Source organism: Saccharothrix xinjiangensis, from assembly GCF_039527585.1.
Lineage (GTDB): Bacteria > Actinomycetota > Actinomycetes > Mycobacteriales > Pseudonocardiaceae > Actinosynnema > Actinosynnema xinjiangensis.
This window is the reverse complement of sequence record NZ_BAAAKE010000016.1, coordinates 1-57,037: the sequence shown is the minus strand read 5'-3', so window position 1 is coordinate 57,037 and position 57,037 is coordinate 1. Positions and strand designations below refer to the sequence as shown.

General features: G+C 74.4%; 50 protein-coding genes and 3 pseudogenes (1 of these 53 cut by a window edge). 32 read left to right on the top strand and 21 right to left on the bottom strand.

The window, feature by feature from the left end:
• Window positions 1–799, bottom strand: partial view of a thiamine pyrophosphate-requiring protein gene (locus ABD223_RS27350; protein ID WP_344039416.1) — the start only. The gene continues 971 nt to the left of window position 1, outside the view; the window shows 799 of its 1,770 coding nt (coding positions 1–799); the start codon lies at window positions 797–799; its stop codon lies off the left edge, out of view.
• Window positions 800–1,015: 216 nt separating this feature from the next.
• Here ABD223_RS27350 and ABD223_RS27345 point away from each other — a divergent pair, with 216 nt between their 5' ends.
• Complete coding sequence (locus ABD223_RS27345) at window positions 1,016–1,243, top strand: hypothetical protein (protein ID WP_344039415.1); 228 nt, start codon at window positions 1,016–1,018, stop codon at window positions 1,241–1,243.
• Between the two features lie 73 nt (window positions 1,244–1,316).
• On the opposite strand, the gene ABD223_RS27340 is transcribed toward ABD223_RS27345, so the two are convergent.
• The 5 genes from ABD223_RS27340 to ABD223_RS27320 all read right to left on the bottom strand — a co-directional run bounded on the left by ABD223_RS27340 (window position 1,317) and on the right by ABD223_RS27320 (window position 6,966).
• Window positions 1,317–1,856 carry a GNAT family N-acetyltransferase gene (locus ABD223_RS27340; RefSeq protein WP_344039414.1) on the bottom strand — a complete coding sequence of 180 codons (540 nt, stop codon included), beginning with the start codon at window positions 1,854–1,856 and terminating at the stop codon, window positions 1,317–1,319.
• Between the two features lie 542 nt (window positions 1,857–2,398).
• The gene (locus ABD223_RS27335) at window positions 2,399–2,941 is read right to left on the bottom strand and encodes a hypothetical protein (RefSeq protein ID WP_344039413.1); all 543 of its coding nucleotides are present in this window, start codon (window positions 2,939–2,941) and stop codon (window positions 2,399–2,401) included.
• A gap of 412 nt (window positions 2,942–3,353) precedes the next feature.
• Window positions 3,354–4,124 (bottom strand): SGNH/GDSL hydrolase family protein, encoded by a 771-nt coding sequence (locus ABD223_RS27330; protein ID WP_344039412.1) that lies wholly within the window; start codon window positions 4,122–4,124, stop codon window positions 3,354–3,356.
• On the bottom strand, window positions 4,121–6,595 hold the full coding sequence (locus ABD223_RS27325; RefSeq protein WP_344039411.1) for a SpoIIE family protein phosphatase: 2,475 nt from the start codon (window positions 6,593–6,595) through the stop codon (window positions 4,121–4,123). The genes ABD223_RS27330 and ABD223_RS27325 overlap by 4 nt, the downstream gene beginning before the upstream one ends.
• Window positions 6,592–6,966 (bottom strand): STAS domain-containing protein, encoded by a 375-nt coding sequence (locus ABD223_RS27320; protein ID WP_344039410.1) that lies wholly within the window; start codon window positions 6,964–6,966, stop codon window positions 6,592–6,594. Before ABD223_RS27320 ends, ABD223_RS27325 begins: the two co-directional genes overlap by 4 nt.
• A 224-nt stretch (window positions 6,967–7,190) precedes the next feature.
• Here ABD223_RS27320 and ABD223_RS27315 point away from each other — a divergent pair, with 224 nt between their 5' ends.
• From ABD223_RS27315 to ABD223_RS27305, 3 genes are all read left to right on the top strand, one after another.
• The gene (locus ABD223_RS27315; protein ID WP_344039409.1) at window positions 7,191–7,826 is read left to right on the top strand and encodes an STAS domain-containing protein; all 636 of its coding nucleotides are present in this window, start codon (window positions 7,191–7,193) and stop codon (window positions 7,824–7,826) included.
• A gap of 230 nt (window positions 7,827–8,056) precedes the next feature.
• Window positions 8,057–8,443 (top strand): nuclear transport factor 2 family protein, encoded by a 387-nt coding sequence (locus ABD223_RS27310; RefSeq protein ID WP_344039408.1) that lies wholly within the window; start codon window positions 8,057–8,059, stop codon window positions 8,441–8,443.
• 176 nt (window positions 8,444–8,619) lie between these two features.
• The gene (locus ABD223_RS27305; RefSeq protein WP_344039407.1) at window positions 8,620–11,712 is read left to right on the top strand and encodes an AfsR/SARP family transcriptional regulator; all 3,093 of its coding nucleotides are present in this window, start codon (window positions 8,620–8,622) and stop codon (window positions 11,710–11,712) included.
• A gap of 16 nt (window positions 11,713–11,728) precedes the next feature.
• On the opposite strand, the gene ABD223_RS27300 is transcribed toward ABD223_RS27305, so the two are convergent.
• Entirely contained in the window at window positions 11,729–11,935 is a 207-nt protein-coding gene (locus ABD223_RS27300; RefSeq protein ID WP_344039406.1) for a hypothetical protein, read from the bottom strand.
• A gap of 248 nt (window positions 11,936–12,183) precedes the next feature.
• Between ABD223_RS27300 and ABD223_RS27295 the strand changes: the two genes are divergently transcribed.
• From ABD223_RS27295 to ABD223_RS27260, 8 genes are all read left to right on the top strand, one after another.
• On the top strand, window positions 12,184–13,497 hold the full coding sequence (locus ABD223_RS27295; protein ID WP_344039405.1) for a helix-turn-helix domain-containing protein: 1,314 nt from the start codon (window positions 12,184–12,186) through the stop codon (window positions 13,495–13,497).
• A gap of 41 nt (window positions 13,498–13,538) precedes the next feature.
• Window positions 13,539–13,991, top strand: a complete 453-nt coding sequence (locus ABD223_RS27290) for a cobalamin B12-binding domain-containing protein (RefSeq protein WP_344039404.1) — start codon at window positions 13,539–13,541, stop codon at window positions 13,989–13,991.
• Entirely contained in the window at window positions 13,988–15,250 is a 1,263-nt protein-coding gene (locus ABD223_RS27285; RefSeq protein WP_344039403.1) for a methylaspartate mutase, read from the top strand. The genes ABD223_RS27290 and ABD223_RS27285 overlap by 4 nt, the downstream gene beginning before the upstream one ends.
• A 30-nt stretch (window positions 15,251–15,280) precedes the next feature.
• Window positions 15,281–16,288 (top strand): asparagine synthetase A, encoded by a 1,008-nt coding sequence (locus ABD223_RS27280; RefSeq protein ID WP_344039402.1) that lies wholly within the window; start codon window positions 15,281–15,283, stop codon window positions 16,286–16,288.
• Complete coding sequence (locus ABD223_RS27275) at window positions 16,285–17,556, top strand: glutamate synthase-related protein (RefSeq protein WP_344039401.1); 1,272 nt, start codon at window positions 16,285–16,287, stop codon at window positions 17,554–17,556. The genes ABD223_RS27280 and ABD223_RS27275 overlap by 4 nt, the downstream gene beginning before the upstream one ends.
• Window positions 17,553–18,791 carry an MFS transporter gene (locus ABD223_RS27270; RefSeq protein WP_344039399.1) on the top strand — a complete coding sequence of 413 codons (1,239 nt, stop codon included), beginning with the start codon at window positions 17,553–17,555 and terminating at the stop codon, window positions 18,789–18,791. The genes ABD223_RS27275 and ABD223_RS27270 overlap by 4 nt, the downstream gene beginning before the upstream one ends.
• Window positions 18,784–20,196 (top strand): amidase family protein, encoded by a 1,413-nt coding sequence (locus tag ABD223_RS27265; RefSeq protein WP_344039398.1) that lies wholly within the window; start codon window positions 18,784–18,786, stop codon window positions 20,194–20,196. The genes ABD223_RS27270 and ABD223_RS27265 overlap by 8 nt, the downstream gene beginning before the upstream one ends.
• Window positions 20,197–20,313: 117 nt before the next feature.
• On the top strand, window positions 20,314–21,279 hold the full coding sequence (locus tag ABD223_RS27260; protein ID WP_344039397.1) for a nitrilase-related carbon-nitrogen hydrolase: 966 nt from the start codon (window positions 20,314–20,316) through the stop codon (window positions 21,277–21,279).
• A gap of 42 nt (window positions 21,280–21,321) precedes the next feature.
• On the opposite strand, the gene ABD223_RS27255 is transcribed toward ABD223_RS27260, so the two are convergent.
• From ABD223_RS27255 to ABD223_RS27245, 3 genes are read right to left on the bottom strand one after another with little or no spacing between them, the layout of a single operon-like run.
• Entirely contained in the window at window positions 21,322–21,783 is a 462-nt protein-coding gene (locus tag ABD223_RS27255; RefSeq protein ID WP_344039396.1) for an arsenate reductase ArsC, read from the bottom strand.
• Entirely contained in the window at window positions 21,780–22,544 is a 765-nt protein-coding gene (locus ABD223_RS27250; protein ID WP_344039395.1) for an aquaporin, read from the bottom strand. Before ABD223_RS27250 ends, ABD223_RS27255 begins: the two co-directional genes overlap by 4 nt.
• Window positions 22,545–22,566: 22 nt before the next feature.
• Complete coding sequence (locus tag ABD223_RS27245; RefSeq protein WP_344039394.1) at window positions 22,567–23,241, bottom strand: arsenate reductase/protein-tyrosine-phosphatase family protein; 675 nt, start codon at window positions 23,239–23,241, stop codon at window positions 22,567–22,569.
• Between the two features lie 237 nt (window positions 23,242–23,478).
• Between ABD223_RS27245 and ABD223_RS27240 the strand changes: the two genes are divergently transcribed.
• Window positions 23,479–23,760, top strand: coding sequence for a hypothetical protein (locus tag ABD223_RS27240; RefSeq protein WP_344039393.1), 282 nt, complete (start codon window positions 23,479–23,481; stop codon window positions 23,758–23,760).
• Window positions 23,761–23,942: 182 nt separating this feature from the next.
• Here ABD223_RS27240 and ABD223_RS27235 read toward each other — a convergent pair whose 3' ends face one another.
• On the bottom strand, window positions 23,943–25,265 hold the full coding sequence (locus tag ABD223_RS27235; protein WP_344039392.1) for a GGDEF domain-containing protein: 1,323 nt from the start codon (window positions 25,263–25,265) through the stop codon (window positions 23,943–23,945).
• 143 nt (window positions 25,266–25,408) lie between these two features.
• On the opposite strand from ABD223_RS27235, the gene ABD223_RS27230 reads away from it, so the two are divergent.
• A complete protein-coding gene (locus tag ABD223_RS27230) occupies window positions 25,409–25,546 on the top strand; it encodes a hypothetical protein (protein ID WP_344039391.1) in 138 nt (45 codons plus the stop codon).
• Between the two features lie 10 nt (window positions 25,547–25,556).
• Here ABD223_RS27230 and ABD223_RS27225 read toward each other — a convergent pair whose 3' ends face one another.
• The 7 genes and pseudogenes from ABD223_RS27225 to ABD223_RS27195 all read right to left on the bottom strand — a co-directional run bounded on the left by ABD223_RS27225 (window position 25,557) and on the right by ABD223_RS27195 (window position 32,075).
• Window positions 25,557–26,783: an MFS transporter gene (locus ABD223_RS27225; protein WP_344039390.1), complete on the bottom strand. Its 1,227-nt coding sequence runs from the start codon at window positions 26,781–26,783 to the stop codon at window positions 25,557–25,559.
• 275 nt (window positions 26,784–27,058) lie between these two features.
• Window positions 27,059–27,682, bottom strand: a complete 624-nt coding sequence (locus ABD223_RS27220) for a TetR/AcrR family transcriptional regulator C-terminal domain-containing protein (protein WP_344039389.1) — start codon at window positions 27,680–27,682, stop codon at window positions 27,059–27,061.
• Complete coding sequence (locus ABD223_RS27215) at window positions 27,679–27,951, bottom strand: aromatic-ring hydroxylase C-terminal domain-containing protein (protein WP_344039388.1); 273 nt, start codon at window positions 27,949–27,951, stop codon at window positions 27,679–27,681. The genes ABD223_RS27220 and ABD223_RS27215 overlap by 4 nt, the downstream gene beginning before the upstream one ends.
• Entirely contained in the window at window positions 27,879–28,838 is a 960-nt protein-coding gene (locus ABD223_RS27210; RefSeq protein ID WP_344039386.1) for an FAD-dependent monooxygenase, read from the bottom strand. The genes ABD223_RS27215 and ABD223_RS27210 overlap by 73 nt, the downstream gene beginning before the upstream one ends.
• Before the next feature lie 38 nt (window positions 28,839–28,876).
• Window positions 28,877–29,771, bottom strand: a pseudogene (locus tag ABD223_RS27205) (IS5 family transposase).
• A 74-nt stretch (window positions 29,772–29,845) separates the two neighbouring features.
• Window positions 29,846–30,307 carry a hypothetical protein gene (locus ABD223_RS27200; RefSeq protein ID WP_344039385.1) on the bottom strand — a complete coding sequence of 154 codons (462 nt, stop codon included), beginning with the start codon at window positions 30,305–30,307 and terminating at the stop codon, window positions 29,846–29,848.
• 313 nt (window positions 30,308–30,620) lie between these two features.
• Window positions 30,621–32,075 carry a DUF1996 domain-containing protein gene (locus ABD223_RS27195; RefSeq protein WP_344039384.1) on the bottom strand — a complete coding sequence of 485 codons (1,455 nt, stop codon included), beginning with the start codon at window positions 32,073–32,075 and terminating at the stop codon, window positions 30,621–30,623.
• Between the two features lie 330 nt (window positions 32,076–32,405).
• Here ABD223_RS27195 and ABD223_RS43650 point away from each other — a divergent pair.
• From ABD223_RS43650 to ABD223_RS27125, 14 genes and pseudogenes are all read left to right on the top strand, one after another.
• Window positions 32,406–32,552 (top strand): annotated as a pseudogene (locus tag ABD223_RS43650) (LacI family DNA-binding transcriptional regulator); the annotation flags it as partial.
• Between the two features lie 496 nt (window positions 32,553–33,048).
• Window positions 33,049–33,462: pseudogene (locus ABD223_RS27185) on the top strand (substrate-binding domain-containing protein); the annotation flags it as partial.
• A gap of 403 nt (window positions 33,463–33,865) precedes the next feature.
• Entirely contained in the window at window positions 33,866–34,267 is a 402-nt protein-coding gene (locus tag ABD223_RS27180; RefSeq protein ID WP_344039382.1) for an effector-associated constant component EACC1, read from the top strand.
• Window positions 34,257–36,239, top strand: coding sequence for a CHAT domain-containing protein (locus ABD223_RS27175; RefSeq protein WP_344039380.1), 1,983 nt, complete (start codon window positions 34,257–34,259; stop codon window positions 36,237–36,239). The genes ABD223_RS27180 and ABD223_RS27175 overlap by 11 nt, the downstream gene beginning before the upstream one ends.
• 284 nt (window positions 36,240–36,523) lie before the next feature.
• Window positions 36,524–39,262 carry a tetratricopeptide repeat protein gene (locus tag ABD223_RS27170; protein ID WP_344039379.1) on the top strand — a complete coding sequence of 913 codons (2,739 nt, stop codon included), beginning with the start codon at window positions 36,524–36,526 and terminating at the stop codon, window positions 39,260–39,262.
• Window positions 39,259–41,187: an AAA family ATPase gene (locus tag ABD223_RS27165; protein WP_344039378.1), complete on the top strand. Its 1,929-nt coding sequence runs from the start codon at window positions 39,259–39,261 to the stop codon at window positions 41,185–41,187. Before ABD223_RS27170 ends, ABD223_RS27165 begins: the two co-directional genes overlap by 4 nt.
• Window positions 41,188–41,191: 4 nt before the next feature.
• A complete protein-coding gene (locus tag ABD223_RS27160; protein ID WP_344039377.1) occupies window positions 41,192–42,511 on the top strand; it encodes a serine/threonine-protein kinase in 1,320 nt (439 codons plus the stop codon).
• A complete protein-coding gene (locus ABD223_RS27155) occupies window positions 42,508–44,550 on the top strand; it encodes a hypothetical protein (RefSeq protein WP_344039375.1) in 2,043 nt (680 codons plus the stop codon). Before ABD223_RS27160 ends, ABD223_RS27155 begins: the two co-directional genes overlap by 4 nt.
• Before the next feature lie 22 nt (window positions 44,551–44,572).
• Window positions 44,573–45,049: a hypothetical protein gene (locus tag ABD223_RS27150; RefSeq protein ID WP_344039374.1), complete on the top strand. Its 477-nt coding sequence runs from the start codon at window positions 44,573–44,575 to the stop codon at window positions 45,047–45,049.
• Window positions 45,050–45,064: 15 nt separating this feature from the next.
• Window positions 45,065–47,638, top strand: coding sequence for an Hsp70 family protein (locus ABD223_RS27145; protein ID WP_344039372.1), 2,574 nt, complete (start codon window positions 45,065–45,067; stop codon window positions 47,636–47,638).
• A gap of 239 nt (window positions 47,639–47,877) precedes the next feature.
• The gene (locus ABD223_RS27140) at window positions 47,878–48,921 is read left to right on the top strand and encodes an iron-siderophore ABC transporter substrate-binding protein (RefSeq protein WP_344039371.1); all 1,044 of its coding nucleotides are present in this window, start codon (window positions 47,878–47,880) and stop codon (window positions 48,919–48,921) included.
• Entirely contained in the window at window positions 48,918–49,961 is a 1,044-nt protein-coding gene (locus ABD223_RS27135; protein WP_344039370.1) for a FecCD family ABC transporter permease, read from the top strand. Before ABD223_RS27140 ends, ABD223_RS27135 begins: the two co-directional genes overlap by 4 nt.
• Window positions 49,958–51,040 carry a FecCD family ABC transporter permease gene (locus tag ABD223_RS27130; RefSeq protein WP_344039369.1) on the top strand — a complete coding sequence of 361 codons (1,083 nt, stop codon included), beginning with the start codon at window positions 49,958–49,960 and terminating at the stop codon, window positions 51,038–51,040. The genes ABD223_RS27135 and ABD223_RS27130 overlap by 4 nt, the downstream gene beginning before the upstream one ends.
• On the top strand, window positions 51,037–51,843 hold the full coding sequence (locus ABD223_RS27125) for an ABC transporter ATP-binding protein (protein ID WP_344039368.1): 807 nt from the start codon (window positions 51,037–51,039) through the stop codon (window positions 51,841–51,843). Before ABD223_RS27130 ends, ABD223_RS27125 begins: the two co-directional genes overlap by 4 nt.
• A 72-nt stretch (window positions 51,844–51,915) precedes the next feature.
• Here ABD223_RS27125 and ABD223_RS27120 read toward each other — a convergent pair whose 3' ends face one another.
• Window positions 51,916–52,635, bottom strand: a complete 720-nt coding sequence (locus ABD223_RS27120; RefSeq protein WP_344039367.1) for an ABC transporter permease — start codon at window positions 52,633–52,635, stop codon at window positions 51,916–51,918.
• Window positions 52,636–52,697: 62 nt separating this feature from the next.
• Window positions 52,698–53,579 carry an ABC transporter ATP-binding protein gene (locus ABD223_RS27115; protein ID WP_344039366.1) on the bottom strand — a complete coding sequence of 294 codons (882 nt, stop codon included), beginning with the start codon at window positions 53,577–53,579 and terminating at the stop codon, window positions 52,698–52,700.
• 165 nt (window positions 53,580–53,744) lie between these two features.
• On the opposite strand from ABD223_RS27115, the gene ABD223_RS27110 reads away from it, so the two are divergent.
• Window positions 53,745–54,881, top strand: coding sequence for a sensor histidine kinase (locus ABD223_RS27110; RefSeq protein ID WP_344039365.1), 1,137 nt, complete (start codon window positions 53,745–53,747; stop codon window positions 54,879–54,881).
• Window positions 54,878–55,480: a response regulator transcription factor gene (locus ABD223_RS27105; RefSeq protein WP_344039364.1), complete on the top strand. Its 603-nt coding sequence runs from the start codon at window positions 54,878–54,880 to the stop codon at window positions 55,478–55,480. The genes ABD223_RS27110 and ABD223_RS27105 overlap by 4 nt, the downstream gene beginning before the upstream one ends.
• Before the next feature lie 114 nt (window positions 55,481–55,594).
• Here ABD223_RS27105 and ABD223_RS27100 read toward each other — a convergent pair whose 3' ends face one another.
• Complete coding sequence (locus ABD223_RS27100) at window positions 55,595–55,867, bottom strand: GlsB/YeaQ/YmgE family stress response membrane protein (RefSeq protein WP_344039363.1); 273 nt, start codon at window positions 55,865–55,867, stop codon at window positions 55,595–55,597.
• A gap of 375 nt (window positions 55,868–56,242) precedes the next feature.
• On the opposite strand from ABD223_RS27100, the gene ABD223_RS27095 reads away from it, so the two are divergent.
• Both ABD223_RS27095 and ABD223_RS27090 read left to right on the top strand, forming a co-directional pair.
• Window positions 56,243–56,761 (top strand): SigE family RNA polymerase sigma factor, encoded by a 519-nt coding sequence (locus ABD223_RS27095; protein ID WP_344039362.1) that lies wholly within the window; start codon window positions 56,243–56,245, stop codon window positions 56,759–56,761.
• Window positions 56,758–57,037, top strand: a 280-nt coding sequence (locus ABD223_RS27090; RefSeq protein WP_425564018.1) for a hypothetical protein, incomplete at its 3' end; no start/stop codon positions are given. The genes ABD223_RS27095 and ABD223_RS27090, both read left to right, overlap by 4 nt.

Below are 57,037 nucleotides of genomic sequence, written 5' to 3'. Positions count from 1 at the left end.
CCGAGGCGGTGGTGCCCAGGTGGCCCATGACGCCGGTGTGCCAGGGCGCGTCCTCGGTGATCACGGTCTTGCCGACCAGGGACGCGGTCGCGCCCGCGCCCAGCACGTCCACGACCTCCGCGAGCTCGCGCTCCGCGCCGGCCGCGCCGCGCCCGATCAGCAGCGCGACCTTCCGGCCCGCGTTGAGCAGGTCGGCGGCCCGGCGCAGGTCGTCCTCGCGGGGCAGCACGCGGGGCCGGGCGACGACCGCCGAGGACGGCACCACGCCGTGGGTGTGCGGCAGCTCCTCCACCGCGTCGGCGCGCTGCACGTCGTGCGGCAGGATCAGGCAGGTCGGCACGCGCTCGGAGATGGCGGTGCGCATCGCGTTGTCCAGCAGCACGGGCAGCTGCTCGGGCGCGGACACCGTCTGGAGGTACTGGCCGCAGACGTCCTTGAACAGCGCGTGCAGGTCCACCTCCTGGAGGTAGCCGGTGCCCAGCGCGGTGGACACGACCTGGCCGACGAGCGCGACCACCGGGCGGTGGTCCAGCTTGGCGTCGTAGAGCCCGTTGAGCAGGTGGATCGCGCCGGGGCCCTGGGTGGCCAGGCACACGCCGACCTCGCCGGTGTACTTGGCGTGGCCGGTGGCCATGAACGCGGCCATCTCCTCGTGGCGGACGGGCACGAACTCGGGGTCGCCGTCGGCGCGGCGCAGGGCGGCGAGGATCGGGTCGATCCCGTCGCCCGCGTAGCCGAAGACCCTGGGCACGCCCCACGTGCGCAGGCGCTGGACCAGGGCGTCGGCGACCGTGCTCATGCGTCCTCCTCGGGAAGGGTCGTGTGGTCGCCGAGTTCCCGGGCAGCGGCGGCCGAAACGCTTGCCGGACGTTGACCGCGGCCGGCATGGTGGCAGGACCAACCAGTCGTCTGTCTCCTCTGACTCGGCTGCGGGGACGCCTGCTCGGCAGGGCTTCTCCCGCACTAGTGCCAGGGAAACAGGCGCTGTACCCCCTCATGCGAGGAAGCAGCGCTGATGAACGCTCCCCTCGACCTGGTCGGCGCGGCGCCGTTCGCAGGTCTTGTCCTCTTCGCCGTCCTCAGGTGGGGCGCGGCGGTGGTCCTGACGCTGATCGCCGGTGTGATCGCCGTCCTGACGCGCGACCAGGAACGCGGCGCGCGAGCCCTGGAGGTGCTCCGCCTGGTGCACCGGCCCTCGGCTGCGCCTCGGCGGCGGCCGCCGCCGAGGCGCAGCCGGTCATGACCCGCGCCCGCTGCCCGACCGCGGTGACCGACCACCGCGGAGGTCGGTGGTGCGGAAGAGCCGCCGGGCCGGTTCAGCCCAGCCGGTACTCCATCGACGCGCCGGCCAGCACCGTGCCGTCCGGCAGCGGCACGCGGGCGGGTTCCACCTCGCGGAAGCCGAACGATCGGTAGAGCGGCACGCCGGGCAGCGTGGCCACCAGCACCAGGGACCGGAAACCGGACTCCCCGGCCGCCCGCTCGCACGCGCCCAGCAGGGCCCGGCCCAGGCCGCGGCGCGCCCAGTCGCCCCGCACGAACATCGCCCGCACGCGCGCGGGTTCGGTGGTGGGGTCCAGGAGCCGGTCCTCGCCCGGTCGCGCGCCCGAGCCGGTGTAGAGCTTGTCGCGCTTGCTCCAGCCGCCGCAGGCGACGACCTCGCCGGCGTGCTCGTGCACGAAGTACGTGCCGTCGTCGATCAGCACCACGTCGGGCACGGCGAGGTGCTCGGCGGCCGACGCCGTTTCGCGCTCGTCGTGGAAGTGCGGGAACAGCTCCAGCACCGAGCGCCGCATCAGCTCGCCGATCGCCGGCACGTCCGACCGGACCGCCGCGCGCAGCACGGGCACCGCCACCGTGGCACCTCCTCCTCGCCGTCGTACCGGTCATCCTCGCGGGAGGACCGCCGCCTCCGCCCGGGACCGGCGGCCGTCTCAGCCGGCGGCCACACCCCGGGCCGATCCCGGCCGCCAACGCGGTGACCACGACACCGCGCGGCCGCCGAGCCGCGCCACACCCGACCGCAACCGCGACGGCGTCGTGGCCGACCGGGCAAAAGGCGCCACGGGACTGATGTCGATGGTGTGATCGGTTCAGGCGCCATGGCGTCGCCGACTCGGCGGAGGATCCGCGGTGAGCGCGGGGTGAAGGCGCGCGGCCTGTGGTGCGACGGAGACGCGCCGACTGCTCCGGCGCCCTGTCCCGCGAGCCTCCCACGGAGGCGAAGAACCCTCTGTTGCGAACACTTCCGTCCGCGTGGCGGCGCTCATCACGGATCGGACTTTTTCATACCGGAAGGATTGACCCGTTGAGGGCGAGTGCATTGCCCGGCGGCAGCCCGGACGACAGCGCGGCGGCGTGCGGGTGGCCGGGGCCGGGATGTCGGCCTGCCCGGATGTCAGGCCAGGCGGGTGAAGGCCAACTCGGTGGGGCCGGCCAGTTCCGTGATGCCGGTGGTGAGGCAGGCGGTGATGTCGGAGGTCAGGAGCTGGATGGCCCGGGTGACCGCCGCGCCCTCGTAGCGTCCGGAGGTCACGGTGCCGCTGAAGATGAGGACGGATTCACCGGCCGGGCGCACGGACAGGGCGGTGAAGCTGATCTGGCTGGAGGTGCCGTCGCTCCAGTTGAGGGTCTGCTGCCCGGTGGCGATGCCCGCGAGGCAGGAGAAGGTGCCGGTGCCGGACAGGGTGGTGGTGCCCGATGCCGGCCCCGCGCCCAGGCCGAGGCACGGGCCGTAGGTGCCGCTGCCCGCGAAGGTGTTGACGCGGGGCAGGAGGACGACGCCGGGGTTGTAGAGCGTGGCTTCGGTGCCCAGGCAGATGACGGCGAGGGGGCCGCCGGTCGGGGTGGCGAGGGCCGGCGCGGCCGACCCGGTGGCAGCGGCGGTCAGCAGCGCCGCGACGCTCGTCGTTGCCAGGAATCTGCGCAGCATGATTCTCATGATTGATCCTCGATCCGGGGCGGGGTTTTTTCGAGAGGGCGGCGCGGCGTCGCCGCGCGGGAATTTCCCGGTGACGTTCCGGCTCGTATCGCCTTCTTGACTGTTGTCGAGCATGCGCTCCGGACGGGCGAAGGGGCAATAGTCCGTCCAGGTGCACGCGGACAAACCCGCAAAATGCGTGAACACCGGATTTCCCGGGTGGACACGTCCGGCCCTTTCGGACGAGCAGGGCCCGCTGCGGGTGGCTGCGCGCCCCCTCCTCGGTGAGCCTGCCCTCGGCGATCAGCGACTCCACCGCGGTGTGGTCGTGCGTGATCCGGAACAGCCCGCCGCCGCGCGGCAGGTACGCGCGCGAGTCGCCGACCGGTTCCACGGTGCGGCTTGCCCCTCGGTGAAGGCCAACCCAGGCCGGTCAGACGGGCCGCATGGCCTCCACCGGCGTCCAGTCGCGGTGCTTGCCGGGCTCGTGGTCGCCGGAGGAGATGCCGCGCAGCCGGCGGTTCACCCACGGCAGCACGTGCTCGCGGTAGTACCGGGCCTCGGCCATCAGGCCCCGCGTCGCCTCGGGGCCGGGTTCGACGGCGTGCGCGGGCACGGGGTGGCCCAGGGCGGCGAGCACCACCGAGGCGACCCGGCGGTGCCCGGCGGCGTTGAGGTGCAGCCGGTCCGGCGACCAGTAGGCGGGCCGCCGGATCTCGGTGTCGTTGAACATGTCCACGAAGAGCAGGTCGTGGCGCTCCGCCAGCTCGGCGATCGCCGTGGTCAGCTCCGCGCCCCGCCGGCGGACCACCCGCCCGAACGGCAGCCTGGCCGACGGGTCGGCCCCGCTGAGCAGGACCAGCCGCACCCCGGCGTCGAGGCAGCGCCGGACCGCGCGCTCGGTCAGCGCCACCAGGTGGGCCGTGTCGATGCCGGGGCGCATCATGTCGTTGCCGCCGCCGTTGAACGTGATCAGCGTGGGCTGCGGCGCGAGCGCCAGCGCGGCGTCGAGCTGCGTGGTCGCGATGGGTTCGAGCAGCCTGCCCCGCACGGCGAGGTTGGCGTAGTGCACGGTCTCGCCGCGGGCGGCGGCCAGGCCCGCCGCGACCAGGTCGGCCCAGCCGCGCGGCGAGCCGTCGGGCAGTTCGTCGCCGACGCCCTCGGTGAAGCTGTCGCCCAGGGCGGCGTAGCGCAGGTCGCTCACCGGTGGTCACCCCGGTTCCCGGTCCGCGCGGGGATCTCGGCCCAGACGACCTTGCCGTCCAGGGTGGTGCGGGTGCCCCAGCGCGTCGCGAACGCGTTGACGAGGAACAGCCCGCGACGCCCGTCGTCCTCGGGGCCCGCCTCGAACAGCCGGGGCAGGGTGGCGCCGCGGTCCGCGACGTCCACGGTCAGCCGCGCGCCGTCGTGGTGCAGCCGCAGCGTGCCCGGGTCCTCGGTGTGCTTGACGGCGTTCGTGACCAGCTCGCTGGTCACCGTCAGGGCGACGTCCAGCACGTCGGTCAACCCCCATTCTCCCAGTCGGTCGGCGACGAAGGCCCGCGCCCGCGCCGCGACGGCGGGGTCGGCGCCCAGCGGCAGGGCCGCGACCCGGCGGCGCCCGGCGGTGTGCCGGACGTGCAGCAGGGCGACGTCGTCGTCGTGGCGGCCCTCGGTGAGCCGGTCGATCAGCTTGTCGCAGGCCACCTGCGGGTCGAGGTCGTCCGGCAGGTGGCGCAGGCCGTCGACCAGCGCCTCGATGCCCTCGGTCAGGTCGCGGTGGCGGCTCTCGACGAGGCCGTCGGTGTAGAGCGCCAGGCACGCGCCCGGCGGGAACGCGGTCTGCTCCTGGGCGAAGTCCTCCCCCACGCCCAGCGGCATCCCCAGGCCCTCGCCGATCAGCCGCGGTTCGCCGCCGGGTGGCAGCAGGACCGCGGGCAGGTGCCCCGCACTGGCGTAGGTCAGCGTCTGCTCCACCGGGTCGTGCACCGCGTACAGGCAGGTGATGAAGGTCGCCCCGGGCGTGCTGTCGGCCAGGTTCGACACGCGGCCGAGCACGTCGGCGGGCGGGAGGTCCAGCAGCGCGTAGGACCGCACGGCGGTGCGGATCTGCCCCATGACCGCCGCCGCGGTCACGCCGCGGCCCACCACGTCGCCGATGACGAACGCGGTGCGCCCGGCGGGCAGCTCGATCACGTCGAACCAGTCGCCGCCGACCTCCGAGCCGGTGGCGGCGGGCAGGTAGCGGGAGGTGATCTCCAGGCCGGGCACGTGCGGCACGGTCGGCAGCATGCTGCGGGCCAGCTCGGTGGCCATGGCGCGCTGGCGGTCGAACAGGCGGGCGTTGTCCAGCGCGATCGCCGCGTACCCGGCGATGCCCTCGGCCAGCTGCTGGTGGCGCGCGGTGAACCGGCCGGGTTCGGCGTGGCCGAAGAAGAAGCCGCCCAGCACCTCCTGCGACGACGGCGAGATCACCGACACGGCCAGGTAGCTGCGCACCGGCAGGTGGCCCGGCGGCATCCCGCGGTAGGGCTCGCTGTGGCCGTAGCGGGGGTCCCGGGTGATGTCGTCGGAGCGGACCGTGCCCAGGCCGTCGAACGTCGCGGCGAACACCGCGGTGTTGCGCGGCATCGGGAAGCCCTCGAACGCCGCGCGCGGCACGCCGGAGAGGGTGTAGAGCGAGTAGGACTCGCCGTACTGGTCGACCAGGTTGTAGAAGAACGCGCCGAACTCCGCGCCGGTGGCCTTGGTGGCCGCGTCCGTGGCGTCCTGGGTCAGCACGTCGAGGTCGAGCTGCGCGGTCAGCCGCCGCCCGACGCCCTGGAGCACGTCGACCAGCTCGGCTTCGGCGCGGATGTCCCGCAGCGCGGTCTCCAGCGCGGCCGCCTGGCTGCGGGCGACGTCCTCCAGCACCGCCAGGTGCTCGCGCAGCGCGTCGCGCTGGGCGGTCGGGCCCGCGCCGCCCCAGGGGTGGGCGAGCAGGCCCGCGTGGACGCCGACCGCGACGGCCCGGAACAGCTCGGCGGCGCCGGTCGGGATGGGCTCGCGGGAGAACAGCACCGCGCAGAACACGTCGCCGCCGGGCAGCACCCCGCCGAACCCGAGGACCGAGGCGATGTCGTGGGCGGCGACGAGGTCCTGGTCGGGCACCCGGTCACTGCCCGCGGCCACGGGCACGTGGAAGACGCCGAACCGACCCCGGCCGTCGTCGAAGGACCCGGCGGCCACGTCCTCGGGCGGCACGCCCAGTTCGGCGATCAGGGTGGAGAGCACCGGCGCGCCGGCCACGGCCGCGGCGTCGGGCAGGGGGGTGACGCGGTCGCGCCGGGAGCGGGCGGGGTCGTCCCGGCCCGGCTCGACGCCCGCGGTGGCCTCCAGGGTCAGGCAGCGCAGGTCCGGGTCTGGCGGATCGGCGCGCGGGTCCCGCTCGGCCATCGCGGCGCGCACGACCTCCTGCGCGTCCTCGGCGAGGTCGGCGAAGCGGCGCGTGGAGAACAGCCGGACCAGCTGGAGGACCGGTTCGCCGCGCTCGTCGACGAAATCCGCGCGCAGCCCGCGGACCACGGCCTCGGCCGCCGCGGCGAAGTCGGGCGCGCGCTCGGCCGCGCCGCGCAGGGCCGCGGCGACCTCCACCATGTCGGACAGGCCGAAGGCGGCGAAGCGGTGGCCGCGCCGGGCGTCTCCAGCTCGGGTCATGGGCGGCGGCGCTCGTCCCCAGCCGGCGGCACCTCGTCGACGATGGTGAGCAACTGGTCCAGCGACGTCATCGTGATGGCCGCCTTGACCTGCGGTCGCAGCGCGGCGAGGCACAGCGCGCCGCCCGCGGCCCTGGTCACCTTGTGCAGGCGGACCAGCGCGCTGAGGGCGCTGGAGTCGCAGAACGTCAGTCCGGTCAGGTCGAGCACGAGCGCGCCGCCCGTGGCGGCCAGCGGTTCCGCGACCTCCAGCAGTCGCGGGGTCGTGCCGAAGTCGAGTTCGCCGGTCACCGCCACCACGGTGTCGTCGGCGCGTTCCAGGACGTCCACCGACAGCGCTTCGCCCACCCTCTTCTCCTCCACGCCGTTCATCCACCGGAGCCTAACCCGAGGCGCCGGGCCCCGAGCACACTGCCACATCCGTGACCGGGTGTTACGCGTGCCCAGGTCGCCAGGTGGACGAGTGTCACACCTCCGCGTGGCCACTGCGCGGAGGATGCCGAACCGGGTCGTGGACCGGCCCGCCCGGCGGGGTCGTCACCGGGGATCGCGCCGGTCGAGCGGCAGGCGGCCGACCAGCGTGGTTGAGTGGTGCCGTGACTACGCCGGAGCCGACTACACCGGAGACGACCGCCCCCGAGGCGACCACACCGGAGCCGACCGCCCCGGGACCGACCACGCCCGAACCGACCGCGCCGGAGGAGACCACGCCGGAGGAGACCGACTCGAAGGCGACCACGCCGGAGGCATCCACCTCGGAACCGGCCGCGTCCACCCCAGAGCCGTCCACCCCAGAGCCGTCCACCTCAGAGCCGGCCACCACCGGGCCGTCCACCCCGGCGGCGACCGCCCCGGCGAAGGCCCCCTGGACGCGGGTCGAGCCCCTCGCCGAGGCCCAGGCGGTGGCGGTGCGGGTCGGTGGTGACGTCGACCACAACACCGCCGAGGTGTTGGACGAGGGCCTGGACGAGGCCATGGCCAAGGCCATCGAGGCCGAGGCGCTGCTGCTGGTGGTGGACCTCCAGGAGGTGGGCTTCGTCGCCTCGACGGGCCTGTCGTCGCTGATCCGGGTGCACAACGCCGCCAAGGACAAGGGCCTGGACCTGGTCGTGGTGCTCCCCGGGGAGCACCGGCTGTCCCGCCTGCTCTGGCTGACCGCGCTGAGCCGCATCCTCACCGTGACCAACTCGGTCGAGGAAGCGCTCAAGCAGGCGCCCCGCAACCCCGCCTGACCCGCCCCTCGCGGCTCACGACACGGCGCCGAGCACCACCGGCCGGGCCGTGGACCGCGGGCATCCCGGTGTTCCCCCTCCCTCCCCCCAAGGCCGGCGGCCGGGTCGTCGACCGCCGGCTTCCGCGAGAACCGTGCGTCGCTGGGCGTGATAGCGCAGCGATAACGGGCGGTTAGCGCAGCGGAGGACGTTGAACGGCGCAGGGACGCCGACGGAGGGGGAACAGGGGCATGGCAGCGGACCGGTGGCAGGGCCGTCACCAGCCCGGCGTCGCGGTCACCGCGGTGGGGGTGGAGCACGTCCGGTTGAGCTACGAGTACCTCGACCAGCGCGACATCGACGGTTACGCGTCGTTGTTCGACGCCGACGCCGTGCTCCAGCGACCCGGCGAGCGGGAGGTGCGGGGGCGGGACGAGATCGAGGCCTACCAAGCGCGCCGGCAACACCGGTCGGCCACCCACGTCGTGGACGAGGTGATCGCCGCGGAGGGGCGCGTGGCCGTCGTCGGCAGGCTGGTCGGAGCGGGTGTCGAGACCGGCTTCGCCGACATCTTCGCCATAGGCGAGCACGGGCTGCTGTGCTCGAAGCGCACGTTCTTCTTCATCGCGCCCGCCTGATCGGGTCAAGCGCGCTGCTCCTGACGCCTCACCGGCCGGGACGAACGGACCATTTGGCATTGGTGGGTTTGCACCCTAGTGCCACATCCCAGGACTGCCGGTTACGGTCGGAGCGGGGGCTGAGCGCTGGGAGTCGAGCGTTGGAAGTCGGGGCACGGTTGTCGCAGGCCACTCCGGTGTACCGAGTACTGGGGCCGTTGCACGTCTCGAACGGGCCCGACCGCGTGGGCAAGATCCCACCCGGGCGGCAGCAGGTGGTGCTGGGCGCGTTGCTGCTGGAGGCCAACAGGGTCGTCAGCATCGATCACCTGATCGACGCCGTCTGGGACGACTCGCCACCGGCGACCGCGCGCACGCAGGTGCAGATCTGCGTGTCGGCGCTGCGCAGCAACCTGGCCACCGTCGACCGCGGCGACGCCATCACCACCCGCCCGCCCGGCTACCTGCTGCGCGTGGCGGACGGCGAGCTGGACGCCCAGGTGTTCGCGCGGCTGACCGGCGAGGCCGAGTCGCTGGTGCGCGCGGGCGACCCGCGGGCCGCCGCGGAGCTGCTGCGCCAGGCGCTGGGCCTGTGGCGCGGACCGGCGCTGGGCGGCGCCACGGGCGGGGTGCTGCGCGCCAGGGCCGCCAGGCTGGACGAGGACCGGGTGGCGGTGCTGGAGACCTCGCTGGAGCTGGAACTGGGCTCGGGCAGGCACCGGCAGCTGGTCGGCGAGATCGGCTCGCTGGTCGCCCAGCACCCGCTGCGGGAGCGGCTGCGCGGGCAGCTGATGCTGGCGCTGTACCGGTCGGGCAGGCAGGCCGAGGCGCTGGAGGTCTACCGCGCGGGCCGCGACGTGCTGATCGAGGAGCTGGGCCTGGAGCCCGGCGACGAGCTGCGCCGGCTGGAGTCGGCGATCCTCGCGGGCGACCCGGCGCTGGCCGTGCGGTCGGAGGCGCAGCAGCTCGGGGATGCGGCGCTGGGGAGTTCGGCGCTGGGCGGTTCGGCACTGGGCGGTTCGGCACTGGGCGGTTCGGCACTGGGGAGTTCCCCGCTGGTGGGTTCGCCGCTGATGGGTTCGCCGTTGGGAGGCTCGCCGCTCGGCGGGCCGCCGGTCGAGGCGCCCCGGCCCGTCGCGGTCGCGCCGGAACCGGTGGTGCCGCTCCAGCTGCCCGCCGACATCGGCGACTTCACCGGCCGCGCCGAGCTGGTCGCGCGGGCCCTGGAGCTGCTCGCGCCGGGCGGGCGCGCGACCCGCGTCGTGGCGCTGGTCGGCAAGCCCGGCATCGGCAAGAGCGCCCTGGCCGTCCACCTCGCGCACCTGCTGGTGGAGGGCCACTTCCCGGACGGCCAGCTCTACTGCGACCTCGGCGGCACCAGGGCGCACCCGGCGACGGCCGCCGACGTGCTCGGCCGGTTCCTGCGCGCCATGGGCATCCCCGGCACGTCCATCCCGGACGCCGAGGACGAACGCGCCGAGATGTACCGGCAGCTGGTGGCGCGCAAGCGGATGCTCGTGGTCCTCGACGACGCGGCGGCCGAGCGGCAGGTGCAGGCGCTGCTGCCGGGCAGCAGCACGTGCTCGGTGATCGTGACCAGTCGCGCCCGCCTGACCGGGTTGCCCGGCGCGCGGGTGCTGGAGGTCGAGGTGCTCGACCACGACGAGGCCACCGCCATGCTCGCCACGGTCATCGGCCACGAGCGGGTCGACGCCGAACCGGCCGCCGCCACCGCGCTGATCCGGCTGGTGGGCTGCCTGCCGCTGGCGCTGCGCATCGTGGCCGCCCGCCTGGCGGCCCGGCCGAGCTGGTCGCTGGCGTGGATGCTGGAGCGGCTGTCGGACGAGCGGCGGCGGCTCGACGAGCTGGCGCACGGCGAGATGATGGTGCGCGCCAGCCTCGCCCTGACCTACGACGGGCTGGACGTCGAGTCGCGCCGGCTGCTGCGGCTGCTGGGCGCGCTCGACGGGCTGGGCTTCCCCACCTGGGTGGCGGCGGCGCTGCTGGACGTGGAGCTGATGCGCGCCACCGACCTGCTGGAGCGGCTGGTCGACGCGCAGATGCTGGAGATGGTCGCGATCGACGTCACCGGCGCGCCGCGCTACAAGTTCCACGACCTGATCCGGCTGTTCGCCCGGGAGCAGCTGGAGCAGCACGAGGAGGAGGCCGAGCGCCGGACCGCGCTGCACCGGGTCGCGGGCGGCTGGCTCGCGCTGGCCGGCGAGGCGCACGCGCGGGTCTACGGCGGCGACTTCACCTCGCTGCACGGCGAGGCGCCGCGCTGGCAGGCGCCGCGGTCCCACGTGGACCGGTTGCTGGCCGACCCGCTGGTGTGGCTGGAGTCCGAGCGGCCCAACCTGTGCGCGGTGGTCGAGCTGACCGCCGCGGAGGGCATGGCCGAGGCGTGCTGGGACCTCGCGGTCACGCTGGTGACGCTGTTCGAGGCGCGGTGCTACTTCGACGACTGGGAGCGCACGCACCAGCAGGCGCTGGCCGCGGTGCGCCTGGCGGGCAACGCGCGGGGCGAGGCGGCGCTGCTGTGCTCGCTGGCGTCGCTCCAGCTGAGCTGGTCGCGGGCGCGGGTGGCGCACCAGCTGGTGAGCCCGGCGCTGCGCACGTTCGAGGAGCTGAACGACGTGCGGGGCCTGGCGCTGGCCCGGCGCAACCTCGCGCTGGCCCACCACCGCCTCGGGGAGAACGAGCAGGCCGCGCCCGCCTACCTGGCCTCGCTGGAGGGCTTCCGGCTGGCCGGCGACCCCGTGGGGCAGGCGTACGTGCTGACGCAGGTCGCGCAGATCGACCTGGAGGGCGGCGACCACGAGCTGGCCGCCGGGCGGCTGTACGAGGCGCTGGACATCTGCCGCGAGTTCGGCAACCAGCGGGTGGAGGTGCAGGTCCGGTACCGGTTGAGCGACCTGATGGCGCGCCAGGGGCGGCACGCGGAGGCCGAGGGTTCGCTGACCGAGCTGCTGGGCGTGGTGCGCGCCGGTGGCGACGTGGTCGGCGAGGCGCGGGTGCTGCACAAGTTGGCTGTGGTGAAGCTCGCCCGGGGCGACCAGGAGACCGCGGAGGCGCTGCTGCGGGCGGCGCTGGAGGTCCGGGAGCGGGCGATGGACCACGGCGGCGCGGCGGAGACGCGGGCGGAGCTGGCGGTGGTGCTCGCCGGGAGGGGCGACCGGGCTCAGGCGGTCGGCCTGCTGGGGCGGGCGATCACGACGTTCGCGGAGCGGAACATGAGCGCGGCGCGGCTGCGGGCGCAGCAGGCGCTGGACCTGATCAGGACGGGCTGAGGCGCACGGTTCCCCGTCACGCCCCCGTGGGGCCCCACGGGGTGTCGTCGCCGGTCGGGCCCCAGGGCGTGTCGTCGCCGGTCGGGCCCCACGGGGTGTCCTCGGCGACCACGACGGCGGCCGGTGCGGGCGTCGCGGCGTGGGCGGCGGTCGCGCCGAGCACCGGGGCGAGCACGACGGCGGCGAAGGTGGCGGTGGCGGCGATGATCTGGTTGACGCGCATTTCGTGACCTCTTCCGGCTGTGCGTCCCGGCCGTCCCGGGCTTGCTGCAACCAAATTTAGGAATGCTCAGCATCGCGGGATTATCGCCGGCGAATGGATCCGTTATCGGGGTCGTTATCGCCGTGCGGCGGGTACCGCGATAACGCCGCGATAAGCGCGTGGCGATGCTGGTGGACGGGTCGGTGCACCAGGGCGTTCGAGCAGGTCGCCGACGGTTCACCGGCCCGCATGTCGGGGAGCAGGTCTTCATGGCCACTGGAGGTGGCGTGGACGGGAATCCAGCGCGGCGGCAATTCGGCGAACTCCTCCGGGAGCACCGGGTGAAGCGCGGCGCCACGCAACGTCAACTGGCGGACTTGTCCACCATCAGCGTGCGGGCCATCCGCGACCTGGAAGCGGGTCGGGCGAGCAGGCCGCGGCGTGACACGGTGCGGCTGATCGCGGCCGGGCTGCGGTTGCGCGGTCGCGAGCTGACCTCGTTCGAGGCGGCGGCGCTGCGGGCGCGCGGCGGGGTCGAGATCGACCTGGTGCCCGACCTCGACGCGGTGCCGCCGCCGTCGGGGCTGGACGCCCTGGTGGGGCGGGACGCCGAGGTCTCCGCGCTGCTGGACCTGCTGGGCGCGGGCGGTTCGCGGCTGGTCGCGGTGACCGGTCTGCCCGGCGTCGGCAAGACGCGCCTGGTCGTCGAGGTCGCCGGGCGGCTGCACGAGTCCGGTTCGGCGCGCGTGCTGTGGGACGCCGCGACCGCGCGGCCCGACGGCGCGGCCGGGCGGCTGCGGCTGCTGGTGCACTCCGCGCTGGCCCGCGACGGCGACGGCGAGGGCCTGGAGCCGCTGGCCGAGCTGGTCGGCGACCGCGAGCTGCTGCTGGTGCTCGACGGGCACGAGCCGGGCTGGCCGGACCCCGACCGGGCGCTGACCCTGCTGCACCGCTGCCGCCGGCTGCGCCTGCTGCGCACCACCCGCGAACCGCTGGACATCCCGGGTGAGCGGGTGGTCGCGCTGCCGCCCCTCGACCGGCCGGACGCGGTGCGGCTGCTGACCCGGCTGGCCGGTCAGGTCTCACCCATGCGGACCTCCCCCGGGCAGGCGGCCCGCTCGGCGCCCGCGCTCGCGGAGCTGGCCGACCGGCTCGACGGCCTGCCGGGCGCGCTGGAGGCGGCGGCGTCCTGGCTGCTGGTCCACCGCCCCGAGGAGGTGCTCGACCTGGTGCGCGCCGACCCGCTGGCGGTCACCGCCGACCGGCTGCCCGACCTGCGCGGCGCGCTGGCCCGCGCGCTGTCCGCGGTGGACGGTCCGGCGGTGGGAGGTCGGGCGGTGGACGGCGACCGGGCGGCGCTGGACGCGCTCGCCGCGGCGGACGGCGACTGGACCGCGCGCGACGCCGCGCGGCTGGCCGACGTGCCACCGGTGGCGTGCGCGCACCTGGTGCGGCGGCTGCGGCTGCTGGGCCTGGTGCGGCCCGTCGGCGGCGACCGCTTCCGCGTGCTGGACCTGGCGCGCGCCGCAACTGCCGCTCTGCTGCCGGTCGGGCTGCCGCTCGCCGGGGTCCGCGACTCCTAGTTTTCGAACGTCACGACCATCCTGCGACGCGAGGGGTTGCCATGGACTTGGCGGAACCGACCAGCGCCCAGCCGGGGCTCGACATCGTGGTGACGAGCCTCGCCTCGGACGCGCACACCTGGAACCTGGTGTACCTCCAACTGGTCCTGGAGGAACTGGGCCACCGCGTGGTCAACCTGGGCGCGTGCGCGCCCGACGACCTGATCGTCACCGAGTGCGCCCGGCTCGGGCCCGACCTGGTGGTGGTCAGCAGCGTCAACGGGCACGGCTTCCACGAGGCCAAGCGGGTGATCGCGCGGCTGCGCGCCCGGCCGGAGCTGGCCGCCACCCCGGTGGTGGTCGGCGGCAAGCTGGGCATCGACGGCCCCGGCGGGCGACGGCGCGCCACCGCGCTCACCGAGGCCGGGTTCGACGGCGTGTTCGAGGACGCGGCGGGCAGCATCGCCGAGTTCCGGTCCTTCCTGGACCGGCTGCCGGTGGGCGTGCGGTCATGAGCGACGGGTCGTTCGGCGGTTTCGTGGCCGCCGCCGCGGCCCGCGGGGAACTGGTGGTGCAGCCCCGCATGGGCATCGGCGACCCGGCGGCGATGCGCGCCGGGCTGCTGGCCGTGCGGCGCGCCGGGGTGCCCGCGGTCGGCACCCTCACCCTGGACAGCTACACCAGGGTCGGCGACCACGCCGCGGTGCGCGCCGCCCTCGCCGCGGGCGACGACCTCAACGGCTACCCGATCGTGGCCTACCCGCCGTCGACCACGCGGGCGGTGCTGGCGGGCCTGCACGGCCCGGACTTCCCGGTGCAGGTGCGGCACGGTTCGGCCAAGCCCCAGGACATCGTGGTGGCGCTGCTGGCCGCCGGCCTGCACGCCACCGAGGGCGGCCCGCTGTCCTACTGCCTGCCCTACAGCCGGGTGCCGGTGGCCGAGGCGGTGCGCGCGTGGGCCGAGTCGTGCCTGCTGCTGGCCGGCCTGCGCGAGCGCGGCGGCCGGCCGCACCTGGAGTCGTTCGGCGGCTGCATGATGGGCCAGCTGTGCCCGCCGGGGCTGCTGGTGGCGATCAGCGTGCTGGAGGGGTTGTTCTTCCGCCAGCACGGCCTGGGCAGCGTGTCGCTGAGCTACGCCCAGCAGACCCACCCGGAGCAGGACGCCGAGGCGGTGCACGCGCTGCGCGCGCTGGCCGCCGAGCACCTGTCCGACGTGGACTGGCACGTGGTGCTCTACACCTACATGGGCGTGTTCCCCCGCACCCGGCACGGCGCGACCGCCCTGCTGGAGCGCGCGGCGGAGCTGGCCGTGCGCACCGGCGCGGCGCGGCTGATCGTCAAGACCGTGGCGGAGGCGCACCGCATCCCCACGGTCGACGAGAACGTCGCGGCGCTGCGGATCGCGAGCCGCGCGGCCGCCCGCGCCGAACCCGGCGGGCCCGTCGCCGACACCGGCGTGCTGGCCGAGGCGCGGGCCATCGTCGAGGCCGTGCTGGACCTGTCGCCCGACGTGGGCGTCGCCCTGGTCCGCGCGGTCGAGCGCGGCTACCTCGACGTGCCGTACTGCCTGCACCCGGACAACGCCGGGCGCACCAGGGCGGTGGTGGACCCCACCGGCAGGCTCCGGTGGTCCCGGATCGGGGCGCTGCCGCTGGCGGGCCTGGTGGAGACCACCGGGCACGCCGACACCAGCGCGGCCGAGCTGCTGCGCTCGCTGTCCCACGTGGAGCGCACCTTCGACGACGCCGCCCTGGACCCGACCGGGATCGGCTGAACTCCCCCAACCCCAAGGAGCGAGAGCGACATGGACACCACCACCGCCGCCGCGGCGACCCCGCTGCCGGCGAACCCCCGCGAGCACCTGTCGTCGCCGACCACCCGCGCGGTGCTGCGCGTGCAGCACACGATGCTGGACGCGGCGCGGGAGCACCTGGGCGGCAAGGGCTTCACCGAGATGCTGCCGCCGATCATCGGGCCGGTCACCGACCCGGGCGCGCGTGGCGCCAAGCAGGTCGACGTCGACTACTACGGCCACCGCTACAAGCTGATGACCAGCGCGATCCTCTACAAGCAGGCGTCGCTGACCGCGTTCGACCGGATCTTCTGCATCGCGCCCAACGTGCGCCTGGAGCCGCTGGAGACCAGCTCGACCAGCAGGCACCTGGCCGAGTTCCACCAGATCGACGTCGAGGTCGCGGGCGCGTCGCGCGAGGACGCCATGACCGTGGCCGAGGAGCTGGTGGCGCACGTGGTGCGGCGCGTGGTGGAGCGGTCGGCCGGGGAGCTGGAGGTCCTCGGCCGCGACCCCGACGCGTTCGCCGACCTGCTGTCCGGCCGCCCGTTCGAGCGCCGCACGCACGCCGCCGCGGTCGCCGACCTGCACGGCCTCGGCCACGACCAGAACCCCGACGCGGAGATCGACTGGGCGGGCGAGGCGATGCTGTCCGCCAAGGCCAGCAGGCCGTTCTTCCTCACCGACTACCCCAAGGGCTCGCGCGGGTTCTACGACAAGGAGAGCCGCGAGCGGCCCGGACACCTGCGCAACTTCGACCTGCTCGCCCCCGAGGGCTACGGCGAGCTGTGCAGCGGCAGCGAGCGGGAGCACGAGTACGGCGCGATCATCGCGCGGATGCGCGAGACCGGCGAGAACCCGGCCAAGTACGGCTGGTACCTCAAGATGGTCCGCGACGGCATCCCGGGCAGCGCGGGCTTCGGCATCGGCCTGGAGCGGCTGACCCGGTACGTGACGGGCCTGGAGCACGTGTGGCAGGCCAGCGCCTACCCGAAGGTGCCCGGGGTGGTGTCGCCGTGAGCGGGCTGCGCGCGGCGGCGTTCCCCGAGGCCGCGGTGCGGGAACGGGCGCGCACGGGCACCGCGGCGGCGTTCCCCGACCTGGCCGGCTACGGGCACGCGCTGTTCGGCGCCGCGCCGGGCGAGCCGGGCGCCGACGAGCTGGACACCGCGCGGCTGGTGCCGCCGGTGTTCGTGCCGGAGCGGCTGGAGAAGCTGATCGACCTGGCCCGCGAGCCGCTGCACCGCGACGTGGACCTGACCACGACCGTCGGCGGGTTCGCCTCGGCGCTGCCGCTGTACCTGTCGGCGTTCGGCTCGACCCAGGTCGCCAGCGCCGACCTCGGCCAGGCCGCGAGCGGGCAGGCGGGCGCGCTGGGCGTGCCGATGGTGGTGGGCGAGAACGTGGTGCCGGTCAACGGCTACGGCAGGCTCACCGGCGGTGAGGGGCGGTCGCTGCTGGGGCGCGTCCGCGCCTACGCCGACGCCGCGCCCGACGGGCTCGGCGGCGTGGTGGTGCAGCAGAGCACCGAGGACGCCGACGCCGAGGTGTGGAACCTCGTCTACAGCGACCCGTCGGCCCGGCCGCTGCTGGACAGCGGGCGGCTCGGGTTCGAGCTGAAGGTGGGCCAGGGCGCGAAACCCGGCCTCGGCGGCATGACCGTGGTGGACGCGGCGGACTCGGGGCGGCTGTCCGAGCAGTTCGCGCTGGAGCCGGTGTTCGACCCGGAGACCGGCCGGGTGCTGCGCTGCGCGAGCCCCGGCACGTTCACCGAGGAGATCCTGCGCCAGCAGATCCGCCTGATGCGCAACAACTTCCCGCGCGCCCGCGTGTGGGTGAAGCTGCCGCCGGGCCGCGACGTGGCCGCCGCGGCGTCGGTCGCGTGGGCGGCGGGCGCGGACGCGGTGACCGTGGACGGCGCGGAGGGCGGCAGCGGTTGGGCCCCGACGTCGTTCCTGGCGGGCGTCGGCCTGCCGCTGGCCGAGTGCCTGCGCCGGATCGGGCCCCCCGAGGGCTGCCTGCTGGCGTCCGGCCGGGTGTGGGAGGGCCTGCGGGCGGTGAAGTGCCTCGCCGCGGGCGCCCGCGCCACCGGGCTGGGCCGCGCCGCGCTGATCGCGGTGGACGAGGACCCGCGCGCCGGGCTGGTGCGGCTGGTGGAGTGCCTGGCGCTGGAGCTGCGGATGCTCGTCAGCGCGCTGGGCAAGTACCACGTGTCCGCGCTGTCCGCCGACGACCTCTGGTCGCCGACCGGGTGGGCGGTGCCCGCGCCGCTCGGAGCCCTGAGGTGACCGCCCCCGCCGGGGTCCGGCGCGGCCCGCTGGCGCCCGCCTACCTGTCGTTCGTCGCCGCCACCGGCCTGTCGTCGCTGGGCGACGCGGCGTGGGTGCTGGCCCTGACCGCGTCGCTGGTCGGCACGACCAGCGCCACCGCGGCCGGCGCGGTGCTCGCGCTGGCGGGCGTGCCGCGCGTCGTCGCGCTGCTGGGCGGCGGCGTCGTCGCCGACCGGTACGGGCCGGTGCGCGTGATGGTGGTGGCCGACCTGCTGCGCGGCGCGGTGATGGTGGTGGCCGCGGTCGTGGTGCTGGCGGTCGGGCCGTCGGTGCCGGTGCTGGCGGTCGCCGCGGCGGCCCTGACGGTGCTGGGCGCGTTCTTCGTGCCCGCGTCGGGCGCGCTGCGGCCGCTGCTGCTGCCCGAGGAGCAACTGGTCCGCGGCAACGCGCTCTACCTGGTGGGGCTGCGGGCGGGGCAGGCGGCGGGCGGACCGGCGGGCGCGGGGCTGCTGGCCCTCGGCGGGGTGGTGGCGGTGGCCGTGGCCAACGCCGCGAGCTTCCTGGTGTCGGCCGTCGCGGTGGCGCGGGCCCGGCCGGTCGGCGCGGTGGCGCCGGTCGGACGCGACGGCGCCGCACGCGACAGCACCGGTCTGCGCCGGCGCGTCGCGGAGGGGCTGCGGCACGTGGCCCGCGACCCGGGCCTGCGGCTGCTGGTGCTGGTGGTGGGCCTGGTCGAGCTGGCCGCGGCGGGTCCGGTGAACATCGGGCTGGTGCTGCTGGCCGACGCGATCGGCGCGGGCGTGCCGGGCGCGGGCCTGATGCTGACCGCGTTCACCGCGGGCGCGACCCTGGCGTTCGTCGCCTCCCTGGTGTGGCCGGTCGGCCGCCGGGCGGGCGCGGTGCTCGTGGCCGGCGTCGGCGCGCAGGCCGGTGTGCTGGCCTGCCTCGGCCTGGTGGGCTCGCTGACCGGTGCGCTGGTCGGCTACGGCCTGCTCGGGTTGGTCACCGCGCAGACGGGCGTGGTGCTGACCTCGTTGATCCAGCGCCGCACACCCGCCGGGGTGCGCGGCCGGGTCATGTCGATCATGTCGCTGGTGGTGTTCGGCGCGCCGCTGCTCGGCAACGTCGGCATCGGCGTGGCCGTCGACCTGTTCGGCCTGACCACCACGATGGTGCTGCACGGCCTGGTGGCCGTCGCGGCGGTGTGCGCGTACGCGTCCTCACCTATCCTGAGGGGAGCCCGCCTTGATTGAGACCACCGCGGCCGGATGGCCGTCGCTGACCGACCTGAGGGCGCGCCTGGACCGGGGCGAGGTGACCGCCGGCGACCTGGTGGCCTCCTGCGCCGACCGGATCGCCGCGGTGGACCCGCTGGTGCGGGCCGTCCTCGCGCTCGACCCGACCGCCGCGGCGCAGGCGCGGGAGAGCGACCGCCGGATCGCCGCCGGCGCGGCCCGCGCCCTGGAGGGCGTGCCGGTGCTGGTGAAGGACAACATCGACACCGCGGGCCTGGCGACCACCGCGGGCTCCCGCGTGCTGGCCGGCGAACCGCCGCGCCGGGACGCCGACGTGGTGGTCCGCCTGCGCCGGGCGGGCGCGGTGGTGCTGGGCAAGACCAACCTGTCCGAGTGGGGCAACTTCCGCTCCACCGGCGCGGTCGAGGGCTGGTCCGCGGTGGGCGGGCAGACCCGCAACCCGCACGCGCTCGACCACAGCCCGGGTGGCTCGTCCTCCGGTTCGGCCGCCGCGGTCGCGGCCGGCATGGCGCCGCTGGCCCTGGGCACCGAGACCGACGGCTCGATCGTGGTCCCGGCGGCGCTGACCGGGGTGGTCGGCGTGAAACCGGCGCTGGGCCTGCTGCCCGGCCGCGGCGTGGTGCCGGTGTCGCGGGCGCAGGACGCCGTGGGCGTGCTCGCGGGCTCCGTCGCCGACGCCGCGGCCTGCCTGGGCGCGCTGACCGGGTTGCCGGCGGCGCCCGGCGCGCCGGTGACCGGCCTGCGGCTGGGCCTGTGGCGCGGCAGGCGGATGGACCCCGGGGTGCACGCCGAGCTGGACCGCGTCACCGAGGAGCTGCGGCACGCGGGCGCGGTCGTGGTGCCGGTCGAGCTGCCCTGGGACGTGCCGCGCCTGGTCGACGGCCTGGACGCGCTGTTCGCCGAGTTCCGCGTCGGCCTGGAGGGCTACCTGACCGCGCGGCGCGCACCCGTGACCACCCTGGCGGGGCTGGTCGAGGCCAACCTCCGCGACCCGGTGGAGCTGAGCCTGTTCGGGCAGGACGTGCTGGAGCGGGCCGCCGCCCTGACCGACGAGCAGCTGGGCGAGGCGGCCGCGAAGCGGGCGCGGGCGCGCTGGTGGGCCCAGGACGCGGTGGCGGGCGTGCTCGCGGAACACGACCTGACCGCGATCGTCGCGCCGACCACCGAACCGGCGTGGCCCCTCGACCACGGCGGCGACCCGGTGGTGCGCAACACCACCACGATCCCCGCCCTGGCGGGCCTGCCGAACGCGACCGTGCCGGCCGGGTTCATCGGCGCGCTGCCGTTCGGCGTGTCGGTGTTCGGCCCGCGCGACACCTTCGCCGCGCTGTCGGTCGCCGCGACCGTCGAAGCCGTGTGCGGCGACCTGCGACTGCCGGCGATCTCACCCGTGACGGGCTGATCCCGCGCCACGACCGGGGGCGCGCCGCGGACACCGCGGCGCGCCCTCGTGCCGGGTTGACGGGCAGGACCGACGACGGGCTGATCCCGCGCCCCGCGCTTTTGTAGCGTGCACACCATGAGCGACGACGAGCACCTGGTGAGAGCCGCGGTCGTGCAGGCCGGCGCACGCCTGTTCGACACCCCGGCCAACCTGGAGAAGGCCGTGGGCCTCATCAGGGAGGCCGCCGGGTCGGGCGCGGAGGTGGTCGTGCTGCCGGAGGCGTTCCTCGGCGGCTACCCCAAGGGCCTGGACTTCGGGGTGACCGTCGGCAGCCGGACCCCGGAGGGGCGCGAGGTGTTCCGCCGCTACCACGACTCCGCGATCACCGTCCCGGGGCCGGAGACGCGGGTGCTGGCCGGGATCACCCGTGAACTCGGCTGCCACGTCGTGACCGGCGCGGTCGAGCGGCGCGGGTCCACGCTGTACTGCGCCGCGCTGTTCTTCGGCCCGGACGGATACCTGGGCCTGCACCGCAAGGTGGTGCCGACCGCCGCCGAGCGCCTCGTCTGGGGCCAGGGCGACGGCTCGACCATGCCGGTCTTCACCGCCGGCTCGGCGCGGCTCGGCGCGGCGATCTGCTGGGAGAACTACATGCCGCTGTTCCGCACCGCGATGTACGCCAAGGGCGTCGACCTGTGGTGCGCGCCGACGGTGGACGACCGCGAGAACTGGCAGGCCACCATGCGGCACGTCGCGCTGGAGGGGCGTTGCTTCGTGCTCAGCGCGTGCCAGCACCTGCTGCGCGCCGACCTGCCGCCCGACGTGCGCCCCGTGCAGGGCGACGACCCGGGCACCGTCCTGGTCGGGGGCGGCAGCGTGATCATCTCGCCGCTCGGCGAGGTCCTGGCCGGTCCGCTGCGCGGGACCGAGGGCGTCCTGACCGCGGAGCTGGACCTGCGCGACCTGGCGAGGTCGCGCTTCGACTTCGACGTCGTCGGCCACTACGCCCGACCGGACCTGTTCTCCCTCCACGTGGACGAGACAGCCAGGATCCCAGGGGGACGCGCGTCGATGACGGACGAGGTCCTCATCGACCCCTGAGCGCGCGATCCCGGCGGGAACTCGGACCTGGTCGGCGGCCCGTCACCCGCTCGTCCCGGCGGACGTGCCCGGCGCGGGGGCCAGTTCGGCGATCAGGCCCTCGACCAGGGCCTTGATCTCGTCGCGGATGGGGCGCACCGCCTCGACGCCCCGCCCGGCCGGGTCGGTGAGCCGCCAGTCCAGGTAGCGCTTGCCGGGGAAGACCGGGCAGGCGTCGCCGCAGCCCATGGTCACGCACACGTCCGACTCCCGCACCGCCTCGACCGTGAGGACCTTCGGCGTCTCGGCGGCGATGTCGACGCCGACCTCGCGCATGGCCTCGACCACGGCCGGGTTGACCCGGTCGGCGGGTGCGGAGCCGGCGGAGCGGACCTCGACCCGGTCGCCGGCCAGGTGGGACAGCCAGGCGGCGGCCATCTGCGAGCGGCCGGCGTTGTGCACGCACACGAACAGCACCGACGGCTTGTGCCGCGTGCCGCGCCGGGGGGTCGTGGACTCGGTCATCGTGCTCCTCCGCTGGTCGGCAGCACCGCGTGCGCCGACGGGTTCGGGTACAGCAGGTGCAGCAGCGGCACCGCGAAGGCCACCGCGACCAGCTGCGCCGCCACGTAGGCGGGCACGGAGGTCGGGGCGATCCCGGCGAAGCTGTCGCTGAAGGCCCGGCCGACCGTGATGGCCGGGTTGGCGAAGCTGGTGGAGCTGGTGAACCAGTACGCCGCGCCGATGTAGGCGCCCACCGCCGCCGGGGCGCGCTCGGCCCGGCCGGACCTGGCCAGGGAGAAGATCACCAGCAGCAGGCCCAGGGTGGCGACCACCTCGGAGGCGCCGTGCGGCCAGGTGGCGCGGTCGGTGGTGGAGATGCTGATCGGGGCGGCGCCGAACAGGGTGTTGGCCAGGACCGCGCCCGCCACGCAGCCGGCGACCTGCGCCGGGGCGTAGAGCGCGAACCGGCGCCAGGGCAGGCCGCCGAGGATCGCGTCGACCAGGGACACGACCGGGTTGAAGTGCGCGCCGCTGACCGGGCCGAAGACCAGGATGAGCGCGTAGAGCCCGACCGCGGTCGCGGCGGCGTTCTCCAGCAGTTGCAGGCCAACGTCGTCGGGCGAGAGCCGTTGGGCGGCGATGCCGGAGCCGATCACCAGTGCGGCGAGCAGCAGGCTGCCGAGGAACTCGGCGACCAGTGGGCGGGAGACGGGTGGCGCGGAGACGGGCGGCGGAGAGGCGGGCGGTGCGGGGATCGGCGGATCGGGGACAGGCCGCGTCATCGCGACTCCACTTCTGCGGTGCTCAAGGGGTGCGGACCGCCGGCGCCAGGCGCTCGACGCGGTCGGCGAGGTCCCGGTAGGCGGTGTCGAAGGCGTCCTCGGTGCCGACGGCGGCGGGGTCGGGCACCGACCAGTGCAGCCGGTCGGCCGGGTCGAGCTCCTCGTGGGCGTTGTCGCACACCGCCACCACCAGGTCGTCCGACCGCACGACCTGGTCGACGTGCCGGGGGTGGGCCCGCGCCAGGGACAGGCCGTTGGCCTCGGCGGTGGCCACCGCGAGCGGGTGGACCCGCGCCGCGGGGCGCGTTCCCGCCGACGCGGCGGGCACCGCGCTGCGCTCGGACCACAGCGCCGCGGCCAGTTGCGACCGGGCCGAGTTGTGGCTGCACACGAACACCACCCGGCCGGCCCGCCGCACCCCCGAGGGCACCAGGCCCGACAGCGCCGCCGTCCGCAGCCGCAGGTAGGTCCGCCGGGCGTCGCCCTCCGACCGCGACCGCTCCACCAGGCCCGCCTGCCGCAGCAGCTTGACGTGGTGGGCCAGCAGGTTGCTCGGCACGCCCAGCTCGCCGCCGAGCTCGCCCGGGGCGGCGTCACCCAGCAGCAGCCGGTCCACGATCGCCAGCCGCGCGGGCTCGCCGAGCGCGGCGTGCAGGCGTGCCCGCGCCACCAGCTCCGGAGACCAGTCAGTTTTCATTGAGTCAATTATTGCTGACCGAACAGGACGGGTCAACCGGCTCCGACGTGGAGTCGACCGGATCGCTCGACGGGTGGATGTGGCCCACAGCGCCCGCGGTGGTGCGGTTGCGGCGCTCGGCCGGCCTGCGGCATGCCGCAGCGCTCAGGTGGACATGCCCGTGGCAGCACGATAGGACAGAGCTGCGAACGCTCCCGGTACCAGATCGTACCGAACCCCACAGAAACGGGAAACCACGTGCGTACCCTCCTGCGCAGCGCGGCGTGTGCCGTCCTGACCTCAGCCCTCGTCCTGTCAGCGGCGTCCGGCGCCCAGGCCGCCAGCCCGAACCAGCTGTGCAGCACCAACAGCTCCGCGATCCTCTACACCAGCGCCACCTCGGGGATCTGGGTCCCCCAGGGTTCGCTGGTCCGAATCCTCGACTACCGGGGGCCGCTGCACTACCTCGCCCGCTACGACGGGACCGTGGGTCAGCTGGAGCGCAGCAGGGTCATCCAGTCGAGCTGCTACTACCAGTGATCCGCGAACCCCTCGGCTTGAGTCGTTGACCGACTGCCGCGTCGACATCGGCGGCTGATCGGAACACGACGGTTCGAGCCGATCAGCGCACGACGAACGTGGTCGGGACCCGGTGTCCGGCCCGGCCGGGTAATCCGCCGCCGGACGCCGGGACCCGGGGTCCGGTTCGGCGGCTGCACGCGCTAGCGCGGGACCGGCAGGTCGGCGTTGGGTGGCAGCGGCGCGACGACGAAGCGGTCGCCGCCCGCGTCCTTGGCGATCCGCTGCGCCGCGTCGGCCGCGAGGAGGAGCCGGTCGACGCTGTCGCCGTGGTCCGTGGACAGCGCGGCGCCGAGCGAGGCGGTCAGCCCGCCCACCGGGACCGGCCCGGCCGGTGTGGTGAGCGTCAGCTCCAGCCCGCGCAGGGCGCTCAGGAGCCGGGCGCAGATGTCCTGGACGTCGTCGGGACCGGCGCCCGGCAGCAGCACCACGAACTCGTCGCCGCCGAACCGGGCGACGGAGTCGCCGTCGCGCAGCTCCGCCCGCAGGGCTTTCGCCACCACGACCAGCAGCTCGTCCCCCGCCGGGTGGCCCAGCCGGTCGTTGACGTCCTTGAAGCGGTCGAGGTCGATCATCAGCAGGGCGGCGGACCCGCCCTGCTCGCGGAGCCGGTCGAGGTGCGCCGCGGCCACGTGCGCGAAGTACGTCGCCTCCATCAGGCCGGTCTTGGGGTCGGACCGGAGGCGGCGCTGGAACTGCGGCACGAGGAAGGTGCGGTGCAGCACCGGCACGCTGAACATCTGGATGACCACCAGCCACGGCGCGTGGACCACCACCACGGCCATGCCGATGCCCAGCGCCAGCGCGGCGGCGACGATGCGCTGCTCGGCCGGGTCCCCGAAGGCCTGGCGCAGCGGCGCGCCCGGGTTGCTGAGCGCGATGACCAGGACCACGAGGGCGAGGTTGACGAACCACCAGGTCACCGCCGCCGCCAGCAGCACGACGGCGCCGAGCGGCCCGTCGGGGATGGTCGGCGTCCCGGCCGGCCCGCCGAGGGCGAGCACCGCGGCGGCCGCACCGGACGCGAGGACGAAGGTGGCGGCCGAGAAGACCTTCCGGCACGCCACCGAACGCCCGTCCACGCGGGCCCAGGCGTACAGGAAGGTCACCGCCGTGAGCGCCACCACCAGCGGCAACGGCAGCAGCAGGACGCCGGTGAAGACCCACAGGCTCTTGAGGTTCACGTAGGGCGAGCCCTGGGTCGCCACCTCGCGCAGGCGCTCGATGCCCCGGGCCGCCTCCAGGTGCACCACGGAGCCCGCCAGCAGCACGCCGAAGCGCACCAGGTCGGTCGTGGAAATCGTGCTGAACGCGCAGGTCAGCGCGATCGCCGCGGCCGCCGCGACGTCGACGAGCAGCACGTAGGCGAGCACCGGCCGGGGTAGCTCCCAGAGCCGCCAGCGGGACGGCTGAACCAGGCGCAGGCGTTGACCGGTCGCCCCGCGCTGCGGAGACTCCGCGCTCACACTCATGTTCGCAACCCCATACGGTTCCAACCGGCCGCACCTGCACGTTTCCAGCACGGTAACTACGGGACCACCCCAAGTCACGAGCCCGTAAGGGTGCGGTTTTGTCCTGGCCCAGCACGACCGGTAACGAGGAGCACCCCATGCGCATCACCGCTGGTAACGAGTGGACGTTCCGCCGCGGCAACGAGTGGACCCGGCGGGGCAACGAGTGGACGTTCCACCCCGGCAACGAGTGGACCCCGCGCGGCAACGAGTGGACCCCCGCGGCGGGGTCCTGACCGGGGGCGGCTAGCTGGAGTTCGCGCGCCGCCAGGCCGAGGTCGCCAGCAGCGCGCCGAGCACGCCGAGCCCGCCGGCGGCCGCGATGACGAACGCCGCGGACGTCGCGGTCGCCGCGAGGCCGGCCAGCACGATGCCGCCGCCCTGGGCGGTGCGCAGCGCGGTGGCGGCCAGGCCCAGGCACTGCCCGCGGTGTTCGTCCGGCACCAGCCGCACGAACAGCGTGCGCGCGACGACGTGGTACCCCGAGGCGGCGCCGGACAACGCCCACAGCACCACAGTGAGGACGAGCCCCGGGCGCGCGGCGCACAGGAGCAGCACCGCGCAGGCCGCGACCGCCAGCGGGCCCATCAGCCGCACGCGCAGCCGCGGGTCGAGCCTGGCCACCAGCACGGTGCCGACCACCGTGCCCGCCGGGTTGGCCGCGAGCAGCAGGCCGACGGCCGCCGTCCCCTCCCCGATCTCGTCGGCGTACGGGACCGCCAGGCCCTCGACCACGACGTAGCAGCCCGCGACGCAGGCGAGCCCGAGCAGCGCGCGGAGCCGCCGGTCGCCCAGCACCAGGCGCAGCCCCGTGCGCAGGGAGTTCCACCAGGACCAGGCCGCCGCGCCCGTCGACGTCGCGGTCGCCAGGTGCGCGGCGGGCCGGGCGCGCACGCCCAGGCGCACGAGGACCGCGGACACCAGGAACGTCCCGGCGTCCAGCAGCAGGCCCTCGCCGACGCCGAGCCCCGCCACGACCAGGCCGCCGGTGGCGAAGCCCAGCACCTGGCTCGACTGCACCACGACGTCCTGGACGGCGACGCCCAGCACGTAGCGGTCCCCCGTCAGCGCGGCCGCCAGGGTCGCGCCGCGCGCCGCGCCGTGGGGCGCGCCGAGCGCCTGCACGAGCACCAGGAGCACGGCGGCGACCCACAGCGGCAGGTCGGGCACCGCCATGACGCCGACGAGCGCCGCGCGGGCGAGGTCGGTCGCCACCATGACGGCGCGGCGCGGGTACCGGTCCGCCAGCCCGGACAGCAGCGGCCCGCTGACCAGGTCCGGCAGGTAGGTCAGCCCGTAGGTCACGGCGGTCCAGCCCGCCGAGGCCGTGCGCTGGTACACCAGGACGGACAGGGCGACCCGGGCGAGCTGGTCGCCCACCACGCTCAGCAGCTGCGCCGCGAACAGCGCCTGGAACTCCCGGTTGGCGAGCACCGCGCGCAGCCGCACCGGACCACCGCCCGCCTCCGCCATCCACTCCCCCTCCGCACCGCTCGTGCACGCGGACCCCAGGATGCCCGGTGCGGCGCCCGGCCGCGTGACCGCGCGCCCACCCGACCGGGGCGTCGTCGGCCCCGGCCGGCTCCTGCCGGAGCGCTGGGCGCCGTCCGCTCGGGCGGCGGGACGCGCAGCGCCCTGGTCGCGCCGGTGGGCCCGTGTCGCGCACGGCGGGTTCGTCAGGGGTGAAGACCACCGCTTCGCGCGCGGTGGTGGGGAGGGCCGGGTCGCGCCGGGGCGGCGACCGGCGATCAGCTCGGCGCGCCCAGCACCAGGTCCACGCCGAAGTCCAGTCGTTCGGCGAACGCGCGGGGCGCCAGGTGCCGTGCGATCCGGTGCAGCGCGGGGTGCAGGTCGGGCACCAGGGCGTCGACCAGCCGCGCGCCGTCGCCCCGGGAGGCCGCCTGCTCCTCCTGCACCAGGCCGAGGGTGAGGTAGGTCAGCGTCCACGTCGTCCACGCCGCGCGGCGGTCGTCGACGCCGCCGGCGAGCAGGGCGCCCACCAGCGCCTCGGAGAAGCGCAGGGTGGCGGGTCCCGCCGCGTAGGCGCCGGTGACCACGGCAGCGCCGTCCCGGTGGGCCAGCAGGGCGTGCCGCAACCGCCTCGGCAGTTCGGCCGCCCGGTCGCGCCACGGCTCGGGCAGGCCGTCCAGGTCGACACCGGCAAGGACCGCGTCGGCCATCAGCTCGCGCAGCCGCGCCTTGGTCTTGACGTGCCACAGCACGGTGTTCATCCGCACGTCCAGCCGCGCCGCGACGGCCCGCGTCGACACCGCGTCCACACCGGACTCGTCCAGCACCTCCAGCGCGGCGCGCACGACGGTGGCGCGGTCCAACCGCGCGGGGCTCGGCCGGCCCGCTCGGGTCTCGGTCACCGATCCAGCCTACGGGGCGGCGCCCCGGCGGCCGGGTGGTCGTGGCGGCCGATCGCGGAGAGGGCGGCGCGGACGGCGTCGGGCAGGTCGGCGTCCGGTCGGTCGGCCCACGCCACGTGGCCGTCGGGCCGGACCAGGGCGGCGCGCACGCCCGCCCAGTCGGCGCGGTCGCCCGCGCTCACGTCGTGCAGCACGGTCAGGCCGGGGCCGGTGGCGCCCGGTGCGGCGTCGGGCACGCCGGCCAGGTCGCCGCCCAGGTCCAGCAGCACGTGGCGGTCCGGGCGCAGGGCGGCGAACAGGCCGCCCAGGTCGGGGTCGCGTCACCGGCGAGCAGCAGCCGGCCCCGCCGGTACCGGTCGGCCAGGCGGGAGGCGTTGCCGAAGCGGGACAGCCACGACGGGTCGCGCATCCCGAAGTCGCCGCCGGTGATCGCGGTGGTGTTGGCGCGCAGCTCCTCCGGGGACAACTCCCCCGGCCGGTCCGCGCGGACGTCGCCGGGCGTGATGCCCACCAGCCGGTGCCGGCCCCGCGGCAGCGGCACGACCATGAGCAGGCCGTCGCCGGTCACCCGGGTCGCGGCGGCCCCGGTGGGCGGCTCGTCCAGCACGACGTCGCCGAGCCGGCCCAGGACCCGCGACCCCGTGCCGGCGAAGGCGATGCCAGCCGCCTCGCGCACCGTGCTGCGGGTGCCGTCGCAGCCCACCGCGTAGGCCGCTTCGACCACCAGCTCCCCGTCCGGCCCCTCGGCGCGGACCACCACCGCGTCGTCGCGCTGCCCGACCTCGACGACGCGGTGGCCGCGCCGGACCTCGACGCCCAGGCCGCGCGCGTGCTCCTCCAGCAGCTGCTCCGTGCGCGCCTGCGGCAACGCCGGCGTGAACGGGAACGGCGTGTCCAGCACCGAGAAGTCCAGCCGCCGGTCCAGCACGGCGAAGTGACCGGCGGGAAGACGGCCGCCCTCCGCCAGGAACCGCCCGTGCATACCCCGCGAGGCCAGCAGCTCCAGCGTGCGCGGGTGGATCGTCAGGGCCTTGGAACGCGGGTCGGGCTCGTCGCGCGCCTCCAGCACCACCACCGACGCGCCGCCCGCGCGCACCTCCGCGGCCAGCCACAGCCCGACCGGTCCCGCTCCCACCACCACGACGTCGACGTCCACGACCCGCTCCTTGGTCAGTGACTAATCATGCGACCCAGCTAGGGCGTGTCTGACAAAGCGTGGATCCATGCGATTGCGGCGTGGATGAGGACGGCAGCTCGGTAGACGATCGCGTGTTTGTCGTATCGGGTGGCGAGGCCGCGCCATTGCTTGGTGTGGCAGAACCGGCGTTCGATCACGTTGCGGTTCTTGTAATCGTGGGCGTCGAGTCCGACGGGCCTGCCGCCGCGTGAGCCGCGGCGTTTGCGGTGCCCCTGCTGGTCTCTGGGTTCGGGGATGACGGCCTTGATGCCGCGCTCGCTCAGGTGCTGTCGGATCGCGCGGGACGAGTACGCCTTGTCTCCGCGAACCGCATCCGGTCTCGTGCGCGGTCGCCCGACGTTGCGGCCTACCCGCAGCTGCCTCAGAAGCGGCAGCAGCATCGGGGAGTCCCCGGCCTGACCGGGCGTGATCAGCGTGACCAGTGGCAGTCCGTTGCCGTCGACGAGGTGATGGATCTTCGTCGACAACCCACCCCGCGAGCGGCCGATCCCGTGATCAGGCGGCTCGACCGCTGGATTCGTGTAGTTCGACCCGTCCCCCTGTGGGGCGGATCGTGTTCGTCGCATGCTGATGCGCGCGAGCGATCGTCGAGTCCACCGACAGCGACCAATCGATCAGCCCCTCCGCGTCCGCCTGCGCGGTGAGCGTCGCCAGCACCTTGTCCCAGGTGCCCTCGACAGCCATCCGGTGATGCCACGTCCACACCGTCTGCCACGGCCCGAACACCTCAGGAAGATCACGCCACGCGATCCCGCACCGATACCGGTAGATGATCCCATCGACCATCGACCGCGCATCCGAGAACTTCCGGCCTGGGCGTCCCGTCGGTTTCGGGAGCATCCCCTCGATCAACGACCACTGGGCATCCGAGAGCAACTGAAACCGCGACACGGGACCAGAGTTCCAGCCAGAACGCTCAACCTGTGCCAGACACGCCCTAGCCGCACCCGGCCAATGGCTTCGGGTCAGGTTCGCTTGCGTCTCGCGATCTCGTCAGAGAGCCGCCGCACGTGGGCGGGGTCCGCGTCCCGGGCAAGGGCGACGTAGTGGTCCATGACGGCCGGCCGGTAGCGCACGGGCAACGTCTGTCCTGGGGCGAGTCGGGTGAGTTCGGTGATCGTGAGGTCTTCGTCTGCGATACCGCGGAACGAGATGCCGTCGGCGGTCTCCACGTCGAACATCAGGACCACGCGTGGATTGCTGTTGACCTCCCGCCAGTCGACGAGAACCCCGAGCGCAAGCGCCCCCGTACGCAGTTCCGCCTTGCGCTTCTGTGCGCCACCGCTCAGGAGCGGGTTCGGAGTGACGCCTGGGAAGTCGGGCCCGACGCCGAGCGATTCCCGACTCAGGTCGGGCCTGAGCTGCGCCGTCAGATCGTTGAACTTCTCCGAACCGAAGAGCTTCTGCATCTTCTTCCAGCCGAACATCCTGGCCCCTCCCTCACGCCGGTGCCGGAATCTCGGCCTGGCGCTTCGCCCTCACTGCGATCGTACGTCGCGGCCATTCCCGACCTCCGTCGCATCGCCCTGTCCCGATGGGGTCGCCGTCTGCGATCGCGGACGGGCTCGGTCGGTGCACCTGTCAGTCCACCTGAACCCTGCCTATTTGTCAGACACGCCCTAACTAGGTCACTGACCAAGAGGCAATCCCCGACCAGGAGATCCGGCCCACAGGCGGGCGGCTCGCGGACCGGTTCGGGGGCGGACCGCGAACGGCCCGCCCCCGAACCCCACCACCGGGTCACTCCCGGCAGTTCTTGCCGCGGTTCACGCACCACACCAGGCGGTTCATGGTGCGCTGGTTCATCACGTTCGCGAAATCGTCGTGGTCGCTGAACGGGTTGTTGCCCTCCTGGGGGAACGAGTCCACTTTGTACTGACCGTTGACCTGGGCGTCCCGGGGGATGTCGTAGGTCAACGCGATCCGCAGCTGCGGCACGGCCCGGAAGCCGCGCGGGCAGCGGCCGGTCGCCGCGTCCGGGTAGACGATGTGGTCGCGGTGGTTGGCGCTGTCCGTGTTCCTGCCGTCCCAGCAGCTGGGGAAGTCGTGGAGGCGCTTGACCTTCGAGCCCTCCGGGCAGATCACGTACTGCTGCAACTGCACCCTGTCCTCGAACCCGGTGCAGGTCCACGAGGCGCGGGCGTTCTTCGGGCCGTTCGTGGACACCTTGGCGTCGCCGTAGAGGACGCGCAGGAACTTCGGCATCGCGCGGACCTTGCCGACCGGGCTGCCGCGGAAGGTCAGCTCGACCCTGGCGGGGCGCTGGATCTCGCCCTCGTTGCCGGGCAGCTCGTTCTGGTGGTCGGCGTGCTCGCCCGCCTGGGCGTCGGCCGGGTCCTCCTGCTCGCTGTTCTCCGAACCGTCGCCGATGGGCGACGGCTGGTCCGGCTGCTTGATGGCGCACGGCGCGAGCGCGCCGAAGTCCACCGGCTGCGCGCCGGGCCGGGCGACCGCCTGCGTGAGGCGGTCCAGCGCCTGCTTGCGCCGCTCGGTCAGCGGCCCCAGCACCTCCTCGTCCACCGCAGTGGAGCCGGGCAGCCGCTTCTCGGCCTCCTCGGTGACCTGCTCGACCTGGGCGAGCGCTTCCTCGACCCGTGGCTGCGCTTCCTCGGGCACCTCCTCGTCGATCTTGCTGGCCACGTCGGGGCACTGCACGCGCGGCTCTTCCTTGATCTGCCCGTCGGCGGCCTTCTGCCGCTCCTGCCGGGCCTGGGCCTGGGGGTCGACCGGGTTCTCCACCTGCTCCTCGCCGGTGTCGACGCGGAGCACCGGCCAGAAGTAGGCGGACTTGTCGCCGTTGCGGCACGTGGTGCCCGACGCGACCAGGCTCTGGTTGGTCGACTCGGCGTTGGCGGACAGGTTTCCGACGTAGTCGTGCAGGTGTTGCGCGCCGTGCGCGACGCCGGGCTGCGCGATGAAGTTGTCGCTGTTGAAGTGCCCGTTCTCGTTGCGGCCGCAGTTCACCGTGAACGTGCCGCGTGAAGCGCCGCGCTGCCTGTTCACCGCCTTCACGTTCGGCTGCACCGTCGTGATGTCGACGTACCGGGACCTGTCCGCCCCGTCGGCCGAAGCCGCGTCGTCACCCCCGGTGGCCGTCACGACGGCCACGGCTCCGGCGGCCACCACCACCGCCGCGCCGAGCGTGGCGATCTTCGTCCTGCGGGAGATGCGGTGCCTCCCACGGATCATCGTCATTCGATGTCACCTCAGTCGTCCGGGGCACTCGGGAACGACGACGGAAGCCGTTCCACCGTGGCATACGGGCGGTGACCGTGCCGTAGCCCAACCGAGTTTGCGTCGTTATCATTTCGTTATCATCTCCTGGGCCGGAACAGGGGTCGGGGCACGGCGGCGTCTCCGCCCGAAAACCACCCCCCGTGCGGTTGTGGCAGCACGGCGAGCGCGTGGTGCCGCCACTGTCCTCTGTGGTGTCGAGGAACCCGACGACGATGTCGGGCAGCACGGCGACCGGTGACGAGTGGGCGACGTTGAACGTTCAACGTGCTGGACCGGTCACCGCGGTGGATGATGTCCGGTACGGGAGGTGGACCGGTGCCCCGAGGCGGTGCGGACCAGGGCAGGCGGCGCGTCGGCATCGTGGACGTGGCCGCCGCCGCGGGCGTGTCGCGGCAGACCGTGTCCAACGTCGTCAACGGCCGCGACGAGTACTACTCCGCCGCGACCCACGAGAAGGTCACCAGCGCCATGCGGGCGCTGGGCTACCGGCCCAACCGCGCCGCGCAGACCCTGCGCTCGCGGCGCACGATGCAGCTCGGCTACCACATCTTCGGCGAGCAGCTGGACCGCGCGCAGGGCTTCACCCTGCACTTCCTGCTCTCCCTGGTGAAGGCCGGCTCCGACGTCGACCACCAGGTGCTGGTGTTCACCCACCGCCGCGACGACCCCCTCGGCGTGTTCAAGGACCTCGTCGCCCGGCACGCCGTGGACGCGGTGGTCCTGTCGGAGTCCGGCGTGGAGGACGAGCGGGCCCGCTTCCTCGCCGACAACCGCATCCCCTTCGCCTGCTTCGGCCGGCTCGCGCCCGACCTGCCGCAGCACTGGGTGGACGTGGACAACGTCGCGGGCATGGGCGCGGTGGTGGACGCGCTCGTCGCCGACGGCCACCGGCGGTTCGCCTACCTCGGGGCGGGGGGGCGACCAGTACTGGAAGGCCGAACGCCTCGACGGCTTCAGCCGACGCCTGGCCGACCACGGCGTCCGCGTGCCCAAGACCTCGATCTTCCGCGGCCCCGACCAGGGCGTCCGCCGCCGCGCGCACCAGCTGCTCACCGGCAGGAACCCGCCCAGCGCCATCGTGACCGGCAGCGACGCCGTCGCCGCGGTCGTCGTCGGCGTCGCGCACTCGCTGGGCCTCCGGGTCGGCGTCGACGTCGCGATCACCGGCTTCGACGGCGGGGCCGTCGGCCTGGTGACCGAACCGACCCTGACCAGCGCCCGCATCCCCGTCGAGCGCGTCTCCCGCGAACTGGTCGCCCGCTGCCTGCGCCAGGTCGAGCACGGCCACGACGACGAGCCGGGCCTCCTGCTGCCCACCGAACTGGTGCGCGGCGGCAGCGCCTGACCCGGCGTGGAACCCGTTCACGCACCGCCCGTGCTCGCGATCCACCGCTCCGGGTCGACGGATCCGGGCGCGGGTCCCACCCGGTGCTCCGATGAGGGGAACGGGGCTGGGCCGATGGTGTGAAACCGGGGTCGGAGCGGATCGGCCTGAGTACCGTGGCGAATCCCGGCGCCCTCGGAGGCGCCACCCCTCCAGCGAACACCTCGGCGACGTGGACGACGCACGGGAAACCGCAGTTTTGCGAGGTATGGGACCACATGGGTGATTTTCCGGCAGTTCGCCCGCGGAAGCCCGCACCGCCTCCAGACTGGTCCGGTGAACACGGGCCGCGACGCCGCGCGCACGGGGCGGAGCCGGTGCGCCGGCCGGCCCGCACCACCGACCGACACCACTGCGAGGATGGATGACTCCGGTGCTGGAACTCGAATTGAGGCTCGTGGCGGCGGACGGGCGGCGGAGCGGGGCGGTGCGGTCGCGCCGGGAGTTGCAGGACGCGCTGCTCGACGCCGGCGCCGCCAAGGTCGACGAGGTGGACGTCGACCACCCCCCGCCCGGCCGTCGAGCGGGTGAACTGGAGATCGTCGGGTTGCTGGTGTCCTCCACCGGCACGCTGGCCGCGGTGGTCCAGGTCTTGCAGGGCTGGAAGCGGAAGAAGGCGCACACCGCGGAGCCCGACACGGCGCTCACGCTGACCATCGGCGGTGTCACCGTGAACATCAGCGACGTGCCGACCCCGGAGGAGCTGAACGAGATCCGGGCCCTCCTGGAGCGCTTCGACGGCGAGGGCGAACCCGATGGCAGCTGAACCGCTGAAGGTCCTCGAAGTCCACGTCAGCGAGAAGGACGGCGTCAGCCGCTACAGCTACAAGCTGGTCCGCTCCGACAAGACCGAGCACGGCCCGCTGACGCAGGAGCACACCGTCGAGGTCAACCAGCAGCTCGTCCGGGACCTGTGCCAGGAGATCGACGAAGCGCTCAAGGGCGCGTTGTCGGGCGAGCCCGGGCACCACGACAAGCTGGTGGCCAACGGGCAGACCCTCTACAGCCACCTCTTCCGCCCGGTGCAGGGCACCGACGAGCTGGCCCTCATGGTCGAGGTGCGCGAGTCGCCGGGGCCCATGCTGGTGCGCAGCAACGAGATGCTCGTGCCGTGGGAGCTGCTCCACGACGGGCGGGAGTTCCTCGGGCTCGCCTACGACCTGGGCCAGGGGTCGGTCGTCTCGGGGCCTTTCCGCATGGGGCGCGACATCGGCCGGCTCGAACAGGTGCTGATCGTCGGGGACCCGCTCGGGGACCTGCCCGCCGCCCGCCGCGAGGCCGAGCGCATCGCGGAGTGGCTGCGAGCGCGCGGGACGCGGTGCGAACTGCTCCTGGGCGAGCAGGCCACGCTGGCCAACGTGGTGACCAAGCTCAGCTCGACCCAGTACGACCTCCTGCACTACTGCGGGCACGTCACCATCAGGAGCAGGCCCGCCGACAGCGGCCTGCTGCTCCACCGGCGGAGCCTGCTGAACGAGAGCGCGCTGATGACGGCTTCGCGGATCGGCGCGCCACCGGTGGTCTTCGTCAACGGGTGCCGCGCGGTCGGGCCCATCGCGAACCTGTGCGTCTCCTTCATGACCATGGGCGCGAAGGTGGTGATCGGCACCCGCGCCGAGGTGGCCGAGGAGAGCGCCCAGCGGTTCGCCGAGGAGTTCTACCGCCGCCTGCTGGACGACCAGACGGCCGGCGCGGCGATCCGGGAGGCGCGCCGTTCGGTCCTGGACGAGCGGGACGGCGCCTGGGCGTCGTTCCTGCTGTACGGCAACCCGGGCGTGCACATCACCGGTGGCCGGGGCGTGCCGGTCCGCCCGCAGGCCCTCGGACCGGGGCCGTACTCCCCCGCCGCCGCCGCGATGATGGACCGCGTCCACGCCGTCGCGCGCGGGCGAGGCGTCGTGATCTCCCTCGACCTGCTCTTCGGCCTGGTCACCTGCCCGGAGTTGCGGCCGTTCATCGAGCGGTCGATCGGCGTCGACGGCCTCGCCGCCCTCACCCAGATGCTGCACGGCTTCGGCGGCGTGATGCCGGACGCCGAGGGCCACCACCGCTCGGCGAACGGCCGGGAACCGGAGGTCCAGCTCTCCGACACCGTGCACGCCACCCTCATCAAGGCCACGGGCATCGCGTCGGCGGAGGGCCGTTCCGTGGTCACGCCCCGGGACATCGCCGCCGCTTTCACGGAGATCGGCGGCGGCAGCTCCGGGCAGATACTGGAGCTGTTCGGCGTGTCCCTGCGGCAGTTGATGTCGGCGAACGCCGCACCGGGCCGGGTGCGCGGCGCCGGTGCGCGCAGCTCGCCGGACGTCGCCGCGACGCTGTTCGACCAGGACGGCTCGTTGCGCGCCGACGTGCTGGACGACCCCGCGGCCACGGCCGTCCGCGCCGCGCTGCTGCTGGCCGCGGCGAAGCGCGCCCCCATCGGGACGCACACCTTCTTGCAGGGCTTCGCCCTGGCGGGCAGCGAGGTGCTGCGCGAGGCGTTGGAGCAGCAGGGCGACGTCGGCAGGCAGGCCGTCCAGCGGCTCTTCTCCCCGACCCCGCGGCGCGCGGACTTCTCGCAGCGCTCGCTCACCGCGCTGGACCGGGCGCGGGAACCGGGAGCCGGGGCCCCGGCGGGCGAGGCCGCGCTCCTGCTCGCCCTGCTGCACGACGAGGGATCCGCTGCCCGGCAGCTGTTGGACAAGCTCGGGATCGACTCGGAACGGCTCGTCCAGGACCTCGAACGGTCGGGGTGAGGTCGCGCGCGGGGGCGCGTCGTCCGGCTCGGGCTCGCGCGACCGCCTCCCCGCCGCGTCTCGGATCCCCGTCGAGTCCCGGATATCAGCCAAGTCCTGGACATCGGCTGTATCGGCGGGGTTGGCGTCCGGACCGCGTCCCCGAGCGGCCCGTGGAAGGGGGGTGTGTTCGCATCGACGAGAGAGGACCCGCGCGGAGCGAGGGCGCCGCCACGGCCTCCGCGGGCGCGCGGTGGTGGTGGCGGCTGGTCCGGCGGTGGCGTTTCCGCCGGGCGCTGGCCGCGTTGCGCGCCGGGCGACCGGACGACGTCTTCCCCGGGCTGGCGCACCCCGGCGCCGTCGGAGACGAGCACGCCGAGGCGCTGCTCGCCGTCGCCGCGGTGACGGCGCGGCCCTCGTGGGACAACGTGGCGGGGTGCGTCGCGGTCCTCGAACGCGTCGGCCGCGCACTCGACCCGCGCACGATCGAGGCCGCCACCGCCGTCCTGGAGCTCCTGCTCTGGCAGGGGCCGGGCACCGGGCCGGAGCGGGTCGCGGACGTCGCGCGGCTGACCGCCCGGCTGGCGCGCGTCACCGGACCGCTGCCGTGGGGGCGCTACAACCTGGCCGTGCACGCGCTCCAGGCGGGGGATCCCGTCGCGGCGGCCGGTCACCTCGCTTCCGGCGCCGTGGCCCCGGCCTCCGGCTGGCCGATCCCCGTGCTCGCCGCCGCCTGCGCCGTCATCCGGGGAGAGCCCGCCGCGCTCCCGCCCCGCTTGGCCGAGCCCGTCACCGACCCGGACCTCGTCCACGACCACCGGTTCTTCGCGGGCGTCCACGCGCTGTTCGAGTGCTTGCGGGAGGACCGCCCGACGGGCCCGGCCCGGCTGGACGAGGTGTTCGACGGCCCGTCCGGGCCGCTGACGCGGACGGTGCCGCAGCTGTCCGCCCTGAAGGCCCTGCTGACCGACGCGGTCCGCGACGTGCCGCCCCGGGTGGGGCGGGCGGACCTCCGCGGGTGCGAGTGGGGGCGGTGGCTGGCTGACCGGCTCCACTACGCGGGGCACGAGGCCACCCGCGTCCTCTCGGCCTGCGCGACGGCGGGTGAAGGCGAGCCCGTGGGTGGCGGCGAGCCGGCGTCCGCCTGGCAGCGCCTCGGCTCGCGGCAGGACCTGCTCCCGCTGCTGCCCGAGGAGGACGCGCGGGCGCTCCGGCGGCAGGTGGTCGGGTTCCGCGAGCACCGCGGCGGGCACGACGCCCCCGGCGCGGTCTGGGCCCGGCTCGTCGACCTGCGCGTCGCCCTGGGCGGCGAGCCGACGACGGCCGAGGCGGCTCCCCACCCGGAGCCCGGTGCGAAGCCCGACCCGAAGACCAACCGGGAATCCGGTCCAGAGCCCGACCCGGAACCCTCCCCGGACTCCGGCCCGTGCCCGTGGTGGCCCGCCGACGGCGCGCTCCAGGCGGTGGCCCGTCAGGAGGCCGAGGTCGAGCGCTGCTACCTGGAGGGCAGGCTGCTGCTCCGGCGCGGCTCCCCCGCCGGGGCCGTGCGCCGGTTCGCCAGGGCGCGTGGACGCCTCGCCGGCGACGGCGCGGCGACGCGCTTGGTCCTCCTCCGCTTCGGCGCGCTCCTGGACTACTGGGAAGGCGTGGCCCTGGCGCACCTCGGCCGCCACGAGGAAGCGGCCGACCTGCTCCGCGCCCGCGTGGACGGCGTCAAGGCGCGCGAGGCCAGGGCGCAGCTCGGCCTGCTGGCGGTGGCCGTCGGCGACCTCGCCGGGGCGGTCGACCTCCTGGCGTCGATCCCGGCGCCGCGCCCGGCCGCCGCGGACTACCTCGCCGCGGTCCTGGCGGTCCGCGAAGGCGACGCGGCGGCGACGGGCCTGCTGGAGCGCCTCGACGCGCGGGAATCTGCCGCCGGGGTCTACCTCGCGGCCGGGCGCCGGCTCCGGGGTCGGGCGCACGAGGCGGCGGGTGAGCTCGCCGAGGCGACCCGGCAGTACCGCCGAGCCCTCACCCGCGCCCCGGGCGACCCGGTCGCGGCGGCCCGGCTCGCCAGGGTGTGGCTGCGGCAGCGCCACGAGGGCGTCGAGGTGGACGCCGAGCCGCTGCTCGACGGGCGGTGGTCGGCGCTGACCGGCGTCGGGTGGGCCGCTCCGCTGCCGCTGGTGCGCGACTGCCTCGACGGTGTGGACCCCTCGTCGGCCCGGGAGCTGCTCGACCGGGTCCCGGCCGATCCGGGGCTCCGCCTGCTGGCCGTCCGGAGCGTCGTCGCGGCGGGTGGGGCGGAGGCGGCGGAGCGGGCGCTGCGGGCGTGGGTCGGGGAAGGGCCGGACCCGGACCCCCGGCTCGTGACCACGGCGCGCGTCGCGCGGGCCGCCGCGCTGGTGCGGGACTTCTGCCGCGCCGGCGGGCGGGGGCCGGCCCGGTTCGAGCTGGCCGGGCTGGAGCGGGAGCTGCGCTCCGGACCCGTGGACCCGGTGACGCGGTTCTGGGCGGAGGCGGCGCGGTTGGTGCTGCACCCCGGTTCCCTCGCCGCCGCGCCCCCGCTGCCCGCCTCGGACGACGGGGACCGCTCCGCGGCCACGCGGCTGTTCGCCGGCCTCATGTCGGTGTTCTCCGACGACCCCGAGCAGCGCCGGGCCGGCGCCCGCGCCTGCCGGGCCGTGCTGGGAGCCGAGGGGGCCGAGCCGGTGGCGGACGACGGCGTGCGGGCGGCGGTCCGGTGCCTGGCCGCCGCGGCGCTCGACGACGAGCAGGAGTTCCTCCGGGCGTACGGCGAGGTCGAGGCCGGTGCGACGGCCCTGCCCTGCGACCCCGCGGCCGTCTACCTCGCGGCGACCGAGGCGCGGTTGCGCGCGGGCGACCTGGACCGCGTCATCGACGGCTTCATCCCGGAGTCGCTCGCCGACCTCGCCGACCCGGGCGTGCGCCGCGCCATGGGCGTCGCCTACGCGAGGCGGTCGGTCCGGACCGCCGAGCGGGACCCGCGCGCGGCGCTGCGCGACCTCGACCAGGCCCGTGAGCTGCTGGGTGGGACACCATGATCGTCAACGACCGGGGCTTCGACGTCGAACCCGGCCTCGCCGACGTGCTCGGCGACGGCTCGGCACTCGTGGCCGAGGCGGCGGAGACCTCGTGCGAGCTGGTCGAGCCGGCGCACTTCCTGGCGCACCTCGCCCGCCGGGACGGGTCGATCCTGCGCGCCGAGGTCCTGGGGCGGCGGGGCGTCGACCCGGAGCTGTTCCGCGAGCAGCTGTACCTGGCGGCGCTGGACGAGGACCGGCGGCCGGGCATGCCGACCGGCGTCGGCGCGGAGGCGATGTCGGAGGCGTCGCTGCGCGTGCTCGACGACTTCGGGCAGCGGGCCGCCGCACCGGGGGGCGCGGGCGCGGGCGAGGCGTTGTTCCTGCTGGTCCTGATCGACCACGTGCCGGGGGCACGCGCGCTGCTGACCGCGGTCGTGGGCTCGGACGAGGACTTCGCGCAGCTCGTCGGCGACCTCGTCCGCCGGGGCGGTGGGTCCCGGCCGGTCCTGGAGCTGTTCGACCCGGAGTCGGGCGCGGTCCGGAGCGAGGCGTTCGACGTCACCGGCCGGAAGGTGCTGACCGTCCTGCGCGAGGAGGTCGCCGCGCTCGGCTACCGGAGGGCGACCGCCCTGCACCTGCTCTACGCGCTCGTCGGCATCGACAGCGGCGCGGTGCAGAGCGCCCTCCAGTTCCAGGGCGTCGACCCGCTGCGCGAGGTGCACAGCGCCCTGGCGCTCCAGCTCCGCCGACCAGCGGCCAAGCGCGCCGAACACCTTGAGCTGGAACGGGACACCCTGCACGCGTCGGTGCGGCTGGTCCTCGAACGGGCGGTGGCCGACGCCGCCCGCGACGGCGTCAAGGCGAGCGAGACCCACATCGCCAGGGCCGTCGTCGCCGCGGACCGCGGCGTCATCGCCGACTGGCTCACCGGCCGCGGGCTCGACACCAAGCGCTTGCGCGAGTACCTGCGGCACGCCGAGGCCGTCGAGGACGAGGACCCCCACGAGCGGCTCACGCCGGTCGGTGAGATCGGGGACCGGCTGCGCGACCGGATCCTCGGCCAGGACCACGCCATCGCCCGCGTGCTGCCGTGGGTCAAGCGGCTGCGGTTCGGGTTCCCCCGGGAGCGCGGGCCGGCGGCCGTGCTGCTCTTCCTCGGGCCGAGCGGCAGCGGCAAGACCGAGTTGGCCAAGGAGCTGGCCCGCACCCTCTACGGGTCCGACGAGCACCTGCTCATGCTGGAGATGGGCCAGTTCGCCACCAAGGAGAGCGGCAACCTGTTCATCGGCGCGCCGCCCGGCTACGTCGGCTACGGCGAGGGGAAGCTGACCAACGGGTTGAGGGACAAGCCGCAGAGCGTGGTCTTGTTCGACGAGATCGAGAAGGCGCACGAGGACGTCTGGCCGGCGCTGCTGCGCTTCCTCGACGAGGGCCTCATCGACGACCCCGCCGGACCGACCCGCGACGGCCGCGGCTGCGTCGTCGTGCTCACCTCCAACGTCGGCGCCGACACGCTCGCGCGGTTCACCCCGATCGGGCGCCCCACCGACGACGGGCCGGACGACGCGGCCGAGGCCGCGATCCGCGCCGAGGTCCTGAAGTACCTCAAGCGGCCGGAGGTCTACAACCGGGTGGACGACAAGGTCGTGTTCCGGGCGTTCGACGAACGCACCTACCGGCGGTTGGTCGAGCGCCAGGTGGCGTCGGAGGCGGCCAGGTTCGCGGAGCGCGGCGCCCGGGTCGACGTCATGCCCGACGTGTGCGAGTGGCTCACCGGCCGCGCCGTGGCGGCGCGCGAGGAGGGCGCGCGCTGCGTGCCACGGCTGACCAACCGCCACGTCGTGTCACCCGTCATCGACGTGCTCGTGCTCGACGACGGCCCGCCCGCCGGGACGGTGGTCGTCAGCCTGCGCGGGGACGGCACCGTCGCGGAGAGGGCCTAGCCGCATGGAGGACCTGGCCCCCGGCACCGTCCTGGACGGGAGGTTCGTCGTCCGGCGCCGCCTCGGCGCGGGCGGCTTCGGCACCGTCTACCTCGCCGACCAGCGGGTCTTCGACGTGACGCTGCGGCAGGTGGCGCTGAAGCTGTTCCACCGCGGCCTGGTCACCGAGGCCAACGCGCGCGAGCAGCTCAACGACGCGGTCGTCCTCATGCGGCTCCAGGAGGAGGAAGACCACCCGGAGGCGAGCCGGCACCTGATCACGGTGCTGGACGCCGGGTTCCTGCGCGAGCCGGAACCGCGGGCCTTCGTCGCGATGGAGCACGCGGCCGGGTACCGGCTCGCCGGTGGCGGCACGGCCCGGACCCTGCGCGACCTGGTCGACGCGTTCCGGCCCGTGCCGGTGGAGCTGGCGCTGCGGTGGATCACGCAGGTGCTGCGCGCCGTGGCGTGGATGCACGCGCTCGACCCGCCGGTGCTCCACTGCGACCTCAAAGCCGACAACGTCCTGCCCGACGGCCCGGACGCGCTGAAGGTGGCCGACTTCGGGCTCGCCCAGCTCGCGTTCGGCGCGGTCGGGCTGTGGGGCGGTGCGGGCGCGCTGACCTGCCAGTCGCCCGAGACGCTCGCGGGCGTCGAGCCGACACCCGCCTCCGACGTCTACTCCCTGGGCCTGCTGCTGCACGAGGTCCTCGCCGGCCGCCACCCGTTCCACGAGGTCGACCTCGCCGCGACCGCCGCGGGCGACGACGAGGCCGGCCGGCGGCGGCGCCACGTCGAGGCGCGCCGCACCGGCCCGGCGCGGCTCACCGAGGCCGACAACCCCGACCTGGTGGACCACCCGCTGCTGGGCGAGGTCATCGCGAAGTGCCTGCGGTTCCGGGCGACGGAGCGCTACGGCAACGCCGCGGTGCTGCTCGACGAGATCGGGGCTTACACGTCCGGGGGCGAGCTGACGGTGTCCCTCCCGGGTGTCCGGGTCCCGGAGGGCGCCACCGAGCTGCGGCGGTTGCTCGCCGAGGCCGAGGCGTTCCGCAGGCGGGGACGCCCGGCGGAGGCCCGCGAGCGCGCCGGCGCGGCGCTCGCCCGCTTCCCGGGCGAGGCCGCGCCGCACGCGAGCCTGGCGAGGTTGAGCCTCACACCGGCCGACTGGCCGGCGGCGCTCCGGCTCTGCGCCGCCGGCCTCGCCCTGCCCGACCTCTCCCCCGCCGACGCCGCCGAGCTCCTGGACCTGAGCGCCGAGGCCTACGAGACCGGTGGGCAGCCGTCGCTCGCCGCCAGGATGCGCGAACGCGCGGCCGCCGCGCGGAAGGGACGGCGTCGATGAGCGCGGACGAACTGCTGCGGCGGCTGGACGAGCTGGGCGCCGAGCTGAAGGTGCGGGACCGCCCCGAGCGGCGCGCGTGGAACAGGCTGGAGCCGACCAGGAGCGGGTGGACCAGGCGGCTCTACGACGATCAGGCGTTCCTGCTGTGGAAGGACGTCCTGCGGCGGTTCCCGGACGACCTGCGCACCGTCCACCACCTCGCCATCATGCACCACGCGCGGGCCATCGACGCGGAGCAGTCCGCCCACCCGCGCAAGTCCGACGCGGACTGGCGGGAGGCGCTGGCGCACTGGCACCGGTTGTTCGAGGCCGAGGAGTTCTGGGCCGGGCTGGCGGACCGCGCCGAGGTCGCGCCGGCCCTCGTGGCGGAGGTCCGGCAGGACCTGGCCGAGCGGCTGCTGCGGATCCACTTCGACATCGCCCTGGACGAGGGGAGCCCGCACCACCGGGCCCGGTTCCACGTGGAGTTGGCCCTCGGCTCGCCGTTCCCGGGCGACCTGGTGGAACGCGTCCGGGTCAAGGCGTACGAACGGGCCGTCGAGGGCCTCGACGCCTCCGTGTGGGGACCGACGTCGTTCGACCAGGAACTCCTCCGCACGGCCGTCGACACCGTGACCCGGCACCTGGACCGGGACCGGGGTTGCGTCGCGGCGCTGACCGACCTGCTCAAGCTGCTCGTGCAGGTGCAGGGGGACCAGGTGCGGCAGGCGAACGGGACCGTCGGCCGGGACGAGACCGACCGGGCCCTCGACGCCGTCCGGGCCACCGCCCGGAAGTACGACGGGCACGTCTCACGCCTGGAACCGCAGCTGCTGGGTGTGACCGAGCGGGACCCGCTGGTCCTCTCCGACCTGGCGCTGTGGCACTCCCGGGCGGGGCAGGCCTGCGTCGCGAGGCACGCCTACGAGGAGGCGGCCGGGTTCTACCGGCGCGGTCTCCGAGCGGCGCGCGCCGGCGAGGACCCCCACGTCGGGGAACTCCGCGACGGCTGGCTGCTGGCCACGGTGCTGGCGGCGCGGGAGCACGCGGCCGACGACCGGGAGCGGGCCCGGCGACTGCTGTCGTCGATCAAGGACGTCGAACGCCCGCCGGGCGTCGTCCTGCTGGTGCGGGCCCAGGCGCGGTTGCGGCTCGGGGACCTCGACGAGGCGGAGCGCGACGCGGACGACGCCCGGGCCGCGATCGAGTCGTCGCCGGACGACGCGCACGTCCGCTGGGGCGAGGACGCCGAGGGCCTGCGCGTCGCGTGCGCCCAGCTGGTCGCGCACATCCACCAGGCCCGGCGGGCCGAGGACATCGCGCCCCACCTGAAGATGGCGGAGGAGGCCATGGCGTCCGCCCGCTGGTCGGAGGCCGCCGCGCGGTTGGACGCCGCGCTGGAGGTGGACGGGGACTTCGTCCCGGCCCTGGTCCGGCGCGCGGAGTGCCGCCTGGGGCAGTACGAGGTCGACGCCGCGGGCGCCGACCTCGACCGGGCGGAGCGGCTGGTCCGGTCGTCGGGCGGGGACGAGCGGGCGCTGGAGGCCGTGCGGGAGCTCAGGAAGGTCCTCGCCGGGCTGCGCGAGCAGGTCACGGCGTGCGGCGGTCCGGGAGCGGCCAGGCTCCACCAGGAGGGCATCAAGGCGTTCAACGCCGGGCGCCACGACGAGGCGATCAGGCTCCTGCGGAGCGCCCGCGCCGCCGCCCGGCCGAGGTCGACGAAGAAGCTCGACCGGGAACTGGCGACCTGTTTGAACGCGGTGGCGTGCGAACTGGTGAAGCCCGTGACGGACGACCTCGTCTCCCGCGGCCCGGCGAACTCCTCCTACCTGGCCTTGGACGAGTCGGTGCGCCACCTGCTGCGGTCGCGGGGCCTGCCGGTCGACTTGCCGGGACTGGGCGGGCCGTCCCTCGGCGACCGGCCCCTCAACGCCCTGGCGAGGGTCCTCCGGGCCGAGCAGATGCTGAACGAGGCCATGAAGCTGCACGCGAACCGGGTCGTCGTGGCGAACCTGGAGCAGGTGCGGCTGTTGCGCCGCCGCGTCGAAGGAACCTGGTGAGCACGGTGAGGGAGGGGTGGACGTGCCGTTGAGATGGGTCCGGGGCGAGAACCCGTACCGCCTGAACCACTTCGGGGTCCTCCAGGTGGGCGCGGACGCCAACCCGTGGGTGATCACCTTCCGCCGCAAGGACCTGGAGCGGAAGATCAGCGGTGGCGGCGAGCACCGGGTGGCCGACCGCCTGGTCACCGAGGCCGACCTCGCCGAGGCGGAGTCCCGGCTGCTCGACCCGGTCCGGCGGGTGTCGGAGGCGCTGCTCGTCCACCCCCGTCCCGCCACGAACACCGGCAGGCTGCCGGAGCTGTGCGCCGCGGTCGAGGAGGCGGCGGCGCTCGAACCGTCGCGCCGCCCGCTGCGCCTGACCGACCTCGCCGACCTCGCACCGCTGGTCCCGCCCCTGGCCGCGGCGGACGTGCCCCGGCCGCCGTGGGCGGACCTGCCGGTGCCGGGACCGGACGGCACCCACGACGCGCAGGCCGACGTCCAGTTCGACCTCTAGCCCCGGGAGCGCCACGTGATCATCGGAATCGACCTCGGCACGACCTTCAGCGTGCTGGCCGTGAAGGGGCGCGTCGACCTGGTCGACGGGTACCCGCCGCCCACCTACCTGGAGGCGCTCGACGTCACGATCATCCCGGACCCGTACGGCAACGACGTCATCCCGTCCGCCGTGTGGGAGGACCCCGACAACCCCGGCTCCCTCGTCGTCGGCACCGACGCCAGGGACCGCGCCGCCGAGGGCCAGGCCCCGATCCTCGCCTCCAAGCGCACCATGGGCACGAACGTCGGCCACCGGCTGCTGGGGCGGGAGTACAGCGCCCGCGAGGTCGCGACCATCATCCTCTCCTACCTGAAGGACGTCGCCGAGCAGGCCCTGGGCGAACGCGTCGACCGGGCGGTGATCACCCACCCCGCGTTCTTCGAGGGCGCGATGATGCGGGAGACCGCCGAGGCCGCGCTCGCCGCCGGGTTCGACTTCGACCAGGAGAAGCACCTCATGATGGAGCCGACCGCGGCCGCACTGGCCTACGCCGGCGCCGATCAGCGCGACCCGCTGCGGCTGCTCACCTACGACCTCGGCGGCGGCACCTTCGACGTGACCGTCATGGAGCGCCGCGGCGGCGTGGTCACCATCAAGGCGTTCGGGGGCGACCGCCTGCTGGGCGGCTACACGTTCGACCGCAGGCTGGCGGACTGGCTCTACGAGCGGCTGCGCGAGCGCGGCGTCCGGATCACCGTGGACGACCAGGACCAGCGCCGCCACGCCACGTGGACCAGGCTGGTGCGGGTCGCGGAGGACACGAAGCTCAAGCTCGCCAACGCGCGCACGGACCGGGTGCCGGTGCACATCAGGGAGCAGCTCACCGACGACGACGGCCGAACGGTCACGCTGCTCGACTCGATCAACCGGCTCCAGTACACCGAGCTGATCCAGGACCTGCTGGACGACACGCTCGGGGGGCGCGGCGGCGCGGGCGAGACCAAGGGCTGCGAGCTGATCCTCGCCGAGGCGGGCCTGACCATCGACCAGGTCGACGAGATCCTGCTGGTCGGCGGCTCCACGTGGGGCCCGTGGGTGACCGAGACCATCCGCCGCCGGTGGGACCGGGAGGTGCGGCTGCTGGAACCGGACCGCGTCGTCGCCGCCGGCGCGGCCCTGCGGGCCGGTTCCCTCCCGGCCGAGATCGCGGGCGACGGCGTCACGGTCCACCTCGACGTGGAAGCCCGCTCGCCGCAGGAGAGCATCACCGTCGCCGGTCGCGTGGACGGCGGGGCGGCGGCGACCCTGACCCTCGTCCTGACCGACGACGGCGGCACCCGTCACGTGACCACGCCGGACGAGGAGGGCCGCTTCCACTTCGAGGACGTCGACCTGCGGCCCGGGGCCACCACCCGGTTCGTCCTCACCGCGGGCGAGGGCGAGCACCGGAACCTGGTCGAGCACCGCTTCGAGGTCGAGCACGTCGCCGAGGACGCCGAGGACCGCGGCACCTCCGTGCCCGTGCTGACGGTGCTGCCGAAACCGCTGTTCATCGAGAAGGCCGACGGGATGGAGCCGCTCGCCGACGAGGGCGCCACGCTGCCCGCCCGCCGGAAGCTGGAGTTCCAGCGCACCAACGACTTCGACACCATCGAGATCAGGCTGTTCCAGGAGTACGACCTCATCGGCTCGGTGCTGATCAGGGACGTGCCGCCGGAGGCCACGCGCGGTTCCAAGGTGATCCTCACCGTGGAGATCAGCCGCAGCAACAAGATCGAGGGCAGCGCCACCGTCCACACGCGCGCCGGGACGGTGATCCGCGAGGCCGCGGTGGACATCAGCATCCCCCGCATGGAGGTCCCGACGGTGGCGGAGCTCCGGGAAGAGCTCGCCACCCTCGAAGCGGAGCTGGAGGAGCGGCTCGCCCTCGAAACCGACGCCACCGCGCGGATGACGATGCGGGCCGCCGGCGACCGGCTCCGCCGGAAGGCGCACCGGCTGTTCGACAGCCCGGTGCCCGACCGGCAGGAGATCTGGTTGGTCCTGCGCGCCCTGGACCGCGTCGTCCGCCCGCCGCGCGACGAGCTGAACCCGCCGCTCGCCCACTTCGAGGCGGTGGTCCTGCGCGTCAGGGACGTGATGGCGGCCCAGGGCTCCGACCCGAACGTCCAGGCGCACGCCCAGATCCTCGGCCGGCTGGAGCAGGAGGGCAGGTCGGCGCACGCCCGGCGCCAGGCCAGGCGCTGGGCCCAGGTCAACGACGGGTTGCACAGCCTGCTCGGCAGGCTGGAGCGCCCGACCGGCCACGACCGCGCCGACGAGCTCCCGCCCGCGAGCGTGCAGAAGGTGATCGCCGTCATGCACCTGGACCAGGTGCGCCAAGAGCTGCGCGCGAAGGAGGCCGAGCTGGTGGACCGCGGCGACTTCGACCGGTTCCGGCCCCGGGCCGACCGGATCCGCGCCGCCGTCGACGACCTCCAGGCCGTGATCGGGAAGGTCGGTGACGACAGCGCGCCCCGGAGCGCCGAGGCCCAGCTCGTGGTCGTGAAGCACAAGGCCAGGTCGATCTCCGAGGACATCCGCCTCCTGGACCAGGACATCATCTGACAGGGGTTGACCTCGCCGCTACCCTGCGCGCCCCCTAGCACGTGACCGGCCCGTCATGCCCGTTTTGCGAGATCAGTTTCACATCCCGTGGACGGGTCTTCCGGCTTGCACGACGGACAGTTACGTTAGGCAAGGCTAAACACACTTCGGGATGACGAACGCGCGTCCCCGGCGCTCACGAGGCGCTCCGTGTGGGCACCGGCACCCGGCGCCTTGCCTCGATGAAAGGGGTTCGTGTCGTGCGCTCACGCCGCCTGCGGGTCGGAGCCGTCGCTTCCGTCGCCGTGCTGGTACTGGGCGCCTGCTCGTCCACGAGCGGGAACGACGGCGGTGGCGCCGCGACCGGCAGCCCGTCCGCCCCCGGCGACTCGTTCCCGGTCACGGTCGAGCACGCGCTCGGGTCGACCACGATCCCCGAGAAGCCCGAGCGGGTCGCCACCGTCGCCTGGGCCAACCACGAGGTGCCGCTCGCGCTGGGCGTCGTGCCGGTGGGGATGGCCAAGGCCAACTTCGGCGACGACGACGCCGACGGCCTGCTGCCGTGGGTGTCCGAGAAGCTCAAGGAGCTCAACGCCCCCACGCCGGTGCTGTTCGACGAGACCGACGGCATCGACTTCGAGGCGGTGGCCGACACCAAGCCCGACGTCATCCTGGCCCCGTACTCCGGTCTCACGCAGGAGGACTACACCACGCTGAGCGCGATCGCACCCGTGGTCGCCTACCCGACGACGGCGTGGGCCACGCCGTGGCGCGACAGCATCGAGCTGAGCAGCAAGGCCATCGGGCGATCCGCCGACGGTGACGAGCTGATCTCCGACATCGAGCAGCGGATCGACGAGGTCAAGGCGAAGTACCCGCAGCTCCAGGGCAAGTCGACGATGTTCATGACGCACTTCGACACCACGGACCTGAGCAAGATCGGCTTCTACACCACGCACGACACCCGCGCGATGTTCTTCGAGGACCTCGGCCTGACCACGCCGGGCAGCATCGCCCGGGCGTCGGCGGCCACCGACGAGTTCTCCCTCCAGCAGAGCACGGAGCAGATCGACGCGTTCGACGACGTGGACATCGTCGTCGGGTACGGCGACGAGCAGGTGGGCCGCGCCCTGGCCGCCAACCCGCTGCTGTCCAAGATGCGCGCGGTGGCCAACGGCTCGGTCGTGATGCTGGCCGGCTCCGGGCCCGCGGGCACCGCGGCCAACCCGACGCCCATGTCCGTGTCGTGGGTGCTGGACGAGTACGCGGGCCGGCTCGCCGCGGCGGCCGACAAGGTCAAGTGAGCGCGTCGACCGACCGGGAGGCCCCGGGCGCCGCCACCGCGCGGCGCCCGGGGCGCGTCCGGGCCTCCTGGCTGCTCGCCGTCCTGGCGGCCCTGGTCGCGACCGCGGTCGCCTCGGTGGTGCTCGGCGCGCGCGACGTCTCCGCGTCCGACGTCCTCGCGGGCGTGCGCGGCCTGGAGGACACCCTCCCCCGGGCCGCCGTCGCGCAGCGCGTGCCGCGCACCTTCCTGGCCGCGCTGGTCGGCGCGGCGCTGGGCTTGGCCGGCGCGGTCATGCAGGGCGTGACCCGCAACCCGCTGGCGGATCCCGGCATCCTCGGCGTGAACACGGGGGCCTCGCTGGCCGTCGTGACCGGCATGGTCTCGTTCGGGCTGGTCAACCCCGTCTCCCACGTCTGGGTCGCCATCTTCGGCGCGGCGACGGCCGCGGTGTTCGTCTACGCCGTCGGCTCCCTCGGCCGCGGCGGCCCCACCCCGCTCAAGCTCGCCCTCGCGGGCGCGGTCACCTCGGCCGCCCTGGTCTCGCTGATCAGCGCGGTCGTGCTGGCGCGCGCCGACATCGCGGCCACCTTCCGGTCCTGGCAGGTCGGCGGCGTCGGCGGCGCGTCCTTCGACCGGATCGGGCAGGTGCTGCCGTTCCTGGTCGTCGGCGCGGTCGTGTGCGCGGTCTCCGCGCGGGGCCTGAACTCCCTGGCGCTCGGCGACGACCTGGCCGCCGGGCTCGGCGAGCGGGTCTGGCTCATCCGCCTCGGCGCCTCGTTCGGCGCGGTCGTGCTGTGCGGCGCGGCGACCGCGGCGGCGGGCCCCATCGGGTTCGTCGGCCTGGTCGTGCCGCACCTGTGCCGGCTGCTGATCGGGGTCGACCACCGCTGGCTGCTGCCCTTCTCCGCCCTGGGCGGCGCGGTGCTGCTGACCTCCGCCGACGTCGTCGGCCGCGTCGTGACCCGGCCGGAGGAGATCGACGTCGGCATCATCACCGCGTTCATCGGAGCGCCGTTCTTCATCTGGATCGTCCGCCGGCAGAAGGTCCGCGCACTGTGAACGCCACCGCACCCGACACGCCCGCGCCCGTCTCCCTCGCGACCGCCTCCCCCGCGACCGTCGACCTCGTGGTCCGCACGAGGCTCAGCCGGGCCAGGCGGCGCCGCCTCGTGGTCGCGCTGCTCACCGCGCTCGTCCTGGTGGCGATGTCGGTGTCGCTCATGGTCGGCCAGCGGTTCTACCCGCCGGGCGACGTGCTCGCCGTGATCCTCGGCGAGCAGGTGCCGGGCGCGTCGTTCACGGTCGGGCGACTGCGCCTGCCCCGCACGGTGCTGGCGGCGCTCGTCGGCCTCGCCTTCGGCCTCGGCGGCGTGACCTTCCAGACCATGCTGCGCAACCCGTTGGCCAGCCCGGACATCATCGGGGTCAGCGCCGGGGCGAGCGCGGCCGCCGCGTTCGCGATCGTCACGCTCTCGCTGTCCGGCCCCGCCGTCGAGGTGGCCGCCGTGGTCGTGGGGCTGGGCGTCGCGCTGCTCATCTACCTGCTGTCCTACCGGGACGGTGTCGCGGGCACCCGGCTGATCCTGATCGGCATCGGGATCGCCGCGGTGCTGGACAGCGCGATCAACTGGGTGCTCAGCGGAGCCGGCCAGTGGGACCTCCAGCAGGCGTTGCGGTGGCTCACCGGCAGCCTCAACGGCGTCGCGTGGTCGGACGTCGTCCCGGTCCTGTGCGCCGTGCTCGTCCTCGGCCCGCTCCTGCTGGCCCAGACCCGCGCGCTGGGCGCCATGCGGCTCGGCGACGACGCCGCCTCGGCGCTGGGCGTGCGCCTCGACGCCACCAGGGTCGTCGTGATCGTCTGCGCGGTCGGGCTGATCTCGTTCGCGACGGCGGCCACCGGCCCGATCGCCTTCGTCGCGTTCCTGTCCGGCCCGATCGCCGCCAGGCTGGTGGGGCCGAGCGGGTCGCTGCTGCTCCCGGCCGCCCTGGTCGGCGCGCTGCTGGTGCTCGTGGCGGACTTCACCGGCCAGTTCCTGCTCGGCGCGCGGTACCCCGTCGGCGTGGTCACCGGCGTGCTCGGCGCGCCGTACCTGATCTACCTCATCATCCGCACCAACCGCGCCGGAGGCTCCCTGTGACCGCCACCCACACCCTCGCGGTGGAGGAGCTGACCATCGGATACGGCGACCGCGCGGTCATCACCTCGCTGGACCTGGTGGTCCCTCCGGGGAGGATCACGGTGGTCGTCGGCGCGAACGCCTGCGGCAAGTCGACCCTGCTGCGCTCGATGTCCCGGCTCCTGGCGCCGAAGTCGGGCCGGGTGCTGCTGGACGGCAAGCTGGTCCACCGCACGCCCGCCAAGGAACTGGCCCGCACCCTGGGCCTGCTGCCCCAGTCGCCGCTGGCGCCGGAGGGCATCACGGTCGCCGAACTCGTCGGCCGCGGCCGCCACCCGCACCAGGGCATCCTGTCGCGCCGGCGCAAGGAGGACGACGCGGCCGTGGCGGCGGCCCTGGAGGCGACCGGGACGGCGGACCTGGCCGACCGCGCGGTCGACGAGCTGTCCGGCGGCCAGCGCCAGCGCGCCTGGATCGCGATGGTGCTCGCCCAGCAGACCGACCTGCTGCTGCTGGACGAACCCACCACGTTCCTGGACGTGAGCCACCAGATCGAGGTCCTGGACCTGCTCACCGACCTCAACCGGTCGCGCGGCACGACCATCGTCATGGTGCTGCACGACCTCAACCTGGCCGCGCGCTACGCGGACCACCTCATCGCGCTCGCCGACGGCGGCCTGCACTCGGCGGGCACCGCCGAGGAGGTCCTCACCGCCGAGGGCGTGCGCGCCGCGTTCGGGCTCGACTGCCGGATCATCGTCGACCCGGTCTCCGGCAAACCGCTCATGCTCCCGATGGGCAAGCACCACACCACCACCGCCTAGCTGGTCGGTCCGGTGGTCGCCGGCCCGCTCGGCGGGCGCGGCCCGGGAACGGGCGCTCACCGGGCCCGCCGCTCACCGGCGGGGTTCCCAGCGGAAGAGCTTGGCGGCCAGGGCGACGGCGACGACGACCCAGGCCAGGGTGGGCGCGAGCAGGAGCAGCGAGTCCGTGACGGCGACGCCGCCGTTCCAGGCGTTCACGGCCAGTTCGGTGGCCGAGCCGCCGGGCAGCAGCCGCTTGAGCAGGGTCAGCTCCTCGGTGCCGGTGATGCCCACCCAGGTGGCGACGGCGATGGTGCCGAGGCTCACCGGCAAGGTGGTGACCTGGGCGTGCTCGGGCGAGTTGGTCAACCCGGCGGTGGCCAGGCCCAGCGCGACCATCATGGCCGCCGTGGCCAGCGTGGCCACCACGAGCAGCCCGATGTCGTCCGGCGCGCCGGTGACCGAACCCAGCACGACCAGGATCGCGGTCACCTGGACCAGCGAGAGGGCGGTGACCGGCAGCACCAGCCCGGCCAGGATGCCGGCGTCACCGGCCGCGGTGGAGCGCAGCCGCTTCAGGAACAGGTTCTGCCTGCGCGAGGCGAGGGTGGTCACCGCGCTGGTGTAGAGCCCGAACGCGCTCACGGTGAACACGATGATCGCGGCGATGTAGCCGAGGCTGCCGATCGCCGCGAAGACCTCGTGCCGGTGGATGAAGAACGCGCTGATCGCGACCGGCACGACGAAGCTGTTGATCAGCACCGAGCGGTTGCGGAAGATCTGGATCAGCTCGCCACGAGCGATCGAGAGCATGACTGGTGTACCTCCTGGCGTGCGGTTGCGGCCTGCCGGCCCTGGTGTGCGGTTGCGGTCTGCTAGTCGTCGATGGCGCGGAACACGTCGTCCAGCCGGGTCGGGCCCGCCTGGAGGTCGCGCAGCTCCACCGCGTGGTCCCGTGCCCACCGCAGCAGGGTGAACAGGTCCTCCTGCAAGGCGAAGGTCTCGACGTGGAACGTCCCGTCACCCGCGCGCCGCGCCTTCGGCGGCGCCTCGGGGGTCGATGGCGGGAGGGCGAAGCGGATCACGGCGGGCAGGGTCCGGGTCAGCTCCGCGACGGTCCCCTCCCGGTGGAAGGAGCCCCGGTGCATCAGGCCGATGCGGTCGGCGCGCTGCTGCGCCTCCTCCAGGTAGTGCGTGGTGAGCACGATGGTCGAGCCGCCCTCGCGCAGCCTGTCCACCGCGTCCCACAGCGCGTCCCGGGACTGGATGTCCAAACCGGTCGTCGGCTCGTCCAGGAACACCAGCTCCGGCGCGCCGTACACGGCGGTGGCGAAGTCCAGCCGCCGCTTCTCGCCACCGGACAGCTGTGACACCTTCGTGTTCGCCTTGCGGGTGAGGTCGACGACGCCGAGCACCCGCTCGACCCGGTCGGCGCGCCGGGTCAGCTCGCCGATCAGCCGGACGGACTCCTTCACCGTCAGGTCCGGCGAGAACCCGCTCTCCTGCAACATGATGCCCATCCGCGGCCGGACGGCGGCCCGGTCCGACGGGCTCTGCCCGAGCACCCGCACCGTGCCCGACGTGGGCGTGCGGTGGCCCTCGACGGTCTCCAGGGTCGAGGTCTTGCCCGCGCCGTTCGTGCCGAGCAGGGCGTAGAACTCGCCCCGCCCCACCTGGAAGGACAGGTCCTTGACGGCGTGGAAGTCGCCGTACCTGACGTTCAGCCGGTCCACGTCGATCACTGGTGTCGAAGTCATGCGCCGATCCCACCGCCATCGGGGGACGACCGGCAGTGCGACCACGTCATCGGGCCGCGTGACATTTCCCGGGGGAAGATGTGACGCGACGTCACTGGTGCCCCACCGCCGGGCCGGACGATGCTGGCGGGCACACTTCGTCCGGCCGACCCGGGAGGGCCGCGCATGAACCCCAGACCGCCGAGCGACCCGGGCGACGCCGAGCCGGCGCGGGGTCAGCTGCGCAGGATCAACCTCACCATGTTCCTGCCGCTGCTCGCCGTCTCCGGGACCATCACGGTGGCGGTCTACGCCCGGTCCTGGTGGGAGGCCGCCGTCCTCGGCGCCGGCGTGGTGGCGACCGCGGTCTCCTTCAGCCGGTGGGCGGCGGGCGACGTGCTGCGCGTCGCGGTCCCGTGCCTGGTCGTCACCGCGGCGGTGTGGCCCTTCGCCGTGCTGGTGGTCGGCAGCTCGGCGGCGTTCTTCGGCCTCTCCTGCGTGGGCTCCTACGTCATCCCCCAGCTGCCGCGGCGGCGGGTCGCGGCGATCGTCGCGCTCCTCGCCTACGTCGGCGCGGTGGGGGCGACGCGGCTGCTGCTGCCGCACGAGGACGTCTCCGACGTGCTGTTGCGGTTCGTCCTCGTCCCCACGGGCGCCACCGCGGTGCTGATCGGGTTGATGTTCCCCAACAAGAGGTTCTACGACGTCGTCGACGAGCTGGAGGAGGCGCGCGAGCGGGAGGCGGAGCTGGCCGTCATCCGCGAACGCGTCCGGTTCGCCGGTGACCTGCACGACATCCAGGGCCACACCCTGCACGTGGTGAAGTTGAAGACCGCGCTCGCCCGGAAGCTGGTCGACACCGACGCGGAACGGGCCAAGCAGGAGCTGCGGGAGATCCACGCGCTGGTCAGCGACACCATCGCCCAGACCAAGGAACTCGCCTACGCGCAACGGCGGCTCAACCTCTCCGCCGAGCTGGAGAACGCGCGGAACCTCTTCGAAGCCGCGGGCATCCAGGTACGCGTCGACCGCGAGGCGGACGTCGACCCGGGCGCGGGCGAGCTGCTCGGCCAGGTCCTCCGCGAGACGACCACCAACATCCTGCGCCACGCCCAGGCGACGTGGGTGCGGATCACCCTGTCGTCGTCGAGCATCACCATCCTCAACGACGGCGCGCCGCGCGCGCCGCGACCCGAGCTCCGGGGGCTGGCCGCCCTCGGCCAACGCGTCGCCGCCGACGGGGGCGAGCTGACCGTCGAGCAGTCGGACGGCCGGTTCCTCACGGCCGCGGCGTTCCGCTCCGAAGCACAGGAGGACCGATGACCACGGTGGTGCTCGCCGACGACGAAGTCCTGCTCCGCAAGGCCATGGCCGCGTTGCTCCCGCTCGAGGGCGAGATCACGGTGCTCGCCGAAGCGGAGGACGGGGCGACCGCCGTCGAGGCCACCCTTCGGCACCGGCCCGACGTGCTCGTCATCGACCTGGAGATGCCCGGTGTGGACGGTCTGGGCGCCGTCGCGGAGATCCGCCGCACCCGACCGGACCAGGTGATCCTCATGCTGACCCGGCACGCCAAGCCCGGGGTGCTCCGCAAGGCCCTCAAGCTCGGCGTCCAGGGCTTCGTCAGCAAGTCGGCCGAACCCGCGCACATCGTCGCGGTCATCGCCACCCTGCACGCCGGCAAGCGCTGGATCGACCCGGACGTCTCCGCGCTGGCCGTCGTCGACGACTGCCCGCTCACCGACCGGGAGGTCGACGTGCTGCGCGCGACCCGCGACGGCTACTCGGTCGCCGACACCGCCGCCCGGCTCCACCTCGCGGAGGGCACCGTCCGCAACTACCTCTCCAACGCCATGCAGAAGACCCAGACCAGGACCCGGCACGAGGCCGCCCGGTACGCGCGCGAGCACGACTGGCTGTGAGGCCCGGAGCCCTGCTCGGCGCGCCCCGCGTCACGCGCCCGGGTCGCCGGGCCCCCACACGCCTCGGGCCCGCCGGTGAAGACCGGCGGGCCCGAGCGGTTCGGCGGTGTCGCGTCAGCCGTGGGCGCGGTGGCCCCGCTTGGTGACGACGTGGTAGATGCCGAGCACGATCAGCGAGCCGAGGATGGCCAGCAGCCAGGTGCTCAGGTCGAAGAAGCTGCCGATGTCGGAGCCGAAGATCGCGCGACCGATGAAGCCGCCGAGAATGGCGCCGACGATGCCCAGCAGCATGGTGATGATGATGCCGCCGGGGTCCCTGCCGGGCATGATGGCCTTGGCGATGGCGCCGGCGATGAGACCCAGAACGATCCAACCCAGGATGCCCACGGTGCTTCCTTGTCCTCGTGCCACGCCGTCTCCTGTGACGCGGCGTGATCGTTACCGACACCGGGTTGCCCAACTCAACCGGATTTCACACCCATGTTTTGCGGATCACAAAAATCCGCTCCCCCGCCACCCTTGATCGCCCACCGCGACCGGCGGCCTGGCACCACCGGTCGGATCGGCTCCCACCTGCGTAGACGTGCGGTTGCGGAACGGTCCGGCCGCCACCGGTCGCCTGGTCCACCCGGCCCGCCGGTGCGCGGCGATGCGCGAGAGGCGTGCCGGGTTCCGCCACCGGGCCGGTGCTCCCGCTTCCCCTCCCGAGGCAACCGATCGGGCCCCTCAAGCGTGCACTGCACGACGAGGAAGGGGGGCCGTGTGATCGTGTTGCCGCCCGTGGAGCACGTGGAGGAGCAGGCGGCCGTGCGTGACTTCACCGAGTTCGCGCGCGCCTCCATGCCCGGGCTGCTGCGCTACGGGCACGTCCTGACCGGCAACCCGCACGACGCCGCCGACCTGGTCCAGGCCGTGTTGGAGAAGGTCGCCTCGCGGTGGGCGGCGCTCGTGCGCGGCAATCCCGACCCGCTGGCGTACGTGCGGCGGGCGATGGCGAACGCCCACGTCAGCCGGTGGCGGCGGCGCAGGCGGGAGAACCTGGTCGCCGACCTCCCCGACGAGCCCGCCGAGGCCGGTGTGGACCGGTTGGAGCACGAGCCGCTGTGGCGCGCGCTGCGCGACCTGCCGCCGCGTCAGCGCGCGGTGGTGGTGCTGCGGTTCTACGAGGGCCTGTCGGAGGAGGAGATCGCCCGTGCCCTCGGTGTCTCGCGGGGCACGGTGAAGAGCCAGAGCAGCAAGGCGATGGCCTCGTTACGAGCACGGGCGGGTGAGTGGGCGTGAACACCGGGGACGACCTGGACGGGGAACTGCGCGCGCTGCTGGCGGACGACCGGCTGGCGCTGCCGGTGCGGCCGGGCGCGGCCGAGGCGCTCGCCGCCCGGGGCGCGCGGCGGGCGCGGCGCCGGGCGGCGGCGGCCGTGGGGACGGTCACGGCGCTGGTGCTCGCCGCCGGCGGGGTCGCCGCGGCGGTCCTGCGCGACGCGGGTTCCGAGCCCGCCGCGCCCGACCTCCTGGAGACCGTCACCGTCACCGTCGCGCCCCCCCCCCGCTTCCGGG

What these genes read in the sequence shown, in the direction of transcription:
- ABD223_RS27230 (WP_344039391.1), top strand. Translation starts at nt 25,409, where the DNA reads ATGCGCATCACCGCTGGTAACGAGTGGACGTTCCGCCGCGGCAACGAG.
- ABD223_RS27335 (WP_344039413.1), bottom strand. Translation starts at nt 2,941, where the DNA reads ATGAGAATCATGCTGCGCAGATTCCTGGCAACGACGAGCGTCGCGGCG.
- ABD223_RS27110 (WP_344039365.1), top strand. Translation starts at nt 53,745, where the DNA reads ATGAACCCCAGACCGCCGAGCGACCCGGGCGACGCCGAGCCGGCGCGG.
- ABD223_RS27310 (WP_344039408.1), top strand. Translation starts at nt 8,057, where the DNA reads ATGGCAGCGGACCGGTGGCAGGGCCGTCACCAGCCCGGCGTCGCGGTC.
- ABD223_RS27325 (WP_344039411.1), bottom strand. Translation starts at nt 6,595, where the DNA reads ATGACCCGAGCTGGAGACGCCCGGCGCGGCCACCGCTTCGCCGCCTTC.
- ABD223_RS27295 (WP_344039405.1), top strand. Translation starts at nt 12,184, where the DNA reads ATGGCCACTGGAGGTGGCGTGGACGGGAATCCAGCGCGGCGGCAATTC.
- ABD223_RS27245 (WP_344039394.1), bottom strand. Translation starts at nt 23,241, where the DNA reads ATGAAAACTGACTGGTCTCCGGAGCTGGTGGCGCGGGCACGCCTGCAC.
- ABD223_RS27115 (WP_344039366.1), bottom strand. Translation starts at nt 53,579, where the DNA reads ATGACTTCGACACCAGTGATCGACGTGGACCGGCTGAACGTCAGGTAC.
- ABD223_RS27105 (WP_344039364.1), top strand. Translation starts at nt 54,878, where the DNA reads ATGACCACGGTGGTGCTCGCCGACGACGAAGTCCTGCTCCGCAAGGCC.
- ABD223_RS27120 (WP_344039367.1), bottom strand. Translation starts at nt 52,635, where the DNA reads ATGCTCTCGATCGCTCGTGGCGAGCTGATCCAGATCTTCCGCAACCGC.
- ABD223_RS27320 (WP_344039410.1), bottom strand. Translation starts at nt 6,966, where the DNA reads ATGAACGGCGTGGAGGAGAAGAGGGTGGGCGAAGCGCTGTCGGTGGAC.
- ABD223_RS27260 (WP_344039397.1), top strand. Translation starts at nt 20,314, where the DNA reads ATGAGCGACGACGAGCACCTGGTGAGAGCCGCGGTCGTGCAGGCCGGC.
- ABD223_RS27200 (WP_344039385.1), bottom strand. Translation starts at nt 30,307, where the DNA reads ATGTTCGGCTGGAAGAAGATGCAGAAGCTCTTCGGTTCGGAGAAGTTC.
- ABD223_RS27290 (WP_344039404.1), top strand. Translation starts at nt 13,539, where the DNA reads ATGGACTTGGCGGAACCGACCAGCGCCCAGCCGGGGCTCGACATCGTG.
- ABD223_RS27175 (WP_344039380.1), top strand. Translation starts at nt 34,257, where the DNA reads ATGGCAGCTGAACCGCTGAAGGTCCTCGAAGTCCACGTCAGCGAGAAG.
- ABD223_RS27300 (WP_344039406.1), bottom strand. Translation starts at nt 11,935, where the DNA reads ATGCGCGTCAACCAGATCATCGCCGCCACCGCCACCTTCGCCGCCGTC.
- ABD223_RS27280 (WP_344039402.1), top strand. Translation starts at nt 15,281, where the DNA reads ATGGACACCACCACCGCCGCCGCGGCGACCCCGCTGCCGGCGAACCCC.
- ABD223_RS27180 (WP_344039382.1), top strand. Translation starts at nt 33,866, where the DNA reads ATGACTCCGGTGCTGGAACTCGAATTGAGGCTCGTGGCGGCGGACGGG.
- ABD223_RS27225 (WP_344039390.1), bottom strand. Translation starts at nt 26,783, where the DNA reads ATGGCGGAGGCGGGCGGTGGTCCGGTGCGGCTGCGCGCGGTGCTCGCC.
- ABD223_RS27165 (WP_344039378.1), top strand. Translation starts at nt 39,259, where the DNA reads ATGATCGTCAACGACCGGGGCTTCGACGTCGAACCCGGCCTCGCCGAC.
- ABD223_RS27285 (WP_344039403.1), top strand. Translation starts at nt 13,988, where the DNA reads ATGAGCGACGGGTCGTTCGGCGGTTTCGTGGCCGCCGCCGCGGCCCGC.
- ABD223_RS27195 (WP_344039384.1), bottom strand. Translation starts at nt 32,075, where the DNA reads ATGACGATGATCCGTGGGAGGCACCGCATCTCCCGCAGGACGAAGATC.
- ABD223_RS27155 (WP_344039375.1), top strand. Translation starts at nt 42,508, where the DNA reads ATGAGCGCGGACGAACTGCTGCGGCGGCTGGACGAGCTGGGCGCCGAG.
- ABD223_RS27255 (WP_344039396.1), bottom strand. Translation starts at nt 21,783, where the DNA reads ATGACCGAGTCCACGACCCCCCGGCGCGGCACGCGGCACAAGCCGTCG.
- ABD223_RS27160 (WP_344039377.1), top strand. Translation starts at nt 41,192, where the DNA reads ATGGAGGACCTGGCCCCCGGCACCGTCCTGGACGGGAGGTTCGTCGTC.
- ABD223_RS27345 (WP_344039415.1), top strand. Translation starts at nt 1,016, where the DNA reads ATGAACGCTCCCCTCGACCTGGTCGGCGCGGCGCCGTTCGCAGGTCTT.
- ABD223_RS27250 (WP_344039395.1), bottom strand. Translation starts at nt 22,544, where the DNA reads ATGACGCGGCCTGTCCCCGATCCGCCGATCCCCGCACCGCCCGCCTCT.